General features: G+C 67.5%; 55 protein-coding genes, 1 tRNA gene and 5 pseudogenes (1 of these 61 only partly in view). 28 read left to right on the forward strand and 33 right to left on the reverse strand.

The window, feature by feature from the left end:
• Positions 1–49: 49 nt before the first annotated feature.
• The 3 genes from ACIBL3_RS33885 to ACIBL3_RS33895 form a co-directional block, all read right to left on the reverse strand.
• A complete protein-coding gene (locus ACIBL3_RS33885) occupies positions 50–562 on the reverse strand; it encodes a hypothetical protein (protein ID WP_396357896.1) in 513 nt (170 codons plus the stop codon).
• Between the two features lie 138 nt (positions 563–700).
• Positions 701–1,228, reverse strand: a complete 528-nt coding sequence (locus tag ACIBL3_RS33890) for a hypothetical protein (RefSeq protein WP_396357897.1) — start codon at positions 1,226–1,228, stop codon at positions 701–703.
• 293 nt (positions 1,229–1,521) lie between these two features.
• Positions 1,522–2,067, reverse strand: a complete 546-nt coding sequence (locus ACIBL3_RS33895) for an NUDIX hydrolase (RefSeq protein WP_396357898.1) — start codon at positions 2,065–2,067, stop codon at positions 1,522–1,524.
• A 181-nt stretch (positions 2,068–2,248) separates the two neighbouring features.
• Here ACIBL3_RS33895 and ACIBL3_RS33900 point away from each other — a divergent pair, with 181 nt between their 5' ends.
• Entirely contained in the window at positions 2,249–2,890 is a 642-nt protein-coding gene (locus ACIBL3_RS33900) for a hypothetical protein (RefSeq protein ID WP_396357900.1), read from the forward strand.
• Positions 2,891–3,147: 257 nt separating this feature from the next.
• On the opposite strand, the gene ACIBL3_RS33905 is transcribed toward ACIBL3_RS33900, so the two are convergent.
• From ACIBL3_RS33905 to ACIBL3_RS33925, 5 genes and pseudogenes are all read right to left on the reverse strand, one after another.
• Entirely contained in the window at positions 3,148–3,453 is a 306-nt protein-coding gene (locus tag ACIBL3_RS33905; protein ID WP_396357901.1) for a hypothetical protein, read from the reverse strand.
• A 952-nt stretch (positions 3,454–4,405) separates the two neighbouring features.
• Positions 4,406–5,758 (reverse strand): IS110 family transposase, encoded by a 1,353-nt coding sequence (locus tag ACIBL3_RS33910; RefSeq protein ID WP_396357902.1) that lies wholly within the window; start codon positions 5,756–5,758, stop codon positions 4,406–4,408.
• Between the two features lie 142 nt (positions 5,759–5,900).
• Positions 5,901–6,089, reverse strand: a complete 189-nt coding sequence (locus ACIBL3_RS33915; RefSeq protein ID WP_396358115.1) for a hypothetical protein — start codon at positions 6,087–6,089, stop codon at positions 5,901–5,903.
• A gap of 31 nt (positions 6,090–6,120) precedes the next feature.
• A pseudogene (locus tag ACIBL3_RS33920) lies at positions 6,121–6,315 on the reverse strand (transposase); the annotation flags it as partial.
• Positions 6,316–6,709: 394 nt separating this feature from the next.
• The gene (locus tag ACIBL3_RS33925) at positions 6,710–6,964 is read right to left on the reverse strand and encodes a hypothetical protein (protein ID WP_396357903.1); all 255 of its coding nucleotides are present in this window, start codon (positions 6,962–6,964) and stop codon (positions 6,710–6,712) included.
• 333 nt (positions 6,965–7,297) lie between these two features.
• Here ACIBL3_RS33925 and ACIBL3_RS33930 point away from each other — a divergent pair, with 333 nt between their 5' ends.
• Positions 7,298–7,663, forward strand: coding sequence for a hypothetical protein (locus ACIBL3_RS33930; protein WP_396357904.1), 366 nt, complete (start codon positions 7,298–7,300; stop codon positions 7,661–7,663).
• A 360-nt stretch (positions 7,664–8,023) separates the two neighbouring features.
• Here ACIBL3_RS33930 and ACIBL3_RS33935 read toward each other — a convergent pair whose 3' ends face one another.
• Complete coding sequence (locus tag ACIBL3_RS33935) at positions 8,024–8,947, reverse strand: hypothetical protein (RefSeq protein WP_396357905.1); 924 nt, start codon at positions 8,945–8,947, stop codon at positions 8,024–8,026.
• Between the two features lie 755 nt (positions 8,948–9,702).
• Between ACIBL3_RS33935 and ACIBL3_RS33940 the strand changes: the two genes are divergently transcribed.
• Positions 9,703–9,990 carry a hypothetical protein gene (locus ACIBL3_RS33940; RefSeq protein WP_396357906.1) on the forward strand — a complete coding sequence of 96 codons (288 nt, stop codon included), beginning with the start codon at positions 9,703–9,705 and terminating at the stop codon, positions 9,988–9,990.
• Between the two features lie 86 nt (positions 9,991–10,076).
• On the opposite strand, the gene ACIBL3_RS33945 is transcribed toward ACIBL3_RS33940, so the two are convergent.
• Together ACIBL3_RS33945 and ACIBL3_RS33950 are read right to left on the reverse strand one after the other, a co-directional pair.
• Entirely contained in the window at positions 10,077–10,670 is a 594-nt protein-coding gene (locus ACIBL3_RS33945; protein WP_396357907.1) for a hypothetical protein, read from the reverse strand.
• A gap of 756 nt (positions 10,671–11,426) precedes the next feature.
• A complete protein-coding gene (locus ACIBL3_RS33950; RefSeq protein ID WP_396358117.1) occupies positions 11,427–11,804 on the reverse strand; it encodes a hypothetical protein in 378 nt (125 codons plus the stop codon).
• On the opposite strand from ACIBL3_RS33950, the pseudogene ACIBL3_RS33955 reads away from it, so the two are divergent.
• Together ACIBL3_RS33955 and ACIBL3_RS33960 are read left to right on the forward strand one after the other, a co-directional pair.
• Positions 11,748–12,096, forward strand: a pseudogene (locus tag ACIBL3_RS33955) (IS1634 family transposase); the annotation flags it as partial. The gene ACIBL3_RS33950 and the pseudogene ACIBL3_RS33955 sit on opposite strands and share 57 nt — an antisense overlap.
• Positions 12,097–12,401: 305 nt before the next feature.
• Positions 12,402–14,813 carry a hypothetical protein gene (locus ACIBL3_RS33960; RefSeq protein WP_396357908.1) on the forward strand — a complete coding sequence of 804 codons (2,412 nt, stop codon included), beginning with the start codon at positions 12,402–12,404 and terminating at the stop codon, positions 14,811–14,813.
• A gap of 174 nt (positions 14,814–14,987) precedes the next feature.
• Here the strand turns inward: ACIBL3_RS33960 and ACIBL3_RS33965 are convergent.
• A pseudogene (locus ACIBL3_RS33965) lies at positions 14,988–15,978 on the reverse strand (IS1380 family transposase); the annotation flags it as partial.
• Positions 15,979–16,104: 126 nt separating this feature from the next.
• Between ACIBL3_RS33965 and ACIBL3_RS33970 the strand changes: the two are divergent.
• From ACIBL3_RS33970 to ACIBL3_RS33980, 3 genes are all read left to right on the forward strand, one after another.
• A complete protein-coding gene (locus tag ACIBL3_RS33970; protein WP_396358109.1) occupies positions 16,105–16,581 on the forward strand; it encodes a phosphotransferase in 477 nt (158 codons plus the stop codon).
• Complete coding sequence (locus tag ACIBL3_RS33975) at positions 16,547–16,996, forward strand: phosphotransferase (protein WP_396357909.1); 450 nt, start codon at positions 16,547–16,549, stop codon at positions 16,994–16,996. The genes ACIBL3_RS33970 and ACIBL3_RS33975 overlap by 35 nt, the downstream gene beginning before the upstream one ends.
• Before the next feature lie 578 nt (positions 16,997–17,574).
• The gene (locus ACIBL3_RS33980) at positions 17,575–17,958 is read left to right on the forward strand and encodes a glycosyltransferase (RefSeq protein WP_396357910.1); all 384 of its coding nucleotides are present in this window, start codon (positions 17,575–17,577) and stop codon (positions 17,956–17,958) included.
• A 487-nt stretch (positions 17,959–18,445) separates the two neighbouring features.
• Here ACIBL3_RS33980 and ACIBL3_RS33985 read toward each other — a convergent pair.
• From ACIBL3_RS33985 to ACIBL3_RS34010, 6 genes and pseudogenes are all read right to left on the reverse strand, one after another.
• Positions 18,446–18,881 (reverse strand): annotated as a pseudogene (locus ACIBL3_RS33985) (IS3 family transposase); the annotation flags it as partial.
• 77 nt (positions 18,882–18,958) lie between these two features.
• Positions 18,959–19,621, reverse strand: coding sequence for a hypothetical protein (locus tag ACIBL3_RS33990; RefSeq protein WP_396357911.1), 663 nt, complete (start codon positions 19,619–19,621; stop codon positions 18,959–18,961).
• Positions 19,618–20,847 (reverse strand): helix-turn-helix domain-containing protein, encoded by a 1,230-nt coding sequence (locus ACIBL3_RS33995; protein WP_396357912.1) that lies wholly within the window; start codon positions 20,845–20,847, stop codon positions 19,618–19,620. The genes ACIBL3_RS33990 and ACIBL3_RS33995 overlap by 4 nt, the downstream gene beginning before the upstream one ends.
• A gap of 301 nt (positions 20,848–21,148) precedes the next feature.
• Positions 21,149–22,567 (reverse strand): hypothetical protein, encoded by a 1,419-nt coding sequence (locus ACIBL3_RS34000; RefSeq protein ID WP_396357913.1) that lies wholly within the window; start codon positions 22,565–22,567, stop codon positions 21,149–21,151.
• A 242-nt stretch (positions 22,568–22,809) separates the two neighbouring features.
• Entirely contained in the window at positions 22,810–24,405 is a 1,596-nt protein-coding gene (locus tag ACIBL3_RS34005; RefSeq protein WP_396357914.1) for a hypothetical protein, read from the reverse strand.
• Between the two features lie 391 nt (positions 24,406–24,796).
• Positions 24,797–25,480, reverse strand: a complete 684-nt coding sequence (locus tag ACIBL3_RS34010) for a helix-turn-helix transcriptional regulator (RefSeq protein ID WP_396357916.1) — start codon at positions 25,478–25,480, stop codon at positions 24,797–24,799.
• Between the two features lie 90 nt (positions 25,481–25,570).
• On the opposite strand from ACIBL3_RS34010, the gene ACIBL3_RS34015 reads away from it, so the two are divergent.
• Positions 25,571–25,999 carry a hypothetical protein gene (locus tag ACIBL3_RS34015; protein WP_396357917.1) on the forward strand — a complete coding sequence of 143 codons (429 nt, stop codon included), beginning with the start codon at positions 25,571–25,573 and terminating at the stop codon, positions 25,997–25,999.
• On the opposite strand, the gene ACIBL3_RS34020 is transcribed toward ACIBL3_RS34015, so the two are convergent.
• Positions 25,903–26,520, reverse strand: a complete 618-nt coding sequence (locus ACIBL3_RS34020; RefSeq protein WP_396357919.1) for a universal stress protein — start codon at positions 26,518–26,520, stop codon at positions 25,903–25,905. The genes ACIBL3_RS34015 and ACIBL3_RS34020 overlap by 97 nt on opposite strands.
• 95 nt (positions 26,521–26,615) lie before the next feature.
• Here ACIBL3_RS34020 and ACIBL3_RS34025 point away from each other — a divergent pair, with 95 nt between their 5' ends.
• On the forward strand, positions 26,616–26,801 hold the full coding sequence (locus ACIBL3_RS34025; RefSeq protein WP_396357920.1) for a hypothetical protein: 186 nt from the start codon (positions 26,616–26,618) through the stop codon (positions 26,799–26,801).
• A gap of 198 nt (positions 26,802–26,999) precedes the next feature.
• On the opposite strand, the gene ACIBL3_RS34030 is transcribed toward ACIBL3_RS34025, so the two are convergent.
• Together ACIBL3_RS34030 and ACIBL3_RS34035 are read right to left on the reverse strand one after the other, a co-directional pair.
• Positions 27,000–27,284, reverse strand: coding sequence for a hypothetical protein (locus ACIBL3_RS34030; RefSeq protein ID WP_396357921.1), 285 nt, complete (start codon positions 27,282–27,284; stop codon positions 27,000–27,002).
• Positions 27,285–27,419: 135 nt separating this feature from the next.
• A complete protein-coding gene (locus ACIBL3_RS34035; protein ID WP_396357922.1) occupies positions 27,420–27,761 on the reverse strand; it encodes a hypothetical protein in 342 nt (113 codons plus the stop codon).
• Between the two features lie 55 nt (positions 27,762–27,816).
• Between ACIBL3_RS34035 and ACIBL3_RS34040 the strand changes: the two genes are divergently transcribed.
• Positions 27,817–28,272, forward strand: coding sequence for a PASTA domain-containing protein (locus tag ACIBL3_RS34040; protein ID WP_396357923.1), 456 nt, complete (start codon positions 27,817–27,819; stop codon positions 28,270–28,272).
• A gap of 450 nt (positions 28,273–28,722) precedes the next feature.
• Here the strand turns inward: ACIBL3_RS34040 and ACIBL3_RS34045 are convergent, their stop codons facing one another.
• Entirely contained in the window at positions 28,723–29,532 is an 810-nt protein-coding gene (locus ACIBL3_RS34045; protein ID WP_396357924.1) for an alpha/beta fold hydrolase, read from the reverse strand.
• A gap of 120 nt (positions 29,533–29,652) precedes the next feature.
• Positions 29,653–29,817 (reverse strand): annotated as a pseudogene (locus tag ACIBL3_RS34050) (IS256 family transposase); the annotation flags it as partial.
• A 389-nt stretch (positions 29,818–30,206) separates the two neighbouring features.
• Here ACIBL3_RS34050 and ACIBL3_RS34055 point away from each other — a divergent pair.
• Genes ACIBL3_RS34055 through ACIBL3_RS34065 form a run of 3 tightly spaced genes read left to right on the forward strand, consistent with a single transcriptional unit; the run spans position 30,207 to position 33,453 of the window.
• Positions 30,207–30,827: a TIGR03086 family metal-binding protein gene (locus ACIBL3_RS34055; RefSeq protein ID WP_396358110.1), complete on the forward strand. Its 621-nt coding sequence runs from the start codon at positions 30,207–30,209 to the stop codon at positions 30,825–30,827.
• 23 nt (positions 30,828–30,850) lie between these two features.
• Positions 30,851–32,428, forward strand: a complete 1,578-nt coding sequence (locus ACIBL3_RS34060) for an MFS transporter (protein WP_396357925.1) — start codon at positions 30,851–30,853, stop codon at positions 32,426–32,428.
• Positions 32,425–33,453: an RNA polymerase subunit sigma-70 gene (locus tag ACIBL3_RS34065; RefSeq protein ID WP_396357926.1), complete on the forward strand. Its 1,029-nt coding sequence runs from the start codon at positions 32,425–32,427 to the stop codon at positions 33,451–33,453. Before ACIBL3_RS34060 ends, ACIBL3_RS34065 begins: the two co-directional genes overlap by 4 nt.
• 149 nt (positions 33,454–33,602) lie before the next feature.
• On the opposite strand, the gene ACIBL3_RS34070 is transcribed toward ACIBL3_RS34065, so the two are convergent.
• The gene (locus ACIBL3_RS34070) at positions 33,603–33,872 is read right to left on the reverse strand and encodes a hypothetical protein (protein WP_396357927.1); all 270 of its coding nucleotides are present in this window, start codon (positions 33,870–33,872) and stop codon (positions 33,603–33,605) included.
• A gap of 134 nt (positions 33,873–34,006) precedes the next feature.
• On the opposite strand from ACIBL3_RS34070, the gene ACIBL3_RS34075 reads away from it, so the two are divergent.
• Complete coding sequence (locus tag ACIBL3_RS34075; RefSeq protein WP_396357928.1) at positions 34,007–34,522, forward strand: hypothetical protein; 516 nt, start codon at positions 34,007–34,009, stop codon at positions 34,520–34,522.
• 263 nt (positions 34,523–34,785) lie between these two features.
• Here ACIBL3_RS34075 and ACIBL3_RS34080 read toward each other — a convergent pair.
• Positions 34,786–34,858: transfer RNA gene (locus tag ACIBL3_RS34080), tRNA-Thr, on the reverse strand.
• 61 nt (positions 34,859–34,919) lie between these two features.
• Here ACIBL3_RS34080 and ACIBL3_RS34085 point away from each other — a divergent pair.
• Entirely contained in the window at positions 34,920–36,056 is a 1,137-nt protein-coding gene (locus tag ACIBL3_RS34085; RefSeq protein ID WP_396358111.1) for an MFS transporter, read from the forward strand.
• Here ACIBL3_RS34085 and ACIBL3_RS34090 read toward each other — a convergent pair.
• Positions 36,013–37,392 carry an MFS transporter gene (locus ACIBL3_RS34090; protein ID WP_396357929.1) on the reverse strand — a complete coding sequence of 460 codons (1,380 nt, stop codon included), beginning with the start codon at positions 37,390–37,392 and terminating at the stop codon, positions 36,013–36,015. The genes ACIBL3_RS34085 and ACIBL3_RS34090 overlap by 44 nt on opposite strands.
• An 82-nt stretch (positions 37,393–37,474) precedes the next feature.
• Between ACIBL3_RS34090 and ACIBL3_RS34095 the strand changes: the two genes are divergently transcribed.
• On the forward strand, positions 37,475–38,857 hold the full coding sequence (locus ACIBL3_RS34095) for a pyridoxal phosphate-dependent decarboxylase family protein (RefSeq protein ID WP_396357930.1): 1,383 nt from the start codon (positions 37,475–37,477) through the stop codon (positions 38,855–38,857).
• Here the strand turns inward: ACIBL3_RS34095 and ACIBL3_RS34100 are convergent.
• The gene (locus ACIBL3_RS34100) at positions 38,837–39,430 is read right to left on the reverse strand and encodes a TetR/AcrR family transcriptional regulator (RefSeq protein WP_396357932.1); all 594 of its coding nucleotides are present in this window, start codon (positions 39,428–39,430) and stop codon (positions 38,837–38,839) included. The genes ACIBL3_RS34095 and ACIBL3_RS34100 overlap by 21 nt on opposite strands.
• Before the next feature lie 63 nt (positions 39,431–39,493).
• Here ACIBL3_RS34100 and ACIBL3_RS34105 point away from each other — a divergent pair, with 63 nt between their 5' ends.
• Both ACIBL3_RS34105 and ACIBL3_RS34110 read left to right on the forward strand, forming a co-directional pair.
• Entirely contained in the window at positions 39,494–40,261 is a 768-nt protein-coding gene (locus tag ACIBL3_RS34105) for an ANTAR domain-containing protein (protein ID WP_396357934.1), read from the forward strand.
• A gap of 67 nt (positions 40,262–40,328) precedes the next feature.
• Positions 40,329–40,622 (forward strand): DUF4287 domain-containing protein, encoded by a 294-nt coding sequence (locus ACIBL3_RS34110; protein WP_396357935.1) that lies wholly within the window; start codon positions 40,329–40,331, stop codon positions 40,620–40,622.
• Here the strand turns inward: ACIBL3_RS34110 and ACIBL3_RS34115 are convergent.
• Positions 40,606–41,424, reverse strand: coding sequence for an ACT domain-containing protein (locus ACIBL3_RS34115; RefSeq protein ID WP_396357936.1), 819 nt, complete (start codon positions 41,422–41,424; stop codon positions 40,606–40,608). The two genes, ACIBL3_RS34110 and ACIBL3_RS34115, sit on opposite strands and share 17 nt — an antisense overlap.
• Before the next feature lie 63 nt (positions 41,425–41,487).
• On the opposite strand from ACIBL3_RS34115, the gene ACIBL3_RS34120 reads away from it, so the two are divergent.
• Complete coding sequence (locus ACIBL3_RS34120) at positions 41,488–42,228, forward strand: TrmH family RNA methyltransferase (RefSeq protein ID WP_396357937.1); 741 nt, start codon at positions 41,488–41,490, stop codon at positions 42,226–42,228.
• A gap of 54 nt (positions 42,229–42,282) precedes the next feature.
• Here ACIBL3_RS34120 and ACIBL3_RS34125 read toward each other — a convergent pair whose 3' ends face one another.
• Positions 42,283–43,209, reverse strand: a complete 927-nt coding sequence (locus tag ACIBL3_RS34125; RefSeq protein WP_396357939.1) for a hypothetical protein — start codon at positions 43,207–43,209, stop codon at positions 42,283–42,285.
• A gap of 129 nt (positions 43,210–43,338) precedes the next feature.
• Positions 43,339–43,932: a hypothetical protein gene (locus ACIBL3_RS34130; protein WP_396357940.1), complete on the reverse strand. Its 594-nt coding sequence runs from the start codon at positions 43,930–43,932 to the stop codon at positions 43,339–43,341.
• On the opposite strand from ACIBL3_RS34130, the gene ACIBL3_RS34135 reads away from it, so the two are divergent.
• The gene (locus ACIBL3_RS34135; RefSeq protein ID WP_396357941.1) at positions 43,895–44,539 is read left to right on the forward strand and encodes a hypothetical protein; all 645 of its coding nucleotides are present in this window, start codon (positions 43,895–43,897) and stop codon (positions 44,537–44,539) included. The genes ACIBL3_RS34130 and ACIBL3_RS34135 overlap by 38 nt on opposite strands.
• Here ACIBL3_RS34135 and ACIBL3_RS34140 read toward each other — a convergent pair.
• Positions 44,536–45,471, reverse strand: a complete 936-nt coding sequence (locus ACIBL3_RS34140; protein ID WP_396357943.1) for an alpha/beta hydrolase — start codon at positions 45,469–45,471, stop codon at positions 44,536–44,538. The genes ACIBL3_RS34135 and ACIBL3_RS34140 overlap by 4 nt on opposite strands.
• A gap of 72 nt (positions 45,472–45,543) precedes the next feature.
• Here ACIBL3_RS34140 and ACIBL3_RS34145 point away from each other — a divergent pair, with 72 nt between their 5' ends.
• Entirely contained in the window at positions 45,544–46,104 is a 561-nt protein-coding gene (locus ACIBL3_RS34145) for a TetR/AcrR family transcriptional regulator (protein WP_396357944.1), read from the forward strand.
• 142 nt (positions 46,105–46,246) lie between these two features.
• Complete coding sequence (locus ACIBL3_RS34150; RefSeq protein WP_396357946.1) at positions 46,247–49,105, forward strand: S8 family serine peptidase; 2,859 nt, start codon at positions 46,247–46,249, stop codon at positions 49,103–49,105.
• 46 nt (positions 49,106–49,151) lie between these two features.
• Here ACIBL3_RS34150 and ACIBL3_RS34155 read toward each other — a convergent pair whose 3' ends face one another.
• Both ACIBL3_RS34155 and ACIBL3_RS34160 read right to left on the reverse strand, forming a co-directional pair.
• A complete protein-coding gene (locus tag ACIBL3_RS34155) occupies positions 49,152–50,051 on the reverse strand; it encodes a hypothetical protein (RefSeq protein ID WP_396357948.1) in 900 nt (299 codons plus the stop codon).
• A 13-nt stretch (positions 50,052–50,064) separates the two neighbouring features.
• Positions 50,065–51,063, reverse strand: coding sequence for a TerC family protein (locus ACIBL3_RS34160; RefSeq protein ID WP_396357949.1), 999 nt, complete (start codon positions 51,061–51,063; stop codon positions 50,065–50,067).
• Positions 51,064–51,077: 14 nt separating this feature from the next.
• Between ACIBL3_RS34160 and ACIBL3_RS34165 the strand changes: the two genes are divergently transcribed.
• The 5 genes from ACIBL3_RS34165 to ACIBL3_RS34185 all read left to right on the forward strand — a co-directional run.
• A complete protein-coding gene (locus ACIBL3_RS34165; protein WP_396357951.1) occupies positions 51,078–51,491 on the forward strand; it encodes a hypothetical protein in 414 nt (137 codons plus the stop codon).
• Between the two features lie 192 nt (positions 51,492–51,683).
• The gene (locus ACIBL3_RS34170) at positions 51,684–53,318 is read left to right on the forward strand and encodes a sugar ABC transporter substrate-binding protein (RefSeq protein ID WP_396357953.1); all 1,635 of its coding nucleotides are present in this window, start codon (positions 51,684–51,686) and stop codon (positions 53,316–53,318) included.
• Positions 53,319–53,321: 3 nt separating this feature from the next.
• Positions 53,322–54,275, forward strand: a complete 954-nt coding sequence (locus ACIBL3_RS34175; RefSeq protein WP_396357955.1) for an ABC transporter permease — start codon at positions 53,322–53,324, stop codon at positions 54,273–54,275.
• Positions 54,272–55,147: a carbohydrate ABC transporter permease gene (locus ACIBL3_RS34180; protein ID WP_396357956.1), complete on the forward strand. Its 876-nt coding sequence runs from the start codon at positions 54,272–54,274 to the stop codon at positions 55,145–55,147. The genes ACIBL3_RS34175 and ACIBL3_RS34180 overlap by 4 nt, the downstream gene beginning before the upstream one ends.
• A gap of 23 nt (positions 55,148–55,170) precedes the next feature.
• Positions 55,171–55,878 carry the 5' portion of a LacI family DNA-binding transcriptional regulator gene (locus ACIBL3_RS34185; RefSeq protein WP_396357958.1) on the forward strand. It continues 315 nt past the right edge of the window, so the window shows 708 of its 1,023 coding nt (coding positions 1–708); the start codon lies at positions 55,171–55,173; its stop codon lies beyond the right edge, outside the window.

Consider the following 55,878-nt stretch of genomic DNA (forward strand, 5'->3'; position numbering starts at 1 on the left):
TGATCAGAACTGCATGGGCTTCAGATCTTCCTCGGGAAGGTGCGCTCCTTCATGTCACCCCGCCGAGGGCCATCCACAGGTTCTGATCATTGCTCAGGCGACTGACCGAGAGAGCCAAGTTCGGGGCCGACTCAACAGTCTCCAGGAGTCGGGCTTGGCGTGCGATTTCGGCCTGTACGACTGTGGTGCGAGCGTCAACCTCGAGTGGTCGGAAGACCTGGGCGCCACTTGGGTAATCGACGCGGGAGAACGCCAGGTCCATGGCCCGCGACGCCGCCCACCAAGCTGCGCCGGCTTCTCCCTGCAGCGAGCTCAAGGCATAGTACGTAGCCGCCACGGGATCATCATCGAGGTAGGGATCATTCTTAAGCTCCGTTACGGCCTGGGAGACATCACCGCCATCGAGGAGGGCGTCCCAGCCCAGTTCGATTAGGGCTGACAGGGACTCGACATCAGGTCCGAGCGCACCCTGCGCGCACGCCAAGGCGAAAGCGGCCTGTCGGTCGAGGGGCATCGCGAGTACCCGGCCGCGTAGCGCACTCCAGTTCTCGTATGAATCCACGCCCCAACTTATCCCTGACTGTCCGCCACTGCTGGTCTGAGAGCGTCACCCATCGGTCGCACGATCATGCCGTCATCCGGGCGTCTGCTTCCTAGGCTGCTCCCACCTCGTCAACCACCGCGCTGCCAGTCAGGCGGGTCAGATTCGTTCTGCACCGACGACCGACGCGAGTTCGTCTGCTTGCTTGGCGAAGAGCCGGCCGAGCGTGAGCGCCAGGCCGTTGCCGTCGGGCATCCAGACGAACACCGTCGGCATGGTTCCGCGCTTGTACTGTGCGGTCGCGTTCTCAAGCGGGAGGTCGGCGACCACCTTGTTGGTCGGCTGCATGGTGAAAGGATTCTTGTCCACGACCGCGACCCGACGGTCGGTCACCACGACGAAGCCCTCCGCTTTCGCTCCTGCTCTCTGACTGAGCAGTATCTTGCCGACTCGCATCGCGCCGTCGACTCTGGAGTCGCGCTGCGCAGGTTGGGCGGAGATGATATTGACGAAGCGGACGTCCTCATCCGGCTCGAGGTCGAGTCGATTGAGGATCTTCTTGCGAGTCTTCTCTCTCATGATCTTGCTGCCCTCTCGTTCGTTGGGGGGCGGCGCGCCCCGGCCGTGCGCCTGAGCATTGTAGGGATCGAGGTCGGCGCCAAACGCGCCCGTCAGGTGGCGACGCACGCCGCGAGCTGCTCGCCTGGCGGATGGGCCGGGACCCGATGCTGGCATTGACGCCCGCTGCTCGCGCCTCGGTCACACATGCTGCTCCGACGTCGATAGCCGAGTCGAACCATAATCCCCGAAGCGTTCAGCCGTATCCCCGAAGCGTTCAGCCGTCGTTCGTCCCCTCGGATGTCTCCCGTACCGGCGACAGCCAGCCGCTTGCCCGCGGCGAGTCACGTGTGGGCCAGCTCTGGGAGCAGACGCACTCAATTGCCGCGGTCCGCGCGCGGTCGTGCCGATAGGCACGCAATCTAACCGTGACGGCTCACACCGCCGTGCTCGATGGCGAGACCGCGTTCGAGGATCAGGCCCGCAGCGGTCTCCGCACCCCAGAAGAGGGTGGCGCGGAACTCCTCCGGCCGGATCAGCCGGCGAGCTGACATCTCGTGCTCGGGCCGGAACTCGTCAAGCTCGACTCGGGCCCAGAAGCGAGTCTGGTAGTAGGCGCGACGGTCGCCGTCGAGTTCCTCGACGCGCTGGCAGCCCAGGTACCGTCGGTCAGTGACGCGTGCGCACGCCTCCTCGCGCACCTCGCGCTCGAGCGTCTGCTCCAGCGTCTCGCCCGCTTCCACAGTCCCGCCAGGCAGGCTCCACTCCGTCCCGTTCCAGCTGACCAGTACGACCCAGTGATCTGCCGTGAAGCACATCCCCAACGCCTGGCTCGTCTCGGCCAGCGGCGGACGAAACGGCGGATCAAACCACGCGATGCGGTACCGACGACCACGACCCGCGGTCTCGTCCGGCACCCGCCACATGCCGTCGAGCATCACCGTCTCGACGAATACCGGATCGGACATGGCTCCATTCTCCAGCCGTAACCGGATCCGCCTAGCCGCCTGTCCGCGTCCACGCCGTCGGCGCCCTCATTTGCCGCAGATAGAAGGGCGCGGTCATGCCGAATTCAGGAAGTTTGCTTGGCGGACTCGATCGCTCTCCGCCTGCGGCCAGCAGGGTGCCCGGTTCCGATACCGTCAGACTATGGCTGGCTGGGAGAGTCTGCGTGTGGACCTGCGCCGATTGCTCGAGGAATCGCCGGACGCGCTTGTCCTATTTCCCGACCCGGACCGCGAGCGGCGTGAGCCGCCGTTCGGCATCCATTTGGCCGCCTGGGCCACCGACATCGCGGCCACGCTGAACGCAAAGTACGGGAGCCTCCTGGATCTGCAGGTCGGGGCGATGACGTTTCCGGCCAGACGGATGTGGCTGAGCGAGGACCTACCCCAGCTCCGCGGCGCACCCGCCGAATCCGCCGGCCTCGAGGTGGAAGCCGTGTCGCCGTTGTCGGTCCGGACCGGGCGGTCCACGCACGAGGACGTGCTGGTAATCAATAGAACCGCGCACGAGCAAGTGCTCCTCACCAACGGTTCTCTGATCTCAGGGGTGACTGACAGGTCCGGCGGCGTCGTCGGTCTGTACGTCGGTCCGCTCTACGCGCGCCGGGTGGGGTTCGCGATCGAATCTCACCAGAGCCGCCCTGTGCCGGTCTTGATCGGCACAGCTTCGATGGTTCCCGACCTGGGGTACGCGGTACCGCCAGGACAATGGCGGCTGGTCATCGCGTTTCACACCGACAGCGGCAACATGCTGTCGACGCCGCTGGACATCACCATCACGCCCTAAACAGCACACGTCGCGCTTACCAGCCCCTCACCGGGATAGACTCCACACCCGCGCAGAATTTGCCCCGTCCTGGGTAGGAACCAAGAACGCACTGATTACCGCGTTCCGCGCACTGTCATGCCGATGTCCGTAAGGGGGCAGCTCACCGGACACCGGGCTGCGGTTGCTGGCGGACGGCACCGGCGAGCATGCGAGAAACCCGTTCAGGGACGCTTCGGCGCGGCGCTGGGGCCGCCGGTCCGGTCGGGCGTCGGACGCTACGTCGGCTTGGGCCAGAACGGCTCAGCGTGCTCCGCGGCGGCGACGATCGCGGCACCGTTAAGCTCCGCACGGGTGAGCGGCACGCCCGCGAACGGCCACTCGATGACCAACGCGAATCGTTCCGCGGGCGGCAGGGGCCACAACCAGAACTCGCGGGAGGAGACGATCCGGTCGTCACCACCGCTCCCACCCCCGCCACCGGCCTCGACCAGGACGGGCGGGTCGGGCGGAGTGGTCAGCTCCCAGGGCGGCCATCCGCCGACGTTGGTCGCGTTCCGCCCATCCGCAAACTCAACTCCCACACGCAGCAACTCAACCGGCAGGGCACCGCTGGCGGGGCCTCGACGTGAGATTGGGCGGCGGTGCTCAAAGAACACCGCGTTCAGGTCCCACATCCCACCAGTCGTCCTCAGTTTGATTCGTTCGCCGGCCCGCCAGCCGGAGCTCGAACGTGCAGCCCGTTGGATACGCCACCACATCGGCCAAGGCGATCGTCACCGACTCCGTGCGGGCAAGGATCCGGCTCTGCGCCACGGGCACGCCGAGCACGCTCTCGGGCGGCGCCTGCCAAGCGGGTGGCTCGGGCTGCGGCTCTCGTGCGGGAGGCTGGGGAGCGGGAGGCTGGCGGCTCGAAGAACGACATGACCGCAGGCTAGGCGGATCGACGGGCTGGGGGAACGGCGCACACGCTGAGCCCGTCGACGAGGCTTCAGCCACTTGCGTCGTGCCGGGACCTGAGTGAGCGGTCTCTGGGTCGCGCACCTACCGGGCAGGCAGGAGCCGCCCGACCTGCCGGACGTCCTCACGGTTGGCGTTGACCGATTCCAACTGCAGTTCGATGGCTGGGCACGTGAGGTGCCGACCGGGTCACGGGTGACAGTCACGGGGCGCCTTTCGATTTGTCGTCGCGTATGAATGGGACGATTTCGGCCTGACCGAATCACGTGCCGACTGGCTGGTTAAGGCTGTCGTGAAGGCTGATCGCGGCGACACAATGCTCGACCTGGTCGCGCCGCATAGCGGCTAGGGAACGTCCGCACATCAGCGTAAGGCGGTTTGTGTCAAGCATCTGGTCGGTGCCTCGTCCGTCGTCCGTCCCTGCATAGCGTGAATGGGGCTGCGTGCCCGGCAGCGTGTAATCGGGTTGTGGGGACGACGGACGGGGCTGCCCATGATGTGCGTCGAGGTAACGGTGTTCCTCAATGCCGCGTAGGGCTGGCCCCGACCGTCAGCTTGGTGGCCGCCATTGCTGGGTCAGGCGGCCATGGTGGTGGCCTGTTTGCGTCGGGTGCCGTGGGTGGCGATCAGCGGGTCCCAGGCGGTGCCGGTGGTGATCACCGCGTGCAGGTGCCGCAGGATCGCGGCGGCGATCACGGTTTGCGCCTGGGTGGCGGTGAGCCGGTTGGTGTCGCGGCTGGTCAGGTGCCGGTAGCGGGCGGCGTAGACGCTGTTGGTCTGCAGGGCTCCCCAGACCGCGCGCCAGGCGGCGACTCGTAGTCGTGGCCGGCCTTGTCCGGTGAGCTTGGTGCGGCCGGTGAAGGTGCCCGAGAGTTTCTCCCGGGGGGCGAGGCCGGCGTGCTTGACCAGGGCTCGTGCTGTGGTGAATCGGCGGGGGTCGCCGGCCTCGGCGAGGATCGCGGCGGCGCCGACCGCGGAGATGCCGGAGATCGAGGTGACGAGCTCGGTGAGCTCGAGCTGGTCGAGCACGGCGACCATGCGGTCTTCGGTGTCGGCGAGCTTGCGCTGGTTGTCGGCCCAGTCGTTCAGCAGCAGCTGGACCCGTTCGAGTGCGCCGTGTCGGTGGGCGATCACCCCGGTCGGGTCGGTCAGCGCGGCGAACAGCTTGCGGACGATGCGCAGGCAGGGTTTCTGCCCGCCCCGGTGGGTGATTTCGCGGCGCACGGCGGTCTCGAACCGGGCCAGGCCGAGGCGCCGGGTCCGGGACAAGTCGGCGCCGTCGCGGTCCACGATCACCCACATCGCCGCGGCCCACGTCTTCGAACGGAACGGCCAGTTCGCCGTCTCCAGCGCGGCCGGCCAGACACACTCGAGCAGGTCACGCAGCTGCTGCACCTGGGCGACCATATCGACCATCAACCGTTCCCGGCGGGCACCCAGGTGCCGCAACCGGCCCCAGGTCTCCTCGACCGGCTCGGGCACATAGCAGCGCAGTTGCGCGGTCAGCCGGGCGATCAGCACCGCGTCCTTCTCATCGGTCTTGTCGAAGGTGAGGTCCTCCGCGCGGCGGGTCCAGGAGGTGACCATCGGTTGCACGCACACGAACGGCATGCCGCGGTCGGCGGCGAGCTGGCCGAGGACTCGCCACCGGTGCCCGGTCGGCTCACACGACACGGTCACCCCCGCCCAGCCGTTCGCGGCGGCACGCTGTGCGGCCCAGCCCAACGCGACGCCCAGATCCCAGGCCCGGCACCGAAACGTCTTGCGAGCCAACACCCTCGAGTCGTGGTCGCACACCACGACCATCTGCTTCTTGTCGGCCAAGTCGATACCCACGATCGCGTTCTCGGTCGGCACCAGCTCACGCAACCGTGCCAGCCGTGCATTGCGGTTGCGGTCACCCCGCGACACGCCACTACCGTTGACCATGAACGTCCTCCTGTCTGCGATGGGACACCAAGCCCGACAAGCGCACCAGGAGGACGTTCCTACGCCCGGACCGACACGCAGAACGTCTTTCTATGCCGCCGAGAGTGAAGCGCGGCCATCCCGATGGGGCGGTACTTGCCCTTCAAACCTTGACGAGCTCGATGGACGTGATCAACGTGCCGGCCGGTACCTCGGAGCGCGCGATCGCGTGAAGGACAACCATGTATTCGGTTTCGTGCACGAGGTCCGGGTCAGCCGGGTAGTCCAGCTGAGCCTGCGCGTAGAGAGTCGAGCCGTCGCGGCGGAATAGCTTCGCCGTGAACGGAATCACCAGGCCGACCCTGAAGGGAGGGCCCGCGAGCAGGCCGTTCGCGGAAGTCGCGGACCAACTCGTCGAGATCGCGGGCCATCACCGATACCTGCGACCTGGACAGGCCGGTGATGCCCAGCGACTGCACCAGCCGGTCCATCCGCCGCGTGGACACCCCGAGCAGGTAGCACGTCGCGACCACCGAGGTGAGTGCCGCCTCGGCGCGGCGACGCCGTTCCAGCAGCCAGCTTCCAGGAGCCAGCGATCGTGCGCCGTTCCCACCAGCCATCAATGGCGGCCGCGCGGACCTGCGGTGCGGAGTCATGCGCGATGTCCGGGGCGCTGCCCACGGGCGAATACTGCACACTTCAATCTGCACTCGTTGCCAGTCCACCGGTTCTGCCCGCACCGGGGCAGGTCGCCGACCGTGCAGCGGGTGGTGGTCGTGGTGTGGCCGCCGTTCGACCGAACACGCAGAGGTAGTACATGACGCCGGCGTGGCGGCGTTCCGAGCCCGCCGGGGTGCGGATCCCGGCCGAGCTGGCCGGGCCGGTCGAGGTCGCGCTGGCCCGCTCGGTTGACCAGAAACCGAACGCCCTGCCGGGCGGGTCAAGATACGAGGTGACGTGGGATGGCTACCCTCACTGAACCCGCCAGGCTGCAGAGCTGCTGGCCTTGACCTTGTGGCACAGATAGATCTCACGCTCGTCATGGCCGAGGATGGCGAAATCGGCTGGGTCGCCGAAGGTGTGCAGCAGCTTGAAGCCGAGGTTGTTGGTGTAAAGGCGATGCTGGTGCTGAGGTCGTTCACGTTGAGAATCGGGTTGAGGTGATTGAGCCGTCCACCCGGTGGGCTGATCATGGCCTCCGCTCCTCGTTCTCCAGCCTTCAGTCATCGTGAGCACCTGCAAGCCGCTGGGCCAGCACTTGCGGATCAGGCCACCGAGCGCAAGATCGACCGAAGCGGCTCCGTCAGTGATGGCTGATCGGGGGGAGCCGAACAGGACGGAGCCGTCACCGGCGGTCAGGCCTCTAACTGCTCGAGCTTCCCTGTGCGCCGACGAGGCTGACCCCTGATGGCTTCGAACACGACTTCTGACACCGACTGGTGTGTGTTTCGACACCACTGTGCGGTGTTGGATCGGTTGTGGAGGTGAGTCTTGACACCACTTGGGAGCAGTGGCCATGTTGATCGCGAAGATCGAGAGTTGGCCAGCCTCTGAGGAGCCATGTTGACGAGCGACGAATTTCAGCTCCCACAGCTGACCGTCCAGCAGAGTCCCGCCCGCAACATGGCAGCGCGACTGCCGGGAATCCTTGCGCTGAATGAGGCTGCAAATTGCCTGGTCGTCGATAAGAACGGACGCCACATCGACGTTGCTTGGCCGCCAGGATGGTCGGTCGCCCTTCGCGACGGATCGATCGCGTTGATCGACGCTACAGGACAGACCTTTGCCAAATTGGGTGACACGGTGTCACTGGGGGGCGGCTACATTCTCGCATCGGTCGCACACACGACCTCGTGCCTCGGCACCGAGAAGGTCTGGGCAGTCGCCTCCGCCCCTGACACCGGTTCAGTCCAAAGGAGCGACTGACTCAGATCGCGGCGCGGTCCAGGGGGACCCGCCAGGCTTGCCCGCCTGACGCCGCCTTTCCTGGGGATTCGAACAGAACCCTGCCCTGCGATCCCCTCGACGTGGCTAAGCTCGAGGGGGCCACTGAGACTGCCACCAAACCAGTGGTGTCGGACGTCATGACCACAACTTCCCTGACCAAACCCGACGGTGTCATATCCGATCAGCAACCGGTGTCAGATGTCTCCTACGCAGCCACCCCCTGATGAGTGGGGCGTGCCGGTACGCGGCACGCCCCCGCACCTAGGCTGCTGGACGCTTGGCACTAGCCAGGCGTGGACGAGCCCACTGTCGAGCTGTGTCGACGGGGAGTTGGGGGTATCACGAGGTGCAGGACCATGTTACGGGACGGGAATTGCCCTGTGCGTCTGCGCTGATGCCCGCGGCGGTGTTGTCGTCGGTGACCACCGTGGCGGCCGTGGAGAAGGGGAAGCCGGCGGCGAGCGCGGGGAGCGGTTGCTCGCGGTCACCGACCCAGATCACCGGACCGAGGTTCGCGTCGGACCCCACAACCGTTCCGTCGGCGTTCACCGCGGACGCGTCTGGGTGGGTCCCCGGCAGGGCACGTGGCCCGGTCGGTGCCCACACGACCGCGCTCCCCAAGTCCTCGGATCCGCCGGTCAACACGGCAGCGCCGGCAATGTACGGGCCTGCGGCGGCGCGTGCCATCGAGTTGGTGCCGGACACGGGGCCAGGCAGCGTCGACAACCCTTCGCGGACCGTGCCCACGATGGCCTGCTGCCTGAACTCTTCGCCGGCCGTCTCGGCCCACCCCACTACGGTGCCCTGATCCGTGACGTCGGTGAGGTAGGCCGCACCTCCCATCACGCCGAGATCCCGGATGGACTGCGGGGAGTCCGCAGACCAGGCGACGGCGTGGCTGGTCTCCTCGCCTGCCGCGTAGCCGACGATCAGGCCGGCGTTATTGATCGCGGTCGGGACGGCGTAGCCGCCGCCGGGCAGCGACGGGAGGTCGATGACTTGGCCACCGCGCCAAAGGACTCCGCGCGTCGGGGTGTCCACACCGTAGACGACGCCGACCACGTCGCCGCGGCTATTCACGTCCTGAGCGGTCGCGCTCCCACCACCCGGAGCGTCGAGTACGGTCACAGCGCCGTCGCGCCACACCAACGGCCGCGTCCTGCCGTCCACATCAACGCCATAGCCGGCAAACGAGTCGCGGCGGTCGCTGTTGTACACGTACCCGCCGCTCCACCCAGCCGGTAGCGGGAGCTCGCTGATCACCAGGAACAGTCGACCGTCCCATCCACGGTCCCCGACTGCTCCGCCGCCTCCGCCGGAAGCGGAACCTGCATCACCACCGCCGCGATCCCCACAACCAGACCGGCAAACTGCGGCAAGCATCGAACGCGACGCCCTGAAAACACCATTTGTCCCCACCTTCTCAACGACGGATGCGTCACTATAGCGGCCACTCAACGCCTCAGCTGAAGAAATCCGTGACCCGCCCTGATGTCCACACCGGACCGACAGTGATGGTCGAGGTAGCCGCCGACAACGGCACGCTGCAGGCTGGCTACTACCGACATCCGCTACGCCTGATCCGGCACCGCACCGACCGCACGGCCGGCCGCTGTCGCGACCCTGCCGAACGGCTGACCACGCCCTCGCGCTCCGCGCGCACCAACGGCTCTGCAGAGTTCAGTCAACTAGCCGCGTCGCGATTGTCCGTCGAGTCAGCCAGGCCCAGCTGTGGACCCGCAATCGCAACGACATCAGCTCAGGTTCCCCGATGTCGTTGCCGCCGCTGAGATTCAGCTCCTCGACGGAGTGGTGCTGCACGGCGTTATCTGGAGCCGCTGGCTGGCTGTCGTCGACGTGGATCACCGGTGTGTGATGCTTGGGGGTCTGCGTGGTGGTCGGGTTATCTGCCGCCTGTCCATCATGCGGATTCTCCGGAGGAGCGCTGGTTGTTCACCGGGTGCTGTCGCCTGCGACGCGGTTTGGAGTCACGGACGGTTCTGAGCGATGGCGGCCCGGTGGTGCCGGTCGAGCGGTATCTGGCCTATCTGGCCGACATCGAGCGATCCCCGAACACGGTGAAGGCGAGCCGTCGCTGCTACAGCGCCTCCAGATCGCTAACGCACGCAGCCGTGAACTCGCCGAAGACAACCAGCGACTCCGACGACAACTCGCCCAAGCCCTCGGCGAAGTACGAGCAGCCGGGACGCACTCGGTTCGCGGCCGACTTGCAGCGGCTCGATCAGGGAGCGGCCACCGCGTCAGCCTTGCGGTCACCGATTCGCACTACGACGCTCGCCCGATGACCTGCAGCGTCGCATCCGCTCTGTTGGTGGGCGCACTTCCCCTGCTGGGCCCCCCGGCTTGGTAGTCCGTACGGCGTTCTAAGGTGTCAGCCGACCGGGAGCCAGGCGGCCCGGATTTCTTCGGGAGACAGGGTCGCAGCGAGGGACTCGTCGACCAAGCGGCGCTCGGTGATGTGTTGTTCCTCAACGCGTGCCCGGAGGGCGGCTTCGGTTGCCTCCAGCAGCGGTATCAAGCGGAACTTCCACCGTCCGCTTTCTCGGTAGAAGGTGAACGAGACCGGGCTCTCCTTGCCGTCCAGCTTCACCAGCACTGTGCCGATGTCGCCGGAGACCTCGACCGTGCCCGCGGACATCCGCTCCACGGTCGCGGCCTTGAGGTCCGCCCCAAAGTTCCAGTTCCGTTGTTGCCCTCGCCGCACCGCATCAATGACTAACTGAGTCGTCGACCAGTTCCGGATGTTCTCGGCCGGGACCGTCGTCCGCAGGAGGATCACGGCCAGTTGGTCGCTCATCCGGGCTCGCCTGAGATAGGGCTCCGGTGCGGTCAAGGCCAGCTTCTTCATCCCTGCGTAGTACTCGATGCTCTCCGCCGTCAGCAACGCCGCCACCGTCTTGCCGTCCTTCGCCAGCAAGGCCTCCCGGTACGAGGAGAACGCCTGCGCCACAGCGGCCTTGTCCACAGCCGAACCAGAAACAGTCGACGACGGCGTTGGCGCCGGCTCCGCTCGCTCACCGGAACAGGCAACCAGCGCCATGCACAGGACTCCGGCCGCAACCAACCGACCCACAAACCGCTCAGGCACCCGAGCCTCCCAGATAGCGCCCCACCCACCGCCACACCAGCAGCCAGGGACCCACGTTGATAGGCCCCGTCGGACTCGAACCGGCGACCCACAGCTGAAAGCTGCGCGCAACGTTACAACGTCTCTTTTCAGCTGCCGCAACCAACCTTGCAGAGCAGCGCGGGTCCCCTGATCGCGCGGCCCAACAGAACGGGAAACTCGAACCGCTGCCCTGGGCCACGGCGCCACCGGAGCTGTGTCAACGATCCGTGAACTGGTCGCGCTGGCCCAAGGCAAGGAATCAACCGTCGGCGAGCCCCACGAGATCGACCTATGGGCGGCACAGCAACGCCATCCGAGCACGTCGCGCTGCTGGCCGACCTCCACATCCCGTGACCCCGGACGTCTAGGGCTTCGGCCAGGGGGTGTTCTGCCACGGCACACCACGCGATGACGACGACCGGATCTCCGGAGCAGGAACGACGGCCCTCGGAGCTTCGGGACGCACCTCGATAACGATCGAGTCCTCCTTACGCCGGCCTCACGAATCAGGACCGCCTCGATGACGACATCGTCCAAGGCGAAACTCGCAGGTCACCGCTGCGCTCACTGTCAACGGCAGCTGAAAACTGACCCCGTTGCGGCGCCTGGGGGTCAGTTTTCACCTGCCGTCGACAAGGCCAACAACTGCCAGCCGTAAGCCTCCTCGACATAGTTCAAGACCCCGAACGCCACATCGTTAAGCTCTGGACCAGCAACCGAGCTGAGTTTGGCGTACGAGAGCTGGCACGCGTGCCGCACGGCCTGCAGGGCGTCTCGATCGGGCCTGTCCTCCGAAGCACGTGCCGCCATGGAGTCGTCTGTGACCTCAAGGATTTGAGCGAGGGCACCCTCTGTCGCAAACCCATACGTCGACAACGCCCAGCGTCTCCCACCTGACGGCCTGTACGGAACGTGGGGCACCCATCGAACCGCGTCGATTTGATGCCCCGCGCGGCCGAGGTCATGGCCAGCTATGACGACCTCTGGCACGTCGAACAATCCTTCCGGATGAGCACGACCGACCTACGTGCCCGGCCGATGTTCGCCCGTACCCGTGACGCAATCGAGTCCCACCTCACCATCGTGTTCACCGCACTCGCCCTCAGCCGCACCGTGCAGAACCGCACCGGTCAATCTCTGCGCCGAGTCCTGCGGGACCCTGAAGCCACTGCGATCAGCAACCGTGGAGATCAACGGCATCACCACCACGATCCCGCCCGGCCTCAACCCCGACGAACAAGCACTCGTCGACGCGATCCAAGCCCCCGCCGCGAGGCACTAAGCCGTTTGACCCAACTCAGGGGAGAGGCGGGTCTCCTGGCCTGCTGCGCATGGCGTCGGCCGGCTGTCATCTCGCTCGGACAAGACGGACTGGGCCGTAGTCACGGGGGAGATCCACCGAGCCTCGGTGCCGGCGAGGGTGGGCCTGCAACGCGACAAGTCGTTTGACCTTTGCGGGTATGTCTTTCCTCCAATTGCAACAACCTGCAATGGGGTTGCCCGCGGAGAGTTTCGAACGATATAAAGCTGTCGACCTTCGCCGGTGTCGCTCGGGGTGCGCCGGATCCGCCCGATCATGGAGTGTTGATGCGTCGCACCCGTCTGCTGCTGACGTCTGCCCTTGTCCTGTCCTTGCCGTTCAGCGCGGTTGTCCCTGCCGCTGCTGCACCGCAGTCGTCCACGCAGGTGCGCGTGGACATCGCCCCGGCGGCGCCCACCGCCGTACAGACCTTTCCGGTCCTCGGTGGCCTCGGTGTCGCGTGGACTGCGCCTGTCGATGGCGGTGCGCCCGAGGGATACGTTGTCCAGTCACTTCGATCCAGCGGCGCGTGGTCTGATGCCTCGAAGCAGTTGCCGGCCGGTACGACGAGTTGGGTCGACTCGCGTGTCAAGGCAGGTGCCAGTGCGACCTACCGCGTGATCGCGGTGAACGCTGACGGTGAGAGCCAGCCGAGCGCGACCGCAACGGGCACCAGGCCGGTGACGGACCCCGAGGTCGGTAGCAATGACGTCCTCACCGTCGACGCCGATGTCGCGTCGTATTTGACGGCTCCCGCGTTCACGGACGGGGTGGCTGGCTCGGTCGCGCAGTCCTCGTCCGACGGAGTCCGGACGCTCTCCGCAGGGGCATTGCAGATCGCGTTGCCGACGATCCTCTCGGGGCCTGGAAGCTATTCGGTCGGCAGCAGCGGCCAGTCCTTCGTCCTGCGCCAGACCGACGACGAATGCAGCCTCAACGGCACCTTGAACGTCGCCGAGATCGCTTACAGCGCCGACCTCCAGGTCGCGACGATGAGTGCGACGTACTCCGGCATCTGCCCCGAGGGCAACTCCTTGTACGGAGAGATCAGGATCAAGAGCACGCAGCCGTACGCCGCCTTGGCGATCGACACGCCGCGCGTGGATCTCGGCAGGATCGAGCTCAACACCGCACCGAGGAATGTCCGGGTGACCCTGACGAACGTCGGCACGAAGGATCTCGTCGTGGGCATCAGGCCACTGCCCGCCGATCCCACCTGGACACGCCAGGAGGACTTCGCCTGCCAGCAGCTTGCACCCGGAGCCTCCTGCGGCGTCGTCGTGACGTTCACGCCGGACTACCCCAACGACCCGTTGACAGTGCTGAACATCGACGACAACACCGCACGAGCGCAGCACCGCATCCGCCTGAGCGCCAGCGTGTACACCGTCCCCGATGCTCCTGACAAGGTCACGGTGGATGCGACGTACAGCGGAGTGGACCTGTCCTGGCGTGCGAACTCCTGGGGCAACGCCGCACCTGTGGGATTCGTTGTCGAGCGTTCGGTCGACGGAATCGAGACAAGGTTCACCGTGCCGGCGGAGCAGACGCACTGGACCGAGCCATGGACCGGAAACTCGTACCCGACGTACCGGGTATCGGCCGTGAACGAGTTCTTCGAAGGGCCGCCGAGCGTCCGCGTGTCGCCGACCAAGGCGAGGGAGCAGATCACCGCGCTCTTCCGGCGGCCGAACGAGCCGGCTGTGCTCGGGAGTCTCGCCGCGCCGAAGGCCACACAGATCGTGCCGATCGAGAACGCGCCGACCGACGCCACCGAGGTGACAAGCGGGCCGAACGGCATCGACATCGCGTACGTCCTGGGCGACGACCTGTGGGTTCGTCAGCAAGGCACCGACAGGCTTGTCCGGTCCGCAGCCGGGATGGCGCATCCGGCCTGGTCGCCGGACGGCACCCGGATCGCGTTCAGTACAGCGGGCAGCGATTCGTCCACCTGTGTTGACCTCCTGACGTTGTCCGACTCGTCCGCGGTCAGAGTGGGATGCAACCTCGATCATCCGATCTGGCATACCGACAACCACTCCCTGATCGTGCAGGACGGCAGTCTCGCCGGGGCGCCGCTGACCCGGGTCGCGGCAGCGGAGCAGGGGGCACGGATCGCCACTCTCGAGGGTTCTGAGGGTGCTACGCGAGCTGTGCTGTCACCGACGGGGAACGTACTGGCGTACGTAGCTGCGGGCACGGGCGGACTGGTCGCATTCCAGTCGCCGGACGGCGGAACGGCCACGGTGGCCGACCTCGGCTTCGTAGAGGGACAGACCATCGAAGATCTCGAGTGGGACACCGTCGGCAGGCAGCTCGCTGTCCTGACCAGGTACGGGGATCGCGACATCATCGAGTCTTTCAACGCCGGTGATTTCCTCGGTGGCGGCGGGCTCAGCTTCGGACTCCCCGTGTACAACACGACGAGCGAACGAATCGTCGACCTCACCTGGCAAGGACACAACGTCGTCATCGCGGATGTCCCGGCCGTGAACGGTCCGGACGTGTCGATACCGTTCGACACCTCCGCCGTGAACGGCGCAGGCACCCAGTGCATCCTGGACGGCGACTTCCTCGGCTCCTGTACGTCGCCGTTCACCGCGACCGGGTTGTCGAGCGGCCGGCACACGCTCCAGATCCAGCCAAACAGCGTCGGCAGCTACCACGCCACTGCCACTCGCACGTTCACTGTCCAATAGTCCCCCGACCGAGCGGGGGACTAAGCCTCAATCCGTGGCGCCGACCGGTTCGTCGGTCTGAGTTTCGGTGATGGTGGGTGTGGAGTTGGGCAGGCAGGGCGGGTCTGCTGGTCTGCCCAGCTTTTCCACGTGTTGGTGTCCGGTCGGGCCTGTTGCGGGGGCCGGTCGGGTTGGTTATGCCGCGGCTGGTATTCCGAAAGCGAACACGTTCGTCCAGAGGGCGTTCCACTGCTGGGCCCAGGGCCAGTGGGCGGGTAGGTGCAGGATCCGGCGGCGCTGTGGCCGGGCGAGCCGGGCCGGCACCGTGACGAGGTGGCGGCGCAGCGTCGCGCCGCGCGCGACGGCATGCCGCTGGCTGGTCAGGCTGCCGGCGGCGCGGAGCAGGTTGTGGGTGATGGCCGCGCAGATCGTCCAGGCGCTGTTGGCCGCGAACCGGCCGGATGGCAAGTGGGCCAGGGGTCCCGTCGATCAGGTCGGCGAACACGGTCTCGATGATCGCGTGGCCGCGGTGGGTCAGGTCGGCCTCGACGGTCGGTTCGGTGCTGTTGGTGCAGAACGGATGGTAGCGCCAGACGTCGAACAGCTCGTCGGTCTTGGCGCGGTCGCGGACCCGGCGCACGATGAGTCTGGCTTTGACTGGGTGTTTGGTGGAAGTGAACGCGGTGAAGGTGGTCTCGGCGACCTCGGCATCGGAGATCAGGTCACCGGTATCGGGATCGGTCACCGCGCCGGGGTAGTGCACCGGTGTCCACGCGTCGTCAGCGATAGAGCCGATCGCGGCGTTCACTGTCTGGTTCTTGGTGAGCACGACCGAGAACCCCACCTTGGCTTTCTGGCACGCGGCGACGACCGCGCTGTTGCCGTAGGCGGAATCGCCGCGGACCAGAATCTGGCCGGTCGCCCCGGCGGCGCGGGCCGTCGCGATTGCCTCACGGACCATGGAGGCCGCGTTCTTGCCGGAGCCGGTCTTGCCGCCGCGCAGCCGGATCCCGGCCACCACCGGCACCCCATCGCTGGTGGAGATCGTGGTGGTGGCCAGCGGCGACAGCCCCTTGCGGAGCACCTGTTTCCCGGCGATCTTGGTGTGCCCGAACCCCGCGCCCGGCTTGTCGTGCCCGAACACCGGCCGCAGCAGCGAGTCAATGTCAACGAATGCCTGAGTCTCGATCCGGGCAGCAGCCCGCTGCCCGCCGTACGGCGGAGTATCTGCGTTCCGAGCTGCCGGATCGGTGTGGTCGCCGCGAGAGTCTGACCGGAGGTGACGGTGAACGGCGCGCGCTATGAACTGCACATGGCAGAGGTCGTGCCAGGCGTCAGTGAGGTGACGGCCGAAGTGACCTGGGGATCCGTGGTTCTGTGCGGACTGACTCCAGCCGGTGAACAGGTCGTCCTCAAAGCCAGCGAGCGTTCCGACGTCAGAGCCGAGGCCGACGTTCTCGACAAGTGCTCCGGCGCCGGACTTCCGGTTCCTGCTGTGCTGGGTCGGGGGGAGGGAGAGGTGTGGCCGGGCGGGCGCTGGCTGTTGATGCGGCGTTGTCCGGGAACCCCGATGTCCGAGCTGCTCGGTTGTCCAGAGGTCGTCGGAGAGGTCCTCGGACAGGTCGGCAATTTCTATCGCGAGCTGCACATCCTGCACGTCGAGGGGGCCGGCGCTCTGCTGCCGGGCCTCCTGACGACACATCAGGAATGGTCTGACTGGCTGCAAAGCCACGACCTCCGCGTGCGCCGAGCGGTTGGCCCGCGAGCCATCGGCGGCGCGGATCGGTGAGCGGTTCGCTCAGGCGATCAGGGTTGGCGCGGATCAGCTGAATCGCCGTCCGCGGACCATCCTGCACGGCGATCTGGGTGACCAGGAGATCATCGTCTCGGCAGCCGGGCCGCGGCGAACGATCGACGTCGTCGACTGGGGCGATGCGCTGGCCGGTGATCCGGCGTACGACTTCGAGCGTTTCATGGCCGGTGGCCCCGTCGGCGACCCGCGGCGAAGCGTCATGCTGCGGCCCGTACTGGATGCCGCAGGCCAGCCGCCGACGCCGGCCTGGATGGTTCATCTCTACCGGGCCCACAACCAGCTTCGAAACGCCGATTGGGCTCGGCTGTACGCAGACGACTGGATCGAAGACTCGTTGTCCATGGTCGATCAGGAACTTGATCGAGCCGAGCGGCACTACCGAGGAAGTTGAGCCGGTGAGGATCCTCGCGGCAACCAATCGATTCATGCCAGACCTCTGGACCGGCGCTCAGCTGACCCTCCTCGAGCACGTCAAGCGCTGGCGTGCGAGAGGTCATCACGTCCGCGTGCTGGTACGTCGTTCCGAGCGGCCGGCGTACCGAATCGAGGGGATCGACATCCGAAGATGGCCGGATACGGACCGGGAGGTCGGCAGCCACCTCGCTGCCGTGGATGTCGTCGTCGCACAGTTGGGCGCCGTTCCGGTGGCGCACGAGGCGAGTCGCCGGTGTGGGCTCCCTCTTGTCCACCTGGTCCACTCGGTGGACGACAAGGCCCGCGAGCTGTGCTCCTTCGACGCGGATCTGGAGGTCTATTGCTCTGCTTGGCATCGCCGGCAACTCGGTGGGGATCGTGAGTCCTTGGTGTGCTACCCAATGGCTGCCGGGCCGAGTCGGCGCCAGGCTGCAGGTGAACACATCACGATGGTGAATCTCTCGGACGCCAAGGGAATCGACGTCTTCGCCGAGCTCGCCCGTGTACGTCCCGACTTGACCTTTCTGGGCGTGCTCGGAGGGCACGAGACCCAGCATGTCCGGGCTGCCCCGCAACGTGACGGTGATGGCTCATGGGCCAGACCTCGAGGAACGGGCCTATCGACGGACCAAGGTGATGCTGGTGCCGTCTCGGATAGAAACCTTCGGCCGGGTGGCAGTCGAAGCCATGAACCTCGGTATCCCGGTCGTTGCGAGTACCGCCGATGCGTTGGTCGAGGTCCTCGACACCGGCGCGCAGTTCGCGGACCTGCAGGACCGAGGAGCCTGGCTGAACGCTGTCCATCAGCTGAGCACCGACTCACGCCTGCATTCGGAGTGGTCGAACCGTGCGCTGCAACGCGCGCAGCGACTGCAGGTTGTCAGCACTCGACAAGCTGAGGAGTTGGACCGTGTGCTCACCGGCATCGTGGCGTGCTGAACCGCTCAGATTCTTCTCCCCGACGCAGTTGTCGGCGGCCTGTGTCGCAGGCTCGTATCTCCTCGAAGGCTGCCACGACGGGCACGCCGTGGCCTGCACCTCGATCGGAGGGTATATCGACTCGTTGCTGGGCGCTTTCCACACCAATCCGCCGTCGATCTACCCGCCGCTCGGGGGCGAGCTGGATCCGCCGCCGCTGGCACCCGCGGAACTCTATGGCTGGCGGCGAAGGATCAGCCGGTACCAAGCCGTCTACCTCGCTGCGTTGGACAGACTTGGCGTACTTCGGGACCGCTGGGACGGCCCTGACGCGATCGCGGGCCGATTGTTCGAGCCCGAGCTGGGCGAGTTCCGGCTGCTGCTCGGCGACCATGTCGCTTCGGGGCTCCTGGCCGATGACGGCTACCGCTCGGCGGGATCCGCAGTACCGCTGCTGCTCTCCGCTCGTACCGCGGGGCCGGATGTGGTCCGCGACCCGGCGGCCGGGCTGTTTCCACCAACGGTAGGTCCGCGCGGCGGCCCCGCAGCCCTGCCCACGCAGAACCCGACAGATCGACTCGACCGCGTGGCCTTCGGCTCTCATGGTGTCGATGAACCCATGATCAACGGTTGCGGGGGTCGAGCTCCCCGGCGAAGAAGACCGTGGCAGCCTTCAGGACCGCTTTGTCCGATTCCAACTGCCGGACCCTGGCCTTCTGCTCGCTGACCTCGGCCAGATCCTCGCTCGTCTTACCGTCCCGCTGCCCCGCGTCGACCTCGGCCTGCAACACCCAGCGCCGCACGCTCTCCTTGCTCACCCCCACCTGCCGGGCCACCGGCGCCGACGCCGCTGTCAACGACGAGTACTCCGACAGATGCTCAGTCACCAGCCGCGCCGCACGAGTCTTGACCTCGGGATCGATCCTCTTCCGCACGTCCTGCATCCTTCCAAACTCAGAAAGCTGCGGCATCAAACCTGGGGCGGCTCACATAACCGAGGGTGCATCAAACCCGGGATGGTTCACTGCGCGCGTTTGCGGGCTGCGCGTTCGCGCTTGAGGCGTGGTTTGAGCTCTGCTTCCCAGCTGGGTAGGGAGTCGCCGAACGGGCGCAGTTTGTCGTAGGCCTTGCGAGCGTTGAGAGTGTCGAGGATCTCGTGTTTCAGCGCGAGGGAGAACGCGTCTTCGATGGTGAAGTACGTGACCTGGTGGCGCTCTGCGAGCTTCTGGCCCTTGAGATCGTCGATGGAGACTACGGCCAGCATTCCGCGTCGGCGGGCGAGGATGCTGTGGGTAACGACGACGCACTCGCCGAGGTCTTCGCTGCTGTTGATGTCGGTGCTGCCTGACACGACGTTCGGATGGCGGGACCGGACCTGGGCGAGCAGAGTCGCGGCCTCCGCCTGAGCGGCGGTGATTTCCGGAATCTCGACGATGCGTGCATCGGCGTCGCTGTTGAGGTAGTGGTCGAGTGCGCTGATGGTCCACCGCTTGCGGCTGGCCTTCGCACGGACTTCGTTGAGCACCTCGGTCGGCAGCAGGATCCGGTAGTTGGCTGCCGTGAGGATCTCGACGAGCAGGCTCAGCTGCACGGATGCCGCGAAGTACAGAACGCACACGGCGTCGAGTATGTTCAGCGGCTGGGGCGAAGGAACGGGAGCCGCCCTAGCGCCTTCCTCGGTCACGCGGGACTGGGGACGCCGGAGGCTTCTCGGGTCCGCGGATCGTCGTCGATGATCTGCCCGGCTTCGATGAGGATGCTCGGGTCTTGGCCGAGAGCGTTCGCGGTGGCGGCAGCTGACAGGAACCCGGTGCGGAATGCCTCGAGGATGCGAGCCTCCATGCGTGCCGGGACACGCTCGGTGTGACAGCTCCGCTCGCGCGTCTGGTGTCGTGCCAGTGTCCCGGCGACTACAGCCGCGCTCGCGCTGGTCGGCGGCTCCACCTTCGGGGCGGCGTCGATGTCTGTCAAGGCGATCCATGCTGTCCTGGGGGAGACGCCGTACAGGTCGGCGAGGCGGCAAGCGTCGTCGCGACTCACGCGGTCGTGTGGACCGTAATGATGTTCGGTCATCCACGCGCGGATGCCGGCTTCTGGGATCAGGAAGTTCTGCGCGAATTTCTCCGCACGCATCTCAATCGTAGAGTGCCGGTGATCGTGGTCGTAGGCGTGACCGTCGGCGAACAAGACGTGGGCGAGCTCGTGTGCGAAGCTGAAGCGCTGACGTACCCATGGCTCTGCCGCACACACCGCGAGGAAGGCCAGTGCCCGCTCGTCGTCGAATACCGCCACGGCAGACAAGCCATCCGGAAAGTCTAGAACGGCGGCGTCGACCCCAAGGTAGTGTTCCAGCACCGCAGGGACGTCGTTCAGAGGGGCAGCCCCCAGACCGAGCACCTTGCGCAGGCGGTCGGCTCGATCCTTGCCCTGCCGGCGCGACGCGTGAGCTTTTGGCTCTACGTACTGCTGCCAGGTTGCGCCGTCGGCAACGCTGGGCCCGAGGTTCGTGAATTCAGCAACGTCGTCGAGCTCTGCATCGAGCTCGAGCAACCCAAGAGCCCGCTCGGCGCGGGTGCGGACGTCCTCCTCGTCGGTTCGGCGCGCGGCCAGTCGGATCCGTGCTCGGACCGGAGACCCGAGCAGGAGCCACGCCATCGACCGGCTCACCGCCTGTGATGCGCGCTCGAGAAGGGTTGAGGTGACTCGGCTTGGTTCGATCCGGCCGTTTTCCATCCGAGAGTAGGTAGCCTGCGACAGGTCCAGGAGCCGGGACATCTCGACCTGTGACAGGTTCGCACTTGTGCGCGCCTCGTGCAGGCGAGCGCCGAAAGCGACGGCGTCGAACTCTTCCTTCACCCCGACAGTCTTCTCTGCGACTCCCTGGCGAGCCGCTTCCTCGTCCCAGAACATGCTGCGCCTCCTCTCTCGTGAATAGAACTATACATGGTCTATTCATGGGACTCAATCGTGTGGCGCGCGTGACGCTTGGCGGATCCCCCGTCGGTGGAGCGGCTGTGCCGTGCTTACTGAAGAGTTGCTGCCGGATCCGGAACGCAGCGCTCGTAGCCGGGAGTGCGAGGCGGCCGGAAGATGCCGGCGGGACGACGAGTGATGTGGGGTTCCCGTCGCGCGGAGAGCGTGCGGTCGCGCCTCGGAGCTGCCTGTCCGAGTGGCGGACCGGCTGGCCTGGTCGGACGGCGCGGTTCGGTGGTCAGTTGAGGCGGATGGTGGCGGCGATCGCGGCGGCCGCTGCGGGCTGTTGGCGGGCGGCCGCCGCCTGGGCCGCGGCGAGCCGAGCTTCTACCCGGCCGGCGACGGCCGGATCGACGGTCGGCCGGACCCGGTGCCAGGTCCAGCTCAGGCTCGCCACGTCACCCGCGACCGCCGCGTGATCGTCGGCTTTCGCGTCGACCGCGACCTGCCGCAGCCACAGCCCGAACCGATTCCGTTCGATCGTCGGCAGCGACTGGTAGCGCATCCGCAGGTCCAGCTCGTTCTGGGCTACCCGTAGCGCCGCGTCGCGGGTCGCGCCGGAATCCGCGGCCGCGATCGCCCGGCCGAGCGCCGCGACGTCGCGGCTCATCTGGGTGTCCAGCAGCGACCGGCCCGGCCGCTGCGCGCGCCAGGCGGCGCACAGTTCTCGGTGCGCCGTCCGCGCGGCCGGACCACCGCCGGCGAGGGCGGCGTACCCGGACCGTACGGCGTGCGCCAACCGCTGCAGGCCGGCCGGCACGGCACCCGGCCGGGCGTCGGTCGGCACCGCCAGCGAGACGGCCTCCAGGTCTGCGCCCGGCTGCCCGGTCGAGAACTCGCCGTACCCGGGCGCGAAGGTCTTGTCCTCGGTGCTGCCGTCGTAGTGCAGCTCGCGCACCACGATCGCGCCGCGGACCGGGCCGCTGGGGCCCGTGACGGTACGGTCCGCGGCCAGCACGCGGACTTCCTCGAACACCACGCCGGGCGCGTTTTCCGGCCGGTAGACCATGGCGGCGCGGGGTGCCGCCGGCATGATCATTGCCGGCGGTGCTACGCGCGATCCGGTGACCCAGGTGCCGTCGGTGTTCTCGACCTGGCCGTCGGCGTAGTTGTACACGTTCTCGCCGAGGTACCAGACTGATCCGTCGTCGGCCTGGGCGAACCAGTCCAGCGCGACCTCGTGGATCCGGCCCCCGGAGAACGCCAGGTACTGCCAGACCACGGCGTCGATCCGCATGCCCTGCCAGTCGATTCGCTTCAGCCCGGCCAGCCGGGTGAACTCGGTCCGGAACGGTTCGCCGTCCACTTGGCCGCCGTAGATCACCTGGGTGAGTGTGCCGCTGGGGTGCAGCGGGTTGGTGATCGAGGTCGGGCTGCGGAACGACGGCCGGGTCAGGTCGACGCGGTCAGCCGACGGCGCGACCGGCAGGCAGCCAGTTCCGTTCTCAGGCCGGATGCAGGCCGGACCGGACGGCATCCGCGCGGGTGTCGGAGACGTGATGACGGACGGCGTGTCGGTGGCGAGGGGAGGCGAGCTCGTCGGCGGGCCGGCTGGCGCAGGGCCGCCGGAACTGCTGGAGTCGCACGCGGTGGGCATCAGCAGGCCGACCATGCCGACGGCGGCGACCAAGCCGGTGCGGTGCTTCTTGTGGGCCATGGCGGACCTCCCATTCGGCTGCCGGTATCGAGGCTCGATCCGACGATGCACCGCGGGAGCTGAACCTCCACTGAACCGAGTCAAACATGGCCTGAGGACACTACCGATGACAGCCGGGGCGAACGGACCCTGACGGCGAGAACTACGCCGGCATCCTCGGCGACCAACTGCGCGTAGCCGAGGATGCCGTCTTCGACCGCGGCTCGTGCGGCGCGATGGCACCGCACGGGCTGGGGCCTGCGTCAGTTACAGCCGGGGAACGCGAAGGATCCGATCCGTGTCTGCCAGCCGTTGTTGGAGGAGTTGCGGTAGTACTGGTTGACGTACCAGAAGGTGCAGTCGTCGACCGGGTCGACGTTCATGGATGTGTAGTCGCCCCAGCGGTTGCTGACCAGTTGCGATCCGGTGCCGACGATCATGCTCGCCTCGGCCTGCATCGTCCCGAGTGGTGCAGTGGCGAGCCGGCCGGTGAATCGGACTCCCGGGAACACCTGCTGGCTGGAGACGCTGTAGCCGAGCGCCATGTTGCCGTTCTCGTCCATGGCGATGCTGCCCATCCAGCGGTGCACCTTGTCTGCGGGCGAGTAGGTGCCCTGCTGGTGGACGGTCCAGCCGGAGCCGGTGTTGCGCAGTTCGTACCAGCGGGTGCCGGCGAGCTTCGGTTGTGCCTCGACGGACTGGTTCGTCACCATGGCTTGATGCGTGCCGAAATTGCGGTAGGCCAGCCGCCAGATCGGCCGTTGCCGATATGACAGTACGTCGATCAGGTTCTTGGTCCCCGGCTGCGGGATGCAGGCGCGGGAGTTGTTGCCGCGGCAGGGGAAGATCGAGTCGAACGGCGCCACCGGCAACGATCCGGCGAAGGTGAAGGTCGACGCGCTCGGTGTGGCCCAGTCGACGTGGAACTCGAACACGTTCAGCGCGTCGGCCGGTGCGCCGTACTGCGCTCCGTCGTCCATCGAACCGACGAAGAAGTTCGGCGTGCCGGTGGGTGGCGGCTGGTTGCCGTCCAAGTCGGTTGGCAGCAGGCCGTCGCCCTGCAGCCACGGCGTGGTCCCGGGCGGGTTCAGGAAGCTCACTACGGCGGCGTTCGGGTTCCCGGCGTACAGCTGGTCCTTGTTGACGACGTAGGCGCCGTTGCCGGCGAAGTTGTCGTCCGGGTCGAACTCCCTGGTGCTGATGTAGAGCCCGTCCGGCCAGACGCCGTACTTGGGGTAGTCGGGGAAGTTCAGCCCGGTCGGTACGGCGTACCGGAAATAGGCGCCCAGCGGGTCGGACGTCTGCGAGACCGCGATGCAGTTCCAGTAGTTGGGTCCGAGGGCGGTGAACTGGGTGAGGATCCAGCGGTCCGCGAACTGGTCGTGCAGCACGATCGGGTCGCCTGCGCTGTCGGAGCAGTGCGGGATGGCGAAGCCCTGCCACAGCGTGCCGAGGTCGGCAGGCCCGAACAGCTTCGTTCCGAACTTGTTGTAGATCGCGAAGCTGAGGTTGACCATCTCGACGTAGTGGTTCGGTCCCACGTCTCCGACGGGGTCGGGCGGTGAGACCTGCTGGATGTTCGGGACGCCCTCGAACGACTGGATCAGCGTGGGCGCTTCGCCCGCCGCCGGTGCGGTCTGGAGGGCGGCGTCACCGGTGTACCCGGTGTCGCGTGGTACGGCGCCACGCTCCGCAGGGCTCGTTCCGGACTTTCGCGGCGCGACGACCTGAAGATCGCGCAACGGCTTGCTGCGGTCGAAGGCGGCGACTTTGCCCACCTTCGGCTGCTGGCCCTGTTGCCGCTCGGGCGCGCCGGAGGCTCCGGTGGCTGCGAGGTTCGATGCTACGAGTGCCGCCACAACGATGGCGACGGTCAAGCCTCGGCGACGCGAGGCTGTGGACACGCTGCGCATGGGTTCCTCCCGGTGCACGTGCGAGCGCGACCGGTCCCATGCACGATCCCCCAAGTCACTCGCACCCCGGGAGCGGCCACGGGTGCGTCGGCGACGTACCACTAACCTCGGTAGCATCACCGCCACGCTCGGTCAACAGTCTGCGCCCCGAGCTTGATGGCGGTGGCGCCGAAGTACGTGCCGACAACCGTCCAGGACGACGGCGGGCCAAGGACGTCACTCGCCCGAAATCTCTGCTCGAATCCCGCTGACCCGATCACTGCTTCCCTGGAGGGTGGCACGGGCGAAGGTGGCGGCTTCGGTGCGCATGGTTCGCCAGCGGTCGCGTCTGTCAACCCTACGCGTGGAGTCGCTCGAGGCGGACACAGCATTGGCCGGGCTCAGGGTCGAGACGCGCGTGCAGCTCGCTCGCGTCGAGGCCTGTCAGGAGTCCCTCGAGCAGGCAGAGGTTCATCTCGCAGACCAGACTGGTGTGCTGCTGCGCCAAGGTATGAAAGGGGCAGTTGCCGAGCACGATTGCTTTCTCCTGAGCCCTGGGCTCGAAGCCATTCTCCTCGAGGATCTCCATCACAGCGTCAGCGCCGGTTGCCTTGGTGCGGCCGGCAGTGGCGAGCTCGCTGCCCAGCTGGCGTGCGCGCCGATCGAGGACCGCTCGTGGCGGCTCACCGGTGGCCTCCGCGTCTTCGATGGCGGCGGCAAGGAGGCGCCCGGCGAGAGCGTAGCGACGCTCCGGCAGTGACACCTCGACCTCACGGTCCGAGCGGCAGTACAGCTTCGACGGTCGTCCCGCTCCAGGTCCGGACCGGCCGGTACGGCGCTCGTAGACAACCGCCAAGAGGCCCTCGTCAGCCAGGCGCTCGAGATGGAACGCGGCAGTCGCCCGCGCAAGACCAAGTGCGGCGGCAGCTTCGTCCCGCGTGACGGGCGCTGTCTGGCGTACCACGTGCTCGTACAACCGGCGTCGCGTCGGCTCGTCCAACGCGGCCACCGCGGCGATCTGCGCTGCCCGAGTGTCGTCCACGGATCACATTCTAAAGCCAAGTGTCATTGACTAAAATCCCATCGAGGTTCTAAAGTCAACTTAGATCTACTTTAGAAGGAGTTGGTGGCGATGACTACCGAGGTTCCGAACACCGGCACTAGCAGTCGCACGTTGTCCGATCCCGCCTATCAGGCCTTCTTGGCGTTGCGAACGGTCTTCACCGTGGCGCCGATCGTGTTCGGGCTCGACAAGTTCGCGAACCTGCTCACCGACTGGCCCGGCTATCTGGCCTCGTGGATCAACGACATCGTTCCGGGCTCGGGGCAGGACGCGATGTACGCCGTCGGCGTCATCGAGATCGTGGCCGGTATCGCTGTCGCCCTGGTGCCGCGGTACGGCGGCCTGCTCGTCGCGGCCTGGCTCGCAGGCATCATCGTCAACCTGCTCACCATCCCAGGCTTCTACGACGTCGCACTCCGCGACTTCGGCCTCCTGGTCGCCGCGCTGGCGCTGTCACGTCTCGCCATGAAGTACCCTCCCGGCCGGCACGGCTCCTGATCGCCGTCATGAACCGGCCGCCCGGCGCGGCGCGGCTTTCCGAGATCGCCGGGCATGCTCGGGAAGGAAGCTCCGTCAGGACGCGGCCGGACGACGATCACGGGGCACGGAGCGTGCGCGGCTACAGTTGCACTCACCGATCCGACGAGCAGGCCGCGATAGCCACCGAGACCACGGCTGCCGACTACGACAAGGGCAGCCTCACGCGCCTCCCTCAGCAGCGTTGGCGCCGCGCCGGCGACGAACAACGCGCCGGTGACACTGATGCCGGGGGCAAGGTGTCTCGCCAAGTTCTCCGCTTCGCTGACGATCCACTCGGCCGCCGCATGGAAGCCGATGTTCAGAGGGCCTGCGGAGGCCGCATCCAGCTGATTGACGATCGTCGGCCAGTTGAAGGCATGAACTATCCGCAACGAGCAGTGCCGGTACGACGCCTCGCCGGCGGCCCATGCGAGCGCCCCTCGAGTTGACACCGAACCGTCGACGCCGACCACGACCGGTCGCCCGGGATTCCTTGCCACGATCTCTCTCGCCGTCCGGGCGTTTCGGCTTCCGAAACGTTTGACTGGTTGGGAGGATGCCAGCGGTTCGGCTCTCTCGGGGGAGAGAGGTCTTGATGAGCGAGAGCAACTCCGGCAACGCGGGCGGGGACGCGTTGAGCGTGTTCTTCCTGGTGTTCTTGGCGCTGCTGGTCGTGGCCACGGTCGCCATCGCCGTGTGGGGCATCCGGTCCGGTCCTGAGGGTCCCGCGACGCCGCCCACCGCGACACCGGGCATCGATCGTCCTGTTCCGCTCGGCTAAGCGGGTCCGCGCACCCCCGTCGCCGGCCTTGACCGCTGGCCCGGCCGACTGTGAGCGTGAACTGGCGCCAGCCGACGAAGTGATCGCCGCGGCCAGGCGCGAGTGAGGCCGCACCGACGCTGGAGTCAGACCAGGTCAGGTTGGCGCGCGCTCCACCCTGGCCGAGACCGTGTGTCGTGCTCGGACCCCACGGCGAGCTCACGGTGTGCCAAGGGCAGCTGGGAAACCTACCGGGCAATCCTTCTGATCGGCGATGCGAACGCGGACGATGCGTTGGGTCGTGGCATCGGAGGCGAGGTCAGGTTTACCAGCTCGTCGAACCTCTGCGGCCGAGGCGTCGGCGCCGGTGGTGAAGACCCAGCCGGTCGTGGTGTCCAATGCGCCGCCGTTCCAGGCGATAACTCTCCTCGGCCTGACATACCAGTACGGCGACCCGCGGTCGACGTCGTACTTGGCCTGGAAGGCGGTGTCGAGGTCAGCCATTCGTCGTCGGATCGTCCAGACCCACCTTGACAACGGGGACCTTGTCGAAGCGATCACGCATTACCCAAGCCTGCACTAGGCCTTTGGCCGCTTGCACAGACGAGCGTCTGGGGCAGGTGTACGGCGGCATTGAGCTCACGGCCTGCCTGAAGCGGTGTGCCGGCCAGCGCGCGGATCACCAGGAGGGCCGAGGATGCAATCGGTCAGCAGAGCGGCCTCGGCGCTGCTGGAGCTGCATCCGTGATCCGGCTGCACGGCGGCCATGACTGCCTCGGCGTGTTCGATGGCATGGTGCCGCAGTTCGCCGCACAACGTGGCGCCGGCCGGACCCCGAATTGACTCGCGGACCAAGAGCTTCAGTAGTGCGCGGCCTGGCATTCCGCAGCCGGACTCGTCGAACGCGCACAGGTCGTCGGCCAGCGATGCGGTCTCGAGCCACGGCAACTCGACGTGGAGCAGTTGTGCAAGGGTCGTCATCGACGCGGGCCCCCAGGACCGCTGTCCGGTTGCTCGCCCCGACGGTGTCGAGAGCGTGCATCTCGCCAGTCGCACGCGAATCGACTTCCAGGCCGACGAGACCTTCCAGATCGACGGCGTGCGAGCCGAACGTCAGCGGGCACGCAGGACGGTCGACTCGCTCGACCGCGTCACGGTCTGTTCAGGCACGGTGTTCATTCCGTCTCTCAACGTATCGTTCCGAGCGAAGTCCACTACGCCCTCGGGTGAAGTCAAGCGCATCCTCGAGCCGATCACGATCGTTCCAGACAAGGTCGGCGTGCGGAGGGCCCTGTACAGCGAATCGAACCCTGCCTCCCGTCCCGGCGTGCAATACGCGGGCAGGCTCGCCGCACTGGACCTGAAACCCAATATCCAAACCAGGAACTCCCCAGGCCACCTACCCGGCGACACCCTGGTCGTCTCACCATCGGCAGGCACGCTGCTGACGCCTGGAGCAACGGTGACAGTCACTGTCGTCGCCCAACCTTGACTCTCAAGCAGCATGCAGCTCGCTGGACGTGGTGCAGTCCCATATCGGCTCGTCGCGGATCCCGCTGTCGATGTTGTCCCGCCAGGTTGTGCCACATCGGAGCGGTGCGAGCTGCCGCGTTGGTGGGGCAGAGCCGGTAGCTCTGTGCCTAGGCGACCTGTTCACTCGGTGTGGGTCAGATGTCCGCTGGATCGCTCGGGTGCGGCCAATCCTAACCATAGAACGAGAAAGCGCTCCATTTGCGCGAGTTGCGTCCACTGAGCAGAGTGGTGTACGGCGAGATCCCGGTGGCGCGTCGCGTGGAACGTGAACGCGGTCATCGGGTGGTCCTTCGAGTGATCTCTCACAACTGACTCGAAGAAGGAAACCGCGATGACCGCTGGCGCCGGGCGAATCCCGACGAGCTCGCAGTCCTCGCCGGGCGCAGGAAGCGAAAGTATGGCAGTGGCGTCAGTGCAGTGCCGTTTCCAGGCTCACGCGTACGTAGTCGTCGGGGTGCGTCAGGTGCGGCACGTGCCCGGCGCCGACGTAGAGGTGTCGTTTCGCGTGTGGCAGCGCCTGTGCGATCCGATCGAGGATGGGGGCGAACATCGGCGGGCTCTGGTCGCCTTGGGTAAGCAGGGCGGGCTCGGAGTACGTGGCCAGCGCGGCGAGGTCGAGGTCGTCGCAGTCGGGATCTCGTAGCTCGTCGAGGTAGGTCGGGGCGTTCCGGATGAACGTCTGGCGCAGCGGTTCCGGGAGTTGCGCCCACTGCCCCGGGCCCAGTGCGATCGTCTCGACGAACAGTTCTGCGGCGGCGGCGTTCTCCTCGGCTTCGAGCAGGTCCCGTACCGGTGCGTCCGCTCGCGCGAGCGCCTCCGCGACCGGCGCGAAGGCTGGGTCGTCGGACAGCAGCCGCACCGCTGGCGGTTCGTGCACGGCGATGCCGCGAAGCAGGTCGGCGCGGGCGGCGGCTAGTCGCAGCGTGATGAGGGCGCCGAAGGAGTTGCCGCAGACGAAGGCCGGCGCCAGGTCGAGCGCCTCGATCAGCGCGGCGAGATCCGCGACGTCCTCGTGCACCGAGTCCGGCGTGAGCGGCCGCTCGCTGCGGCTGTGACCCCGCCGATCGTAGGAGACTACCGCACAGTGCTCGGCGAGCCGCGAGACGACCTGTGCCCAGTTGTCCGCATCACCCCAGGAACCGTGCACCAGGACCAAACTGGGTCCGGAGCCCTCGGCCGCGTAGTAGAGGTCCACCCCGTTCACCGTTGCTGTCGCCATCTTCCGCTCCTGTCGAATCACAGCCGCCTCTGATCTCTCCGGCGCTCCCACATTCGCCGGGAGTCCAGGCACGGCGCATCGGTAGGTCTACCCATCTCTCCCGGGCGGCGCATCGGGGTGTCACGCGGCTTGAGTTTCATCTCCTGATTCGTCGGGTCGCTCGACGAGCTTGCCGTTCTCGAACACCGCGCCGGCGCGGACCAGCGCCACGAGGTGGGGTGCGTTCACCGCGCGCCAGCGGTGCTGGGCCGACTCGATGAGCTTGAACGCCATGGCCACCCCGGCTCAGAGATAGGGGGTGGCCGCCGCTGACCGATCACTCCCAGAGGCCAATGATTCAGATCGGTGCGCGCATAAGGGGCGTCGGCCAACTCGCCCGGCCCGCCTGCCTAACGTTGAGCAGGGGCGCATTCAACGCCGCGAGCGGGCCGCCGACTGGTGATCCTGGAGCTGGTCGAGTGGGTCACTGCGGTTGCTGAGGGCAACGTCGTCACCCTGCCGCTGACTTCGCACGCGCGGATCGCGGCAGATGTGCGCAGCTGATCAACGGTCCTGGCGGAGTTTGCAACGTTGCCGGGTACGCGGTGCTCAGTTTCCGCTGCGCCGACCGTCATACCGGTGTGAGGTCCGGCGGCCGATGCCGCCACACGGGATCAGTGACAGGGAGCGCGCACATGACAGCAGGCAGTTCAGGCAGTGCGGAGGATCAGGTACCCGGGGCGCACGCGCTCGGGGGAGGCCGACCGTGCGGCGTCACCGCGGTCCGGTACCGCAGACTGGCCTCGGCCTTCACCACGAGGCTGGAAGGCGTCGACGCCGACAGGTGGGACGGCCCGACGCCATGTACCGACTGGTCGGTGCGTGACCTCGTGGGGCATGTGGTGGCGATGCACGAGGTCCATCTGTTCCAGGTGAACCGCCGGCCGCTTGCCCGCCCGGGCGTCGACCAGGATCCGCTCGGCGCCTTCGCGGTGATCCGCGATCAGGTGCAGGCGGATCTCGACGATCAGGGACGGGCATTGGAGATGTATACCGGCCGGTTCGGCCGGTGGGCCTTCGCCGAGGGCATCGATCGGGCGATATGCACGGAACTGGTGATTCATGGATGGGACCTGGCCCGCGCCATGGGCCAGGACGACCGGATCGACCAGATGGAGATCCAGCAGGTCTGGGCCTCGCTCATGCTTGTCGGGCACGATGTCGTGCGGGGCATGGTGGCAGGCCCCGAGGTGGAGATCGGCCCGGATGCCGACGAGCAGGCACGACTGCTGGCGTACCTCGGGCGTCGGCAATGACGGCGTTCGATGCGTCGGACGCAGTGCCGACCGTGCCGGATCGCCCGCGCAGGGCCACCGTCCGGGAGTGGCTCGGCCTGGCCGTGCTGTGTTTGCCGACCATGCTCGCGGCAGTCGACGTCAACATCACGTTCCTGGCGTTGCCGCACCTGAGCGCGGACCTCGGCGCGAGCGGTACCGAGCAGCTGTGGATCTCCGACATCTACGGCTTCCTCATCGCCGGCTTCATGATCACGGCGGGCAACCTCGGTGACAGGATCGGGCGGCGTACGGTGTTGCTCGGCGGTGCGGCCCTGTTCCTCGTCGCGTCGATCGTGGCGGCGTACGCTGTGTCGCCGGGCATGCTGGTGGGCGCACGAGCGGTGCTCGGTGTCGCGGGCGCCACCCTGGTCCCGTCCGTCCTGGCACTGCTGCGCGAGATGTTCAAGGACCCGAAGCAGATGGGTGCGGCCATGGGCGCGTGGGGCACCTCGCTGATGGCCGGCATGGTGCTCGGCCCCGTGATCGGCGGCTTGCTGCTCAGGTCGTTCTGGTGGGGATCGATCTTCCTTATGGCGGTGCCGGTGATGGCGCTGTTGCTGCTGACGGCGCCGTTTCTGGTGCCGGACTCCCGCGACCCGGCCGCGAAGCGGCTGGATCTCGTCAGCGTGGTGCTGTCGGTGGCGGCGGTGCTGCCGTTGATCTTCGGGCTGAAGACCATGGCGCGCGGCGGTTGGGAGGTGGCGCCGGTGGTGGCGTTGGTCGCCGGTCTCCTGCTCGGGGTGGCGTTTATCCGGCGGCAGCGTCGCATCACCAACCCGCTGCTTGACCTCGGCCTGTTCGGCAACCGGGCACTGTCCGCCACCCTGGTGCTGGCGCTGCTCATCGCGTTCGTGATGGGCGGGGTCGGCCTGATGGGAACCCTGTACCTGCAGCTGGTCGCCGGCCTCTCGCCATTCGAGACCGGGTTGTGGCTCCTTTTGCCGTCGGTGGTGATGATCATCGTCGGGAACGCGGCGCCCGCACTCGCGCGCAATGTACGCCCTGCGTACGTTCTCATGACCGGGTCGATCATCGCCGCGGTGGGCATGGTCGTCCTGACCCAGGTACCCAGCGTTTCCGGCTTGGCGGTGCTGCTCACCGGGATCACGGTCGTGTACGTAGGTGGCGCGTCGGTCGGCCCGATGGCGCCGTTCCTGGTGATGTTGTCAGCGCCACCACAGAAGGCAGGTGCCGCCGGTTCGCTGGCATCGACCGCAGGCGAACTGGGTGTCGCGCTCGGCGTGGCGATCCTCGGCATCATCGGCAGCACTACCTACCGGGGCCAGGTCGACGTTCCCGACGGCATGCCGCCAGACGCAACGGCCGTGGCCAAGGACAGCATCGCCGGTGCGGTTGCGGCCGCGCCGGGGCTGCCGGCCGATGCCAGCGGCGTGTTGCTGACCTCAGCGCGTGCGGCGTTCACCGATGGATTGCATATCATTGCGATCGTGTCGGTCGTCATTTTCGTGGCGCTCGCGGTGGTCGCGCGGATCGGCCTCGGGCACCTGCCGACCCTCGGCGACATGCCGATGCCCGGTATGCCGGCGGAACGCGGACGGCCTGAGGTGGGCGGCCGGTGAACGCGTCGCAGGTGCTCGACGAGCACACATTCAGCGGCCTGGTGCAGGCGCACCGGCACGAGTTGCGGGTGCACTGCTACCGGATGGTCGGGTCCTTCTCCGACTCTGAGGACCTGGTACAGGAGGCCCTGCTGCGGGCCTGGCGTAGGCGGGACACCTTTCAAGGGCGGTCGACCGCGCGCGCCTGGCTGTACCGCATCGCCACTAACGCGTGCCTCGACTTCCTCGACCACGCCCAGCGCCGGCCGCTCCCCGTGGACGTGGCCGGCGCGCCTGCGGGCGGCTCCGCGACCCGGTCACCGGATCGGATCCCGTGGCTTGAGCCGTACCCGGACCTCCTGCTCGACCGGGCCGCGCCATCCGACGCCGGACCCGACGCCGCGGTCATCGAGAAGGAGACGGTCGAGCTGGCGTTCCTGATCGCCATCCAACATTTGCCACCGAAGCAACGGGCCGTGCTCATCGTGCGCGACGTCCTGGGCTGGCCGGCCGCGGACACCGCGGACGCACTCGGCCTCAGCGTCGCATCGGTGAACAGCGCGCTACCCCGAGCCCGCGCCACCCTGCGGGCCCACCTCCCACCACACCGGCTGGAGTGGGCGCCCGCCGCGGACCCGACGGAGGCCGAACGCACGCTCGTGCAGCGCTACCTGGCGCTGCTGGAGCGGGCCGACGCAGGCGCCATGGCGGAACTGCTCCACGAAGACATCCGCGTGACCATGCCGATGCCGCAGCCATGCGAATCGAGCACACGGGAGACGCTGTGGGTCGGGCGCGACGCGTTCGCCGCGGCGCTCGACGAGATCCTGAACCCGGCCGCACCCGGCTACCTCGGGCACTGGCGGCGGCAGCCGACCCGGGCCAACCGGCAACCAGCTGTCGCCCACTACCTCCGCAGACCGGGCGAGACGCTGTACCGGGCACAGGTGCTGGAGGTGCTGTGGGTGACCGACGACCGGATCGCGGAGATCACGTCCTTCGCCCCCAACCTGTTCCCCGCCTTCAACCTTCCCGTCACCTGCTGAACCCCGCTTGCATCGCGGCGTGGCCATACCTGCGCCGGGATGTCCGAACAGGGCACCCTGCACTGACGGCGCGAGCGGCGCCATGGTTCGGGCCGGTAGGGCCAGGCCTTGATCAGGTGCGCGCTCAGCGGCGTGAGCGCGCACTGCGATCACGTGTCCCGGACTGCGGCGACGTCGCGGGCGTACGCAGCGCCAGAGTCAACGGCGTGCCGCTCGATGGTCGCCGGGGAGTAGCCGAGCGCTTCGGCGAGGATGGCGACCGGTGCGAGCCTGGCCAGCTCGTGGATCGTTCCGAGCCGCGCGGCACGTGTGCCAAGTACACCGCGGAGTCGCGTCCGGAGGTGTCGGGGGGCCTCGGCGTTCGTCGCTGCGAGGTTCTCCTGATCGTTGTATGAGGCAACCTTGCGCGAAATGTCCAACCCCGCCCTGCGCTGATGCAGCTCTTCGCCAGATCGGCCGATGCCGCATCCTTTGATCACGTCGAGTCCGCAGAGCCGGCCGGGCGATTTGGTGCTGTGGATTTGGGGATGTGTGCCGTGGAACCATGCACGGCATGCGCACTTACCTGCTGACCATGTCCAAGCGGTCGGCCGGGGTGGGAACCGGACTGGTTTTCGGGGTTTGTGTCGCGTTCATTGCCGCGTCCTACGCCGGGTCGATCTCCTGGCCGGCCATGGCGATATCGGGCGCTGTGGGTGGCGGGTTGTTTGGTGCGATGACGGCGCTGATGGTGCATAGGGGGCGGCGTGGCATGCAGGCTGCAGCCGGGGATCTGCCGGCGGCTCACCTTCCGGATGCATACCGGGCGGCGGTCGGTGGTCCGATTCCAGCAGACCCGCTCGTGCGCGCGGCCGCTGCCCGTGTCGCCCAACATCTCATCCAAGCGGTGCGTGAGAGCTGGATAGTCACATTGGCGATGATGATCCTGATGGCGGTCATGGCGGCGTTCAATGTGCTCTTCGGCAACTACCTGTTTGCGGCACTGGCGACAGGAACGATGCTGGCGCACGCGAGCGAGCTTCACCAACTCAAGCGGCTTCCCCGACGCGTCGAACGATTGGCGGCCTGACCTCGACGGACTGGGCGGATCGGCGTCCGGGATCACGTACGGACGAGCGCGACTATGGATGACGCTGTCGGCGGAGGACGGGATGAGGTGGCTGCATAGCAGCTCGTGGAGACGTCCCGCGGCGTCCAGGAGCACGGTTGCGAGACGGTGGGATGCCCTGAGTTTTGGTGGCGACGGTAGGGCTGGGATCGCGCAAGCGGCGAGTAAGTGGCGAGTTGCAACCGGCACCTTCATGCCTGGGTAGGCATAAGGGCTGGTGAGAGAGCCGGTGAGGGGACTCGAACCCCTAACCACCGCTTTACAAGAGCGGTGCGCTGCCAGTTGCGCCACACCGGCTGGGTGTAACGTGCTGGACCATCTTAGAGGATGGTGGGTGGTGGGGTTTCGGCGGTTGTGGGTGGCTCGGGCGGTTTCGTTCTTGGGGGACTCGCTGGGGCTGGTGGGGTTGCTGTTGTACGTCGAGGGGGCGACGGGGGCTGGGCTGGCGGTGGCGTTGCTGCTGTTGGCGGGGGACTTCACGCCGGGGTTGTTCGGGGCGTTTGCGGGGGCGATTGGGGATCGGTTTGACCTGCGCAGGGTGATGGTCACGTGTGACGTGCTGCAGGGGGCGTTGGTGGTGGCGATGGCGGTTACGTTGCCGCCGCTGCCTGTGCTGTTGGCGCTGGTCGCCGTGCGGAGTTTGGTGGCGCAGGTGTTTCAGGCGAGTTCGCGGAGTGCGGTGCCGGCGCTGGTGCGGGATGAGGAGTTGGAGCGGGCGAACTCGTGGCTGGGGGCCTGGACGAACGGGCTGGAGGCGATCGGGCCGTTGGTGGCTGCGGGGTTGTTCCTGGTGACCGACGTGCGCGGGATTCTGTTGATTGATGCGGCGACGTTCTTCGTGTCTGCGGTGCTGCTGAGCGGGTTGCCGAAGCTGCCGCCGAGGGGGCCTCGACAGCACTCTTTGGTGAAGGATGCCAAGGACGGGCTCGGGTATATCTGGCGTACGAAGGCCGTCCGGGTGATCGGGCTCGGGTTCTTCGCCGTGGTTGCGTTCAGCGGGGTGGACGACGTTGCCATGGTGTTCCTCGGCAAGGATGAGTTGCGCGGGAGTGACTCCGCCGTGGCGACGCTGTACGCCGGCGTGGGTATTGGGCTCGTCGTCGGGTACGCCGTACTGACTCGGTACGCGAGCCGCTTCCGCATGCCCGTGCTCATGCTGGTCGGGTTCGCGGTGAGCAGTGCGGGCAACCTGTTCACTGGGCTCGCCTGGGCGGTGTGGGCTGCGCTCGCGCTTCAGGTGGTTCGCGGGCTCGGCATCGCGGCGGTTGACGTTGGCATCAATACCCACCTTCAGCGGATCGTGCCGGCGCATATGCGTAGTCGCGTGTTCGGAAATCTGTACGGCGCCATCGGGCTGGCGGCCGGCGTGTCGTACGTCGGTGGCGGCCTTCTGCTGGAGCACACCGACGCGCGCGTGACGTTTGTTGCTGCGGGCATTGGTGGGCTGGTGGCTACGGCTGCGACGGCGGTTGGAGTTCGGCGATCGGCCGTTTGAGGGATCGGGCGCCTGGTACGGCGATCAAGGCGATGAGCGCCATCACGAGGAAGGCTGCGGTTGGGTGGTCGACGAGGAGGCCGACCGTGACGGCGACCAGGAGGCCGCCGAGGTTGCCGGCCATCCAGATCAGGCCGGCTGCGGTGCCTTCGGCCTCTCCGGTACGGCGTTCTACGAGTTCGAGGACGATGGGGAGGGCGGGGAGTAGGAGCAGGCCGATCAGGGTGATGGCGATGAAGCCGGTCAGGACGCCGGGGGCGATGGCGAGGGCGACGCAGGCGAGGGCGGTGAAGGTCAGGCTGAGGGCGAGGTGGGTCGATTCGGCTCGGTGGCGGGCGATGATGACGGGGATGATCGCGCTGCCCAGGACGCCGGCGATCACGTTGGTCAGGAGGATGGCGCTTGCTGCGGTGCTGGTCACGCCGGCTGGTTCCAGGAGGGCCTGGGTGAAGGTGCTCAGGGCAACGAAGACGCCGAACGGGAAGATGGCGAGGACGGACAGGCGGCGGATCAGGGGGTCGGCCCACGCGATCCGCAGAGGACTGCGCTCGCCGGGAACGCGCTCGCCGGGGCGCTGTCCGTCGGGGCCGGGAGCGGAAGCTGCGGCGGAGCCGGAAGCGGCGGCGGGAGTGGAAGCGCTGGCGGGAGCGGAAGCGGCGGCGGACGCGTCGGCGGGAGCGGAAGCGTCTGCGCGAACGGAAGCGCTGGCGGGGGTGGAAGCGGCGGCGGGAGTGGCAGCGGCGGCGGGAGTGGAAGAGGCGGCGGGGGCGAAGGTGCCGGGGGTGCGGAGGGCGGTGGTCAGGATTGCTGCTGCGGCCAGGCAGAAGGCGGCGCTGACGACGAGCATGGGGTGTAGGGACGGGCCGAAGGTGGCGGTGAGGAGGAAGGCGAGGATCATGCCGGCGAAGATGCTGGCGGTGCCTACCGCGATGCCTTTCGGGCGGTCGTCCGGGGCGAGGTAGTGGCCGGTGATGCCGGTGACTGCGTTCAGGACGAGTGGTTGGGCGATCGCGGCAACGATCTGCCCGGCGAGCAGCCAGCCGTAGTCGTCGCCGATCAGCCGGACAGCGGCGCCGGCACAGGTCAGCCACGCGCCGACGACCAGGCCGGGCCGGAACCAGCGGTCCAGGGCCAGGCCGCAGGGGATCGCGAGTACGACGTACAGCAGTGGGAACACCTGGGCGAGCCAGCCGATCGCGCTCTCGGACACGCCGTAGTGCGCGGCGGCGTCGGTGGTGACGCCGGCGAAGTTGAGCCAGACCAGTTGAGTGGCCGCGCCGACCAAGGAATAACCGACGATCGCCGCCCAGCGACTCCCGGTCACCACTCGCGCCATCCACGTCCTCCAGCCGAAGAGCCTCAGCGAACTGTAAACCCGTCACACGCCCGTTCACACGCTCCCGGCGTACAAAGAAGACATGACTGATTGGGAGGGGCCGCTCGGCGAGGCGTACGAGCGTGCGAAGGCATATCTGACAACGCTCCCGGAGCGACCGGTCGGGCCGCGGGCGACGGCCGCCGAGCTGCACCAGGCGCTCGCACACCCGCTGCCGCAGCATCCGACGGACCCGCAGGAGGTGATCGCGCACCTCGCCAAGGGGGTCGAGGAGGGTCTGTTGCCGAGCGGCAGCGGCCGGTTCTTCGGGTTCGTCTTCGGTGGCGCGACTCCCGCCGCACTCGCGGCTGACTGGCTCACCACGGTCTGGGACCAGAACGCGGGCCTGTACGCCGCCTCACCCGCGGCTGCCGTGGTCGAGGAGGTCGCGGCGAGCTGGCTGGTCGAGTTGTTCGGGCTGCCTGCACAAACCTCGGTGGGCTTCGTGACGGGCGCACAGATGGCCAACTTCACCGGGCTCGCGGCGGCGCGGCACGCCGTGCTGCGGCAAGCGGGCTGGGACGTGGAGCGGGACGGCCTGATCGGGGCGCCACCGATCCGGGTGCTGGCCGGCGCCGAGCGGCACGACACGGTCGACCGGGCACTGCGCTTCCTCGGCCTCGGCACGAGTTGCATCATGCCGATCGAGGTGGACGGTCAGGGCCGGATGCGGGCCGACGCGCTTACAGCAGCCCTGCGAGACATAGACGGTCCGACCATCGTCTGCGCGCAGGTAGGCAACGTGAACACCGGCGCGATCGACCCGATCGCCGAGATCTGTCAACGAGCGCACGAGGCCGGCGCCTGGGTGCACGTCGACGCCGCCTTCGGTCTGTGGGCAGCGGTCAGCCCCACGCTCAAACCGCTGCTCGCCGGCATCGACAAAGCCGACTCCTGGGCGACCGACGCGCACAAGTGGTTGAACGTTCCGTACGACTCGGGCCTCGTATTCTGTGCTCAGCCAAATGCTCACCGCGCCGCGATGTCCGTGCGGGCGTCGTACCTGATCCATGACGAGAACGGGGAGCGCGACTCGCTCGAGTTCAACCCGGAGTTCTCCCGGCGGGCGCGTGGGTTCGCCGTGTACGCCGCCATCCGGGCGCTGGGGCGGGACGGGATCGCCGAGATCGTCGACCGGTGTCACGCCATGGCGAACCGGTTCGCGGAGACTCTCAAAGCACACGGCGTCGCCGTACTGAACGATGTCGTGCTCAACCAGGTCCTGGTCCGCTTCGGCGACGACGACGAACTGACCCGCAAGGTCGTCAGCGCGGTCCAGCACGAAGGCACCTGCTGGATGTCCGGCACCACCTGGCACGGCAAGGCCGCAATGCGCATCTCGGTGAGCAACTGGACCACGGACGAAGACGACGTCGACAAGTCGGTCGCCGCGATCCTGCGCTGTCTAGCTCGCGAAGGACTCTAGTTGGGCGAGGGCCGCGTCGAGGGAGTCGCGGAGGGGACCCGAGCGACGGAGGGTTTGAGACAGGAGTACGCCGCCTTGCATCGCGGCGAGGAGGGTGTTCGCGAGGGATTCCGGGTCGGCGTCGGGGCGTAGCAGGCCCTGGTCACGCATGGTGTGCAGGTCGTGCCTGAACCGGTCGAGCCAGCGGTCGTACCCGTCCGCCAGGTGAGCGCGGGTCTCCGGGCTGGTCTCGGCGAGCTGGCCTGCGAGGGAACCGAGCTCGCAGCCACCCCGGAACTTCCGTGCCGTCTGCCGGGCCACCACCTGGTCGGCCCACCGGTGCCAGGCTTCGAGCGAGTCCAGCACCGGCTCGCGCTCCATCGCCGTGTCCGTCTGCCACGCGATCACGTCGTCGATCAGCGTCTGCTTGTCGTGGAAGTAGTGCGTGAGCTGCGAGCCGCTCACGCCCGCGGCCCGGCGGACGTCGTCGAGCCCGGTCCCGGCGACGCCGTGGCGCAGCACCAGGTCGGCCGCGGCGGCCAGGATCCGGTCGCGGGTCGCCCGGCCCTTGGCGGTCAGACGGTGCTCGTCCACGACATCGAGCCTAGCAACCGTTTGGGTCTCGGAACCCAGAACGGGATGACGCATGATGGACCCATGGGTGAGGGGATTCTGGAGCTGGCGCAGGAGCTGGCCGAGGTCAGCCGGCTGGTCGAGGACGACGACGTCGCGACCACGCTGGGCCGGTTCGTCAGCCGGGTCGTGAACACCGTGCCCGAGTGCGAGGAAGCCTCGATCACCGTGCTCGCCGGCGACACGGCGGAGATCGTCGCGCGGTACCACAAGACCACCGACGCGACCGCCGAGCCCGCCCGCGCCACGTTGGCCACTCAGCTGACCGAGATGGACGGCCCGCTGTACGACGTCCTGACGTACGGCGAACCGCACCGGGTCGGCGACCTGGCCGCGGACCACCGCTGGCCGGAGTTCGCGGCGGCAGCGATCAACGCCGGGTACCGGAGCAGCCTGATGCTGCCGTTGCCGGCAGTCACCGGGTCCACGGCCGCGTTCAGCCTGTTCTCGGCCAAGGTCGACGCTTTCGGGAGTACGTCGTACGACGTGGTCCTGCTGTTCGCGCTGCACGCCGGGGTCGCGTTCGACAACATGCAGTTGTTCAACGACAGCCGCAGCTTGGTCGAGCAGTTGCGTACGGCGCTCGTCACCCGGACCGTGATCGGTCAGGCGCAGGGCGTGCTCATGCATCGCTATGGGATCACGAACAGCGTCGCGTTCGACGTACTCAAGCGCGCCTCGCAAGACAGCAACGTCAAGCTCCGCGACCTGTCCCACGACCTCGTGGACGCGCAGAACCAGGGCCGCCTGTCCGAGGCGCTGCGCAAGCTCGGCCTGCAGTCCGGCGAGTGAGGGTGTCGATTTCCGGCCGAGCCGTTCGACGCACTGGTGCAAGCACACTTCGTGAAGGAGACACCAGATGTCGTTCCAGGCGTACTTGGACAAGATCGAGGAGAAGACCGGCCGGACCCCGCGGGCACTGGTCGACCAGGCGAAGCAGCTCGGGTACGACGCTCCGGACGTGAAAGCCGGCGTGATCTGCGACTGGCTGAAGGCCGACTACGACCTCGGCCGCGGGCACGCGATGGCGCTGGTGCACGTGATCAAGAACGGTCCCGTGATCAGCGACAAGCATGTAGGCAGCCAGGGCACCCACAGCGATCCGTCGAACGTCCTGTGGCTCGACGGCAAGGCGACTAACCCGGCCGGTTGACCAGGGCGAGCTCGGCCAGCTGGGCGAGGCGGTGGGCTCGGGCGGATTCGGCGGGCGTGAACGGCTCGCCGGGGCGGGTGAAGGCGAACAGGCCGGTCCAGGGCGACGGGATCTTGAGCACGGTCCCATCGGACGGCAGTGGACCGGCCAGCGCGGCCCGGTCGGTGACGAGTTGGGCGCCGAGCAGCTCGGCGACCGCGTGCGGCAGCTCGCTCGGGTCGCCGACCACGCGTGCCGACAGGCTGAGCGCCTTCGTCTGGCCGTCCACCAGCGCGAGCGTGGTCGTCGGCCACACGTGGACGTCGCGGCCGCCGGCCAGCTCGATTGCTTCCAGCAACGATTCCGGGGTGGTCGGGTCCGGTGTCGAGACGACGAGCTCGTCGCGGACGCCATCCGGGATCGGGTGGACGTGCAGGCCGAGGATGTTCGCGTCCAGCTCGGCCAGCTCGTGCGTCAGCCGCTCGAGCGCACCGGCCCGGTCCGTGAGCGTGACCCGGATCCGCCAGAGCGCGTCGATGCCGGCCGCCGGCCGGGTGTGCGGTGCGTGCAGCCAGGACCGGAGGAGCCGCATCGTGGACGGCTCGATCACCCAGATCACCAGCGCGGTGGTCGCGATCACGAGCAGGCTGACGGCGACGACGTACGGCGGGTGCAGCGCCAGCACGACCGCGTGGAGCGCGAACTCGACCGGGAAGATCGCGAGCAGCTTGGCCACGGTCAGCCGCATCCGCCGCGGATGGGGGAGCCGCCCGCACACCTCACAGGCGGTCCCGCCGATGAGCGCCGTACGCAAGGGTTCCATGGTTCGAGCGTGCCGGAGGGACGTTGCTCAGCTGTTGCGGCGAGATGAAGTTACCGTAGGCGGGTGGAATCGAAGAGGTCGCCGCGGGACAAGTGGATCACCATCTACGGGCGGAAGCCGGTCCTCGAGGCGCTGCACGACCCGAAGCTGTCGGTGGCGAAGCTCGTCGTGGCCGACAACGCGACCGGGCAGTCGTTGCGCGAGATCCTCCAGGCGGCGTCGAAGTACGACGTACCCGTCGAGCGGGCGACCGCCACGCGGGTGAAGTGGCTGGCGGGCAACGGGAAGCACGACCAGGGCGTGGTGGCCGACGTCGATGCGCCGCGGATGACGCCGCTGGAGGAGTTCGTCCGCGCCCGTGGCAAGCGGCCGACGAACGTGTTCCTGCTGGACGGCGTGACGAACCCGGGGAACGTCGGGATGATCCTTCGAACCGCGACCGGCGCCGGGTTCGACGGCGTGATCCTGCCGCGCGCGGGGACGCCGCATGTGGGACCGCTGGTGATCAAGGCGTCGGCCGGGGTGGCCTTCCAGGCGCCGATCGTCAACACGTCCACTGCCCAGACGGCCGTCGACTTTCTTCGCACCGCCGGGTACCACGTCTACGGCCTGTCGGCGCGCTCCCAGGAGTCCCTGTTCAAGGCCGACCTGGCACCCCGAGCCGTGTACGTGCTCGGCGGCGAAACCCACGGCCTCACAGTCCGCACCGACTCCGACCTCCAAATCCCCCTCCACGCCAACGTCGAATCCCTCAACGTCGCCATAGCCGCCGCAGTAGTCGCCTTCGAGGTCACCAACCGCTGAACGCCACCGGCCGCCGGGGGTGAGGCCCGGCGGCCGGTGGTGGAGTGGTGTGCGTCAGGGGCAGCGTGGGGCCTTCTTGCCGTTGGGGGCGATGGCGAACCACACGTTGCCGACGCCGTAGCCCGCGGTCTGGCCGAGCTTCTTGTCCTTGTGGAAGTAGTAGAGCGGCCAGCCGTTCAGCGTGACCTGCTTGCCTTCCGGGCGGTCGATGGTGCCGACGGAGGCGTGGTTGATCTTGCTGCTCAGGATCTTGACCCCGTTCTTGCCGGCCAGCACCGGCTCCCACTTCTTCGTGCACTCACCGAAGCACGTGGTGCGCGAGGGGTTGGCGGAGTCGTTGTCGAAGCGGTAGATGGTCCGCCCGGCCTGGTTGGTGACGAACGGCATGAAACCGTCGACCACGTTCACGGTCAGCGTCTGCACGTCCTTCTGGACCGGCGCCGCCGGCTCGGTCTGGGTGGTCGACTTCGCCTTGCCACCTTGCGGGTTCACCGCGAACCACACACCACCGCGCCCCTGACCGGCGAGCTCGCCGAGCCGCAGGTCGTCCTTGAAGTAGTACAGCGGCCAGCCCTTCAGCGTGACCTGCTTGCCCTCGGGCCGAGCGATCGTGGAGAGCAGGCGCTCGTCGACTCCGCCGCCCTGGATCTCGACCCCGGATCCGGCGAGCACCGGCTCCCACTGCTTGGCGCACGCGTCGAAGCAGGTCGACTTCGACGGGTTCGCCGAGTCGTTGTCGAAGCGGTAGACGGTACGACCGGTCGCGCTGGTCAGGATCGGCGTCAGCCCCGGCACTCGGGAGACCTTCAGCACCTTCGGCTCTTCCTGCTTCTCAGCAGCAGCCGGAGCGTTGGCGGCAGCCGGAGCGGCCTTGTTTTCCTGGCTTTCGGGAGCGCTTTTGTCGGCGAACGCCGTACTGCAGGCTGACAGCGTCAGTACGGCGGCAAGCGCGGTGATCGTCGCGGCAAAAGACTTCCTCATCAGATCCTCCATGGGGCTGGAACGGTCTTGATCGCGTGCTCTCTCGGACCGGGACACGTGCGCTTCGGAGGATCGGTTCAACGGTCGCGAAGAAATTCTCCGCGACCGTCAAACCATTGCTATGAGCAATCAGTTCCGCTTGAGAAGCCCGACCGCCGCGATGGTGAGCCACAGCGGCCCCGTCATACCGGCCATGTACTGCGCCGGGCTGACGCCGAGGAAGACGGTGAGACCACCGAGGACCAGGCTGACCCAGGCGAGCCACGGCGCGACCGTCTTGAACTTCCGCCCGGCGATGCCGAGGGCGAGCGCGGCCACCCCGGCGCCGACCCACAGCCACGGCACAGTGCCGATCCAGTGCCCGAAGAACACTGCGCTCTCCGGCACCAGCAGCTCGGGTTCCTTGACGCCGAACACGAACTCGGTGGTCAGCGCCGACCCCATCAGCAGCGCCACCGACACCAGCATCAGCCCGGAGGAGGCCACCTGCGGAAGCAGGCTGCCTTCCGGCGTCGTGGTCACGAGCCGGCGACGGAGTCCGGCGGCGAACACGAGCAGGAGTACGGCGGACAGCATCGCGGCGATGTGCATCGCGAGGATCGGCCCGGTCTGCTCCGCCAGCTTCGCGGTGATGCCCGCGGCGTTTCCGGCGAGTTCGTACTGGGCCGCGGCTGATCTCTGCGCGGTGGACCAGGACGATCCCGAGATCCGCGGCAAGGCCATCGCCGGCACGGGGCTTGCCGCTCTCGCGGGCGGCGACCTCGGCCGGGCCGAGGACCGCTTCCGGATTGCGCTCGACTTCGCCCTCGACGACCGTGGCTCGCCTTGGATGGCTTCGCTCGTCCACGTCTGGCTCGGCACGGTGCAACTCCTTCGGGGCGACCCCGCGGCCGCCGTACCGGAGATCGAGCGCGGCCTGCACCTGGCCCGCGGCCGGGGCGACCGGCTGGCGACGTACGTTGCCCTGTACAACCTTTCGCAAGCCGCCCTCGCGCTCGCTGACTACCAGCTCGCTCGCCGCCGCGTCGAGGAAGGCATCGCGCTGTCGCGAGAGACCCGTGATCTGGCCAACCTCGCCTACTTCGTCGAGAGCCTGGCGGTCATCGAGTCCAAGGAAGGCAACCACCTCCGGGTCGCCAGTCTGCTCGGAGCCGCGGCTGGTCTGCGCGACACGGTCGGCGCCGACGTCTACGCCTACTACCTGCCAGACGAGAGCCTTCGCCACGCGGCTGAGCAGGTGGCGCAGCTCGCGCTGGGCGAGGAGGCGTATGACGCAGCCGTCGCCGTCGGCCGCTCCCTCGACCCAGCCGCCGTACCAGAGCTTGCCTAAAGGTGGTTGCGCAGGAAGCCGGTGATCTGGGTCCGCGCAGCACGAGCCTGCGGCACCACGCCCGGCATGCTGAGGAACGCGTGCCCAGCCCCTGCATGCTCGGCCAACTGCGCCGGCGTCCCGGCCTCCCGGAGTCGGTCGACGTAGGTGCGTCCGTGGTCAGCCAGCGGATCAGCAGTCGGTACGACGACGAGCGCAGGAGGCAGCCCGGTCAGGTCATCGGCGTACACCGGGGACACCGCCCGCGCATCGGCGCTGTCCGGAACGGCGAGCCGGCGGAAATGCTCCAGGCGGCCCAGCGTGAGGGTTGGGGTCTCGGCGTACTCGTACATCGAGGTGTAGTCGAGCGCTGACTTGGTCAGGTCGACGGCGGGGTTGACCAGCACCTGAGCGCGCAACGCCAGGCCCGAGTCCCTGGCCCGGATCGCGGCCAGCGCGGCGATCAACCCACCGGCGCTCTCACCGGCGACGGCGACCCGAGTGGGGTCGATGCGCCACTCGGATGAGTGCTCGACGATATGGCGCAGTACCTCCCAACCGTCGTCGACCGCAGCCGACATCGGGGTGGTCGCGTCGACGAGCCGGTGCTCGACCGACACGACCACGGCAGGGAGTTGAGCGGCCAGGTGGCTGTTGGCCCAGTCGCACTGCACCGCCGTACCCATGAAGCCGCCACCGTGGACGTGGACGACCAGCGGCAGTGGGCCTGAGGTCGTCGGCCGGTAGACCCGGACGGGGATCACTCGATCGGACAGCTTCACCTCCTGCCAGTTGATGGTCGCTCCGCGGTCCGGGAACCCGGTGATCAGGCGCGCCAGACCGGAAGCCAGCTTGCGGTTCTGCGTGTCCCGGAAGGCGACCAGGTCGTCCTGTGACATCGCCGAGAAGTCCGGCTCCTTCCTCAGCGCGTGCAGTACCCGGATACGGCTCATGTCAGCTCCTCACGAGATTTCGCTACTAGAAGTATCGATACCGAAAGTAGCATAACTCGCTAAGGTATGACCATGTCCACGTCCACCAGATCGCCCGGCCGCCCGCGCTCGAGCGTCGACGCCGAGGTCTTCGCGGCGACGCTGAGCACGGTCCACGAACTCGGGTACACGCGCGCCACCGTCGACCGGATCGCCACGACCGTGGGCGTCGCGAAGACGACGATCTACCGGCGCTGGCCGACCAAGGGCGCCCTGATCACCGCGTGCCTCGTCGACACCTTCGGCCCGCTGCCGCTCGAGCCGGGCGACAGCCGGGCGGAGGTGATGGCGAAGGCGATCCGCTTCGGCGCGGCCAAGATCGGCGAGCGCGGAGTCGCCGCGGCGTTCGCCGGCGTGTTCACCGACGCCATCGGAGACCCCGCCCTCCGCGAGATCCTGTCCACGCAACTGCAAGACCCCTACAAAACCGTGCTCCAGGAAGCGCTGGGCGAGTCCGAGCAGCGCGTCCTGTTCTTCATCGACGTCGTGATCGGCACCCTCCTGCACCGCATGGGCATGACCGGCCGCCCGATGATCGGGCCCGACGTCGAGGCCCTGATCGAGATGACCCGCCGCGAGCTCGCCCGGCGGTGATCAAACTGTTGCCAACTCCACCCGCGTTCGTGTAACGCCGTGGCCGAATCACGCGATCTAGTCGTCGGGCCGTGATTCGCTGCCCGTTCTTCCGCCCTGTCTGAGGCTCTTGGGGGTTCCCTTGTTGTCCCGTTCTGCCCGCATGCTGCGGCTGGCCGTGCCCGCGGCGCTGGTCGCAGCCGGTCTGGTCGTGGTGACCGGTTCGTCCGGTTCGGCCGCCGAGCCCGGCCCGTACCACCCGCCGTTCACGGCCCACCACCACAGCGCGAAGGCCGAGTTCGAGCCGAACGCGGTGATGGTGAAGTTCAAGAAGAAGGCCACCACCTCGGCCCGCAAGGCCGCGGTGTCGAAGCTCGGCGCGGTGGCTGAACAGTCGGTCACCTCGAGCGTCGTACGACTGACCGGCAAGCTGTCCGCTCCCGACCTGCTGAAGAAGGTCAAGGCGGACCCGACCGTTGAGATGGCCTCGCTGAACTACAAGCGGCGGATCTCGGCAGTGCCGAACGACACGTACTACCCGATGTTCGAGGGCATCGGGCAGTCGTCGTACCTGAACACCGTCCGGGTGCCGCAGGCCTGGGACCTGTCCAAGTCGACCGGAAGCCAGATCGTCGCCGTTCTGGACACCGGCGTCGACGCCGGTCACCCCGACCTCGTCGGACGCCTTGTGCCCGGCTACAACGCCATCTCACCGAGCAGCCCGCCGAACGACGACAACGGTCACGGCACCATGACATTGGGCATCGTCGCCGCGTCGGCGAACAACGGCATCGGCGTCGCCGGTATCGGCTGGGCCGCGAAGGCGATGCCGGTCAAGGTCCTGGACGCGAACGGCGATGGCTACGACGCCGACGTGGCCGAGGGCATCAACTGGGCGGCCGACAACGGCGCCAAGGTGATCAACATGTCGCTCGGCGGCCCCGGGGACAATCCGATCCTCCACGACGCAGTCAAGTACGCCGTGTCCAAGGGTGTCGTGGTTGTCGTGGCCGCGGGTAACGACGGCAACGACATCGTCCAGTTCCCTGCTTCGTACCCGGAGGTCATCGCGGTGGCGGCGACCGACGCCAGTGGCGCGCTGACCGACTTCAGTTCGTACGGCGATTGGGTCGACATCGCCGCACCGGGCTGGGACATCGTCAGCACAGGCGTGCGCAGTATGACCGAGCCGGGGTACGACCCGTACTGGCTGTGCACCGGCACGTCGTGCTCGGCACCGATAGTTGCTGGGGTCGCAGCACTGGTGAAGAACAAGTGGCCGACGTTCACCCCTGCCCAGGTCGCGACGCGGCTGACGGTACTGTCCCGTGACGCAGGTCCGCGCGGCGCCGATCCGTACTACGGCGCCGGCATCCTCGACGCGTACGCCGCACTTGGCGGCGGCTGGGCCGCAGATTTCCCCGAGAGTGAGCCGGATTACGACGACGAGCCGGCTCGCGCGCGTAACCTCGGCGACCTGCAGACCGGAGGACTGACCACCGGTGGGTCGATGTTCAGCGAAGGCGATGTTGACTGGTACTTCGTCAAGCCGACGGTGACCCGCAACGTCCGGATCACTGTCACCGGCCCTGCCTATGACCTGACGTTCGCACAGAATCTCGGTCCGGTGGTGACGGTGTACGACCAGGACCTGCGGCGCATCGGATTCGCCCAGAATCCTTACCCGCAGGACTGGACCGCGGAGACCCCGCTGACGGCCAGCGTCGAAGTGACCCTCGACCCCGGCGTGTCGTACATCGCTGTCCGGAATTACAACGGTTCGCGGGTGAACCGCAGCTACGACTTCAACGTCGCGGTCATAGGAGCGGGCGGGAAGATCACCGGCGAGGCGTATCCTGTCCGTGACGTCGTCCCCGGCGACCTGTCCCGCAACGCGGCACTGACGGCGACGCCCTCGGTGACGTTCGCGCGTGCGGTCGACGCCACCACCGTCAACGGTTCCACGGTGAAACTGCTCAATGGCAAGTCCTTGGCGACGATCCCAGCGACGGTCGAGTACGACCCGGCGACGCTGACGGCGACGATCAAGCCGACGGCGCCTCTTATCGACAACGCGCCGTACCGGATTTCCGTCGCGGGCGTTCAGGAAGCGGACGGCACGCTGCTGTTGCCGGTGAAGACCGTCTTCAGCACGATCGACTGGTATCCGGGGAAGTTGACGGCGTTCGACGCGAGCGGTGCGTACCTGGCCGCGAACCTGTCCTGGCAGGTGCCGGCGATGACCGACTTCGCGCAGGTGATCGTCCGGAGAGCAGTCGGCAGCACGGCGCCGACGCTGACCACCGGCACACTCGTCTACGCCGGGACGGCGCCCGCGGTCAAGAACACCGGGCTGGCGCAGGGTACGACGTACACCTTCGCGGCCTGGATCAAGGATCGCACTGGTAAGACTGGTCCAGCCTCGGTCACCCAGTTGCTCGGGATGAAGTCCGGGATATCGACGACGTCGACGTTGATCAACTACGGCGCGTCGGTCACGATCAAGGGCAGCACGCTGCGGATCGACAACAAGGTGTACGCAGGGCTGCCGGTGAACGTGTACGTGCGGCCGAAGAACGTGTCCACGTTCAAGCTGCTGGCGGCGTTGAAGACCTCGTCGACCGGGACGTTGTCGGTGGTGCACAAGCCGGTGGTCTCGTCGGTGTACATGCTGACGTTCCCGGGTAACGCTGACCTGATGGGGACCCGGACCGCGGACATCACCGTGAACGTCGCGCCGACGATCTCCTCGGTGCTGTCACCGACCGCGATCCGGCTGGGCGGTACGACCGCACTGTCCGGGTACGTCGCTCCCGCGCACTACGGGAAACTGGTGTACCTCCAGCTGTACTCGAACAAGACGTGGAAGTCGATCGCGTCCGTCAAGCTCAGCACCTCGGGGAAGTATGCCTTCGGCATCAAACCGGCGGCCAAGGGCAGCTACGCCTACCGGGCCTGGTTCCCGGGCGACGCGGACCACGCGCAGGCGGTCTCGCCGTACCGCATCGTGACGGTCAGCTGATCCGCAGAGCGCCCCCGGCCGGTCGCCTGGCCGGGGGCGCTTCGTTTCAGAAGCCGGTGCTGTAGCCGCTGCTGTAAGGGAAGTGGTGGCTGCGGGTCGCCTGCTCGAGATGCCGCTCGAGTTCGTAGCCATCCAGCAGCCGGTAGCCCGTGGCCAGCAACCACCAATCCTTGAAGGGCATCCCGGCCGTCGCGTCCCGGATCGACTCCCGTACGCCGTCCTCCCACAGCAACCTCGTGCCCTTGGTGGACGCCAACAGGTAACCCTTGACGCCGAGGCCTGGGATCGCGGGTCCGTCGATCATGCCCGCCTCGCGCCAGATCGGCTCGAGCTCGCGGGCCAACGCATCCGCGGTCAGCCGCCCGTCAGAGCTACGCCGGATCCGAATGACGTCTCGATTGACGTCGTACTCCCAGCCCGCCTGCCCGGCCAGTGCATGCGCCAGCCGGTTCTGCTCGGCCCGCTGCGCCTCGATCTCCTGGTGTTGCCGCTCGAGCTTGTTGCGCCGCTCCTGGTCGCGAGCAGCCAGCACGTCATGCACCGGGCGGTATTGCTTCTCGGCCGCACCGACGCGAACCGCGTAGCGTTCCCGGGCCGCGGCTCGCCGACGCGACAGAATCCCTGCACCACCAGGAACGAGCACCAGCGGATGCCCGACCGTACGCGCGTACTCGTCGAGCAGCTCGCCTTCGGCCGACTCCAGCTCCGCGGTGTACGCCTGCTCCTCCGGGGTTTCCCTGCCGAAGCAGGGCAGCGGCTCGATCCAAGTCGGCAGCTCGGCGCTGAACCCGGGTCGGCGTGCCAGGGCGACCGGTCGGCGGCGCCCGTGCTTCCAGCCCGCCGCGGCGCCGCTTCGCCAGTACGTGCGCAGTTCCGGGCGTCCGACGTACGGCCAGAAGAACCACACCACGACGGCAACCGCGACGACCCACCCAAGCATTGCCATCAGTCCAGGGTAGTCAGTCCTTCGGGTCCTCGTGGTGGCCGTGCAGAGAGCCGGCGTGCGCCTTGGCGGTGGGGTCGTTGCGGGTCTTGATCAGGCTGGCGATCACGACGACGACCAGAATCGTGATGATGACGCCGAGGCTGAGCGACGTCGGGACCTCGGGGATGCGGTCGTCGATGTCGACGTGCGCCCAGTGCAGGATCAGTTTGACGCCGATGAACGCGAGGATGACCGCGAGCCCGGCGGACAAGTAGACGAGCCGGTCCAGCAGGCCCTTGACCAGGAAGAACAGCGCCCGCAGGCCGAGCAGCGCGAACGCGTTGGCGACGAACACGATGTACGCCTCCTCGGTGACGCCGAACACCGCGGGGATCGAGTCGAGGGCGAACAGCAGGTCGACCCCACCGATCGCAACGAGGACGACGAACAGCGGCGTGACCACCCTGCGGCCGTCGACCCGGGCGAACAACTTGCCGCCGACGTAGTCGTCACTGACCGGCAGGACGCGGCGCGCGGATCGCACGACGACGTTGTTCTCGACGTCGGGATCCTCGTTGCGATGGCGGAACAGTTGCACCGCCGTGTACAGCAGCAGAAGACCGAACACCACGAACATGAACGAGAACAGCGACAGCAGCGTCGCCCCGAGCGCGATGAAGATGCCGCGCATCACCAGCGCGAGCACGATGCCGAAGGTCAGCACCTTGTGCTGGTGCTCCTCGGGTACGGCGAACGTCGTCATGATGATCACGAACACGAACAGGTTGTCGACCGACAGGCTCTTCTCGACGATGTAGCCGGCGAAGTACTCGGCGCCGAAGTCACCGCCGTACGCGGACATGAACCAGAGCCCGAACCCGACCGCAACCAGGACGTAGAAGATCGACCAGGCGGCCGCCTCCTTGAAGCCGACCCGGTGTGGCCGGGCCGCGGCGATCACGAGGTCCACCGCCAGCAGCACGACGATCAGGCCGATCGTGACGGCCCAGGTCAGGCCGGTGATCTCGAGCACGTGTCCTCCGGTTGATGAGGGCAACCATCTCGCCACCGACGGTACCGGGCGGCGGCAAATCCAGGCCGTTGCCGCTCGCAAACTTCCGGCACGCCGAGTGGTTGTGCCGGGTCGCCCTCCGGTCCATACTCATCTCACCTGCGTTCAGAGGGTGTGGGGGAAGCCCCGGACTGGTCGACCTGGTGTACGCCGGTTCGTCGGGCAGCACCCGCGTGGGTACGACGCGGACGGTCGACTGCGACATCCCGGCGCTCGCGAGCGGTGCGACCGTGACCCGGACGTTCTCGGCCGACGCCGGCCTGCTCACGCTCGGATCGCTCGTCGCGACGGCGCAGCGTACGGCGAGTTCGCCGACCGACCCCAACGCGGCCAACGACCGGGCCAGCCGCACCTGCACCGCCCTCACCAGCCTGATCGTGCGGTGCTGATCCAGCAGCTGATCCTGAAGTAGCTCCACCGGGTCGCGAGACCTGGTGTCCGGCCGGCGGCCGCGGGAGTCGTACCCCGCGGCCGCCGGTTTTTTGGGCTCACGCCTTGCATCCGGGGCAGAGAGCGGTTTACGGTCCGGGTTAACGTTTAAGTGTGCAGTAGTGAGCACTTGTTCTTGACTTGGAGCAACTATGATCAGTCGGCGGCGATTTCTGCAGGTTGGTGGTGCCGTGACCGGCGCCGTACTGGCCGGACCCACGCTGGCCGCGTGCGGTGACGGCGGTGCGGCGAACGGTGGGGCGAAGGCATCGAGTGAGCTGACTCTGCCGACGTACAAGCCGTTCGAGGGCCTTCGGCCCGACCTGGCCGGCGCCGAGTCCGGCCTGGAGCCCGGGTTCCTGCAGTTCCCGGCGGACGCGATCTCGAGTGTGAAGGCGCCGCCGCTGAAGAACGCGGTGAGCGCGCTGACCGAGACGTTCGCGACCCCGCCGCCGCCGATGGGCAGCAACCCGATGTGGCAGTCGCTGAACCAGGCGCTCGGCGCCGAGCTCCGGCTCACCATCGGCACCGACCCGGGCTACCCGGAGAAGTTCGCCACCCTGCTGGCCAGCGACTCGCTGCCGGACCTGATGTGGCTGCCGCCGAACCAGGGCATCCCGAACATCGGCCCGATGCTGGAGGCCAAGTTCCAGGACCTGACCAAGTACCTGTCCGGCGACGCCGTCCTGGAGTACCCGAACCTGGCCGCGCTGAAGCCGGCCTCCTGGCGGACCGCGGTGGTGAACGGGAAGATCTGGGGCGCTCCGATCCCGTCGACGCCGTTCGGCCAGGTGATGATGGGCAACCCGCGCACCTGGGAGAAGGTCGGCGGCCTGCAGAGCAGCAGCGCGGACGAGTTCTTTGCCAAGTGCAAGGAGTTGTCCAACGGCACGAACTACGCGCTCGAGCCGGCCATCATCAACATGCTGCACATGTTCGGCGAGTGGTTCGGCGCCCCGAACGGCTGGCGGGTGAACCAGGACCGCTCGCTCACCCACCTGTACGAGACCGACAACTACAAGGCCGCGGTCGAGTACGCCGCCAAGCTCTGGGCAGCCAAGGTCTTCTACCCCGACCTCAACCTGGCCGACGCCACCCCGAAGACCGTGAACGGCCAGATCGCCGCCCAGGTCACCGTCGGCCCGCGGGCGACCGCCGACTTCCGGGCGCTCGACCCGACGCTGTTCGTCGACACGTTGATCCCGTTCGGCCACGACGGCAAGGCGAAGCCGATCTACGACATGGGTTACGGCACGGTCGGGTTCACGCCGTTCAAGAAGACCGACGAGGGCCGGATCCGCGAGCTGCTCGCGCTGATGGACTACCTGTCCGCGCCGTTCGGCACCAAGGAGTACCTGCAGAAGAACTTCGGCGTCGAGGGCCAGCAGTACCAGCTGGACGCCAAGAAGAACCCGGTGCTGACCAAGGCCGGCACCCAGCAGGCGCCCGGTCTGGTCAGTGCGCTGCAGATCATGACCGCGCCGGAGAGCGTGATCTTCAACCCGGCGTTCCCGGACGACACCAAGAAGATCTACGCGACCGAGCAGAAGCTGCTCGAGTTCGCGATGCGCAACCCGACCGCGGGCACCTACTCCGACACCAGCAGCAAGGTCGCCCCGAAGCTGACCGCGGCCTTCCGCGACACCGTCGTCGACATCGTCACCGGCCGGCAGAAGATCTCGGCGTACGACGAAGCACTCAAGCGCTGGAAGTCCGGCGGCGGCGACAAGATGCGCGGCGAGTTCGAGGCGGTGCTGCCGTCGAGCGTCCCGGTCACGGGGTCCTGACGGATGCTGAAGAAAGCAGTCACCCGGCGGCAGGCCAAGACCGGCCTGCCGTTCGCGGTGCGGTGGCGGCGGGACTGGCAGATGGTGCTGCTGATGATCCCCGGCGTGCTGTTCCTGCTGGTGTTCTTCTACCTGCCGGTGCTCGGCAACGTGGTCGCGTTCCAGGACTTCCAGCCGTACCTCGGCATCATGCACAGCGAGTGGAACGGCCTGCAGAACTTCGTCAACCTGTACGGCAACCCGGACTTCTGGGACGCGTTGCGGAACACGCTGATCCTGGCCGGCGTGCAGCTGGTGCTGTTCTTCCCGGTCCCGCTGGCGCTGGCGCTGATCGTCGACTCCCTGGTCAGCAACCGGTTCCGGCGCTGGTTCCAGACCATCGCCTACCTGCCGCACTTCCTGTCCTGGGTGCTGGTGATCACGCTGTTCCAGCAGTCGCTCGGCGGCGCAGGGTTCGTCAACAACCTGCTTCGGCAGGCCGGGTTCGACCCGATCCCGTTCATGACGAACCCCGACACCTTCCCGCTGCTGGTAGTCGCGCAGCTGATCTGGAAGGACGCCGGCTGGGCGATGATCATCTTCCTGGCCGCGCTGACCGCGGTCGACGTCTCGCTGTACGAGGCCGCGGCGGCTGATGGGGCCGGTCGCTGGCGGCGTCTCTGGCACATCACGCTGCCGTCGATGCGGACCGTCATCGTGCTGCTGCTGATCCTGCGGATCGGCGACATCCTGAGCGTCGGGTTCGAGCAGTTCATCCTGCAACGCGACTCGGTCGGGCCGGGTGCTGCCGAAGTACTGGACACCTTCACCTACTACGCGGGCGTCGTCGGCGGTGACTGGAGCAGTGGAGCCGCGGCCGGCCTGGCGAAGGGTGTGCTCGGCGCGCTGTTGCTGTGGGGCGCGAACTCGCTGGCGCACCGGCTCGGTGAGCCCGGAATCTTCCAGAGGCGCTCATGAGACCGATTTGGAAAGAAGACCCGTCACCGCTCTACCAGTCGATCAAGGCCGTCGTGCTCGGCGGCTTCGCGCTGGTGATCGTGATCCCGATCATGGTGGTGATCTCGACGTCCCTGGCCAGCGACCAGGACATCATCGACGCCGGCGGGTACGTGCTGTGGCCGTCGCACCCGACGCTGAAGGCCTACGACACGTTGTTCAGCGGCGGGCTGATGGGCCGGGCGATCATGGTCAGCGTCTTCGTCACGGTCGTCGGTACGGCGATCGCGCTCGCCGTCACGATCGCGCTGGCGTACGCGACGTCGCGGCCGGTGCTGTTCGGACGGCCGGTGCTGCTGATGGTGCTGTTCACCCTGCTGTTCGCGCCCGGGATCATCCCGATGTTCCTGGTGGTCAAGCAACTCGGGCTGCTCGACAGCCTGTGGTCGCTGATCCTGCCGGGGGCGCTCGGCGCGTTCAACTTCGTCGTCCTGCGGACGTTCTTCATGAACGTGCCCGGTGAGCTGCTGGAGAGTGCGCGGATCGACGGGGCGAGTGACTTCACCATCCTGCGGCGGATCGTGCTGCCGTTGTCGAAGGCGGTGATCGCGGTGGTCGGCCTGTTCTACGCGGTCGGGTTCTGGAACGCGTTCTTCAACGCGCTGCTGTACCTGAACGACACGTCGAAGTGGCCGGTCCAGGTGATCCTGCGGACGTACGTGCTGCAGGGCAAGTCATTGTCCGCCGACCAACTCGGCGTGGAACCGCTGCCGCAACCACAGTCGCTGCAGATGGCCGTCGTCGTAGTCGCCTTGGTCCCGATCGCCCTCGTGTACCCGTTCCTCCAACGCCACTTCACCAAGGGCGTCATCACAGGCGCCGTCAAAGGTTGAGCAACTCTGCGAGAATCAATCACATGTCGATGGGGCAACGACCTGTGGCCGCCGACCGGCCGACGCTGCGGATGGTCGCAGCTGAGGCCGGGGTGTCGGTCGCGACCGTGTCGTACGTGCTGTCCGGCCGGCATCGCAGCCACACGATCAAGGAATCGACCGCGGACCGGGTCCGCGAGGCGGCTGCCAGGCTCGGTTACCGGCGCAACGACGCGGCGCGTGCAATTCGGACCGGGAAGTCCGATCTCGTGCTGCTGTCGCTCAGCGTGCTCGCGGACCCGTGGTCGCAGGCCGTCGCGGAGACCGTCAGCCAGGCGGTCAGCCCGCTCGGCAAGACCGCGCTGATCGTGGCCGACGGCGACTGGCGGACCGTGCTGTCCAACCGGACGCCGGACGTGATCTTCATCGACAGCGTGAACCCGGACCCCGACCAGATCGCCGAGCTCGAGACGTTCGCGGCCCAAGGCGTGCAGATCGTCGCGTTCAGCGAGACCCTCGAGCCCCGCGGCTTCGACGTGATCCGGTCCGGCGCCGAGCCGCGTTGCCACCTGGCCGTCGAGCATCTGATCGAGCACCACGACCGGGTGGGCGCACTGACCTCGCGCACGTCGGGATTCGCCCGGTACGACGCCTACGTCAACACGATGCGGAACGCGGGCCGGTCGATCCGGTCCGAGGACATCGAGATCTTCGAGCGGCACCCGGAAGGCGCGTACCGGGCCGCGATGGCG

Source organism: Kribbella sp. NPDC050124, assembly GCF_044460355.1.
In the GTDB taxonomy this organism is placed as follows: domain Bacteria; phylum Actinomycetota; class Actinomycetes; order Propionibacteriales; family Kribbellaceae; genus Kribbella.

Bases quoted from the DNA above. Each gene is read 5' to 3' on its own strand.
- ACIBL3_RS34155 (WP_396357948.1), bottom strand. From the start codon at position 50,051: ATGGCAATGCTTGGGTGGGTCGTCGCGGTTGCCGTCGTGGTGTGGTTC.
- ACIBL3_RS33895 (WP_396357898.1), bottom strand. From the start codon at position 2,067: ATGTCCGATCCGGTATTCGTCGAGACGGTGATGCTCGACGGCATGTGG.
- ACIBL3_RS34180 (WP_396357956.1), top strand. From the start codon at position 54,272: ATGAGACCGATTTGGAAAGAAGACCCGTCACCGCTCTACCAGTCGATC.
- ACIBL3_RS34045 (WP_396357924.1), bottom strand. From the start codon at position 29,532: ATGGCGACAGCAACGGTGAACGGGGTGGACCTCTACTACGCGGCCGAG.
- ACIBL3_RS33930 (WP_396357904.1), top strand. From the start codon at position 7,298: ATGTTGACGAGCGACGAATTTCAGCTCCCACAGCTGACCGTCCAGCAG.
- ACIBL3_RS34025 (WP_396357920.1), top strand. From the start codon at position 26,616: ATGAGCGAGAGCAACTCCGGCAACGCGGGCGGGGACGCGTTGAGCGTG.
- ACIBL3_RS34030 (WP_396357921.1), bottom strand. From the start codon at position 27,284: ATGGCTGACCTCGACACCGCCTTCCAGGCCAAGTACGACGTCGACCGC.
- ACIBL3_RS34145 (WP_396357944.1), top strand. From the start codon at position 45,544: ATGTCCACGTCCACCAGATCGCCCGGCCGCCCGCGCTCGAGCGTCGAC.
- ACIBL3_RS33970 (WP_396358109.1), top strand. From the start codon at position 16,105: ATGGCAGAGGTCGTGCCAGGCGTCAGTGAGGTGACGGCCGAAGTGACC.
- ACIBL3_RS33910 (WP_396357902.1), bottom strand. From the start codon at position 5,758: ATGGTCAACGGTAGTGGCGTGTCGCGGGGTGACCGCAACCGCAATGCA.
- ACIBL3_RS34175 (WP_396357955.1), top strand. From the start codon at position 53,322: ATGCTGAAGAAAGCAGTCACCCGGCGGCAGGCCAAGACCGGCCTGCCG.
- ACIBL3_RS34090 (WP_396357929.1), bottom strand. From the start codon at position 37,392: ATGGCGCGAGTGGTGACCGGGAGTCGCTGGGCGGCGATCGTCGGTTAT.
- ACIBL3_RS33925 (WP_396357903.1), bottom strand. From the start codon at position 6,964: ATGACTGAAGGCTGGAGAACGAGGAGCGGAGGCCATGATCAGCCCACC.
- ACIBL3_RS34095 (WP_396357930.1), top strand. From the start codon at position 37,475: ATGACTGATTGGGAGGGGCCGCTCGGCGAGGCGTACGAGCGTGCGAAG.
- ACIBL3_RS34105 (WP_396357934.1), top strand. From the start codon at position 39,494: ATGGGTGAGGGGATTCTGGAGCTGGCGCAGGAGCTGGCCGAGGTCAGC.
- ACIBL3_RS34015 (WP_396357917.1), top strand. From the start codon at position 25,571: ATGACTACCGAGGTTCCGAACACCGGCACTAGCAGTCGCACGTTGTCC.
- ACIBL3_RS33980 (WP_396357910.1), top strand. From the start codon at position 17,575: ATGTCCGGGCTGCCCCGCAACGTGACGGTGATGGCTCATGGGCCAGAC.
- ACIBL3_RS34150 (WP_396357946.1), top strand. From the start codon at position 46,247: ATGCTGCGGCTGGCCGTGCCCGCGGCGCTGGTCGCAGCCGGTCTGGTC.
- ACIBL3_RS34075 (WP_396357928.1), top strand. From the start codon at position 34,007: ATGCGCACTTACCTGCTGACCATGTCCAAGCGGTCGGCCGGGGTGGGA.
- ACIBL3_RS34000 (WP_396357913.1), bottom strand. From the start codon at position 22,567: ATGGCCCACAAGAAGCACCGCACCGGCTTGGTCGCCGCCGTCGGCATG.
- ACIBL3_RS34055 (WP_396358110.1), top strand. From the start codon at position 30,207: ATGACAGCAGGCAGTTCAGGCAGTGCGGAGGATCAGGTACCCGGGGCG.
- ACIBL3_RS33960 (WP_396357908.1), top strand. From the start codon at position 12,402: ATGCGTCGCACCCGTCTGCTGCTGACGTCTGCCCTTGTCCTGTCCTTG.
- ACIBL3_RS34035 (WP_396357922.1), bottom strand. From the start codon at position 27,761: ATGACGACCCTTGCACAACTGCTCCACGTCGAGTTGCCGTGGCTCGAG.
- ACIBL3_RS34125 (WP_396357939.1), bottom strand. From the start codon at position 43,209: ATGAGGAAGTCTTTTGCCGCGACGATCACCGCGCTTGCCGCCGTACTG.
- ACIBL3_RS34115 (WP_396357936.1), bottom strand. From the start codon at position 41,424: ATGGAACCCTTGCGTACGGCGCTCATCGGCGGGACCGCCTGTGAGGTG.
- ACIBL3_RS33900 (WP_396357900.1), top strand. From the start codon at position 2,249: ATGGCTGGCTGGGAGAGTCTGCGTGTGGACCTGCGCCGATTGCTCGAG.
- ACIBL3_RS34110 (WP_396357935.1), top strand. From the start codon at position 40,329: ATGTCGTTCCAGGCGTACTTGGACAAGATCGAGGAGAAGACCGGCCGG.
- ACIBL3_RS34170 (WP_396357953.1), top strand. From the start codon at position 51,684: ATGATCAGTCGGCGGCGATTTCTGCAGGTTGGTGGTGCCGTGACCGGC.
- ACIBL3_RS34140 (WP_396357943.1), bottom strand. From the start codon at position 45,471: ATGAGCCGTATCCGGGTACTGCACGCGCTGAGGAAGGAGCCGGACTTC.
- ACIBL3_RS33995 (WP_396357912.1), bottom strand. From the start codon at position 20,847: ATGTTCTGGGACGAGGAAGCGGCTCGCCAGGGAGTCGCAGAGAAGACT.
- ACIBL3_RS34165 (WP_396357951.1), top strand. From the start codon at position 51,078: ATGAGGGCAACCATCTCGCCACCGACGGTACCGGGCGGCGGCAAATCC.
- ACIBL3_RS34130 (WP_396357940.1), bottom strand. From the start codon at position 43,932: ATGGCCTTGCCGCGGATCTCGGGATCGTCCTGGTCCACCGCGCAGAGA.